The 57,671-nt window shown below is 46.1% G+C and carries 53 protein-coding genes, 2 tRNA genes, 1 other RNA gene, 2 pseudogenes and 1 riboswitch (1 of these 59 running past the window's edge); of the genes and pseudogenes, 31 read left to right on the top strand and 27 right to left on the bottom strand.

Annotated elements, in window-relative coordinates; all coding sequences use genetic code 11:
• Window positions 1-16: riboswitch (cobalamin riboswitch) on the top strand (it extends 201 nt beyond the left edge of the window).
• Between the two features lie 142 nt (window positions 17-158).
• From ICN34_RS05455 to ICN34_RS05435, 5 genes and pseudogenes are all read left to right on the top strand, one after another.
• Entirely contained in the window at window positions 159-2,126 is a 1,968-nt protein-coding gene (locus ICN34_RS05455) for a TonB-dependent receptor domain-containing protein (protein WP_216121292.1), read from the top strand.
• Window positions 2,127-2,153: 27 nt separating this feature from the next.
• Entirely contained in the window at window positions 2,154-2,441 is a 288-nt protein-coding gene (locus tag ICN34_RS05450) for a hypothetical protein (RefSeq protein WP_216121290.1), read from the top strand.
• Window positions 2,416-2,634, top strand: a pseudogene (locus ICN34_RS11600) (cell division protein ZapA); the annotation flags it as partial. The gene ICN34_RS05450 and the pseudogene ICN34_RS11600, both read left to right, overlap by 26 nt.
• A 102-nt stretch (window positions 2,635-2,736) precedes the next feature.
• A non-coding RNA gene (gene ssrS, locus ICN34_RS05440) (6S RNA) lies at window positions 2,737-2,955 on the top strand.
• Window positions 2,956-3,774, top strand: a complete 819-nt coding sequence (locus tag ICN34_RS05435) for a sulfite exporter TauE/SafE family protein (protein ID WP_216121288.1) — start codon at window positions 2,956-2,958, stop codon at window positions 3,772-3,774.
• Here ICN34_RS05435 and ICN34_RS05430 read toward each other — a convergent pair whose 3' ends face one another.
• The 9 genes from ICN34_RS05430 to ICN34_RS05390 form a co-directional block, all read right to left on the bottom strand.
• Entirely contained in the window at window positions 3,775-5,304 is a 1,530-nt protein-coding gene (locus ICN34_RS05430) for an AMP-binding protein (protein WP_216121472.1), read from the bottom strand.
• Between the two features lie 13 nt (window positions 5,305-5,317).
• Window positions 5,318-6,673 carry a TRAP transporter large permease gene (locus ICN34_RS05425; protein WP_216121286.1) on the bottom strand — a complete coding sequence of 452 codons (1,356 nt, stop codon included), beginning with the start codon at window positions 6,671-6,673 and terminating at the stop codon, window positions 5,318-5,320.
• Window position 6,674: 1 nt separating this feature from the next.
• The gene (locus tag ICN34_RS05420; protein ID WP_072583797.1) at window positions 6,675-7,193 is read right to left on the bottom strand and encodes a TRAP transporter small permease; all 519 of its coding nucleotides are present in this window, start codon (window positions 7,191-7,193) and stop codon (window positions 6,675-6,677) included.
• 1 nt (window position 7,194) lies between these two features.
• Window positions 7,195-8,229, bottom strand: a complete 1,035-nt coding sequence (dctP, locus tag ICN34_RS05415) for a TRAP transporter substrate-binding protein DctP (protein ID WP_072583798.1) — start codon at window positions 8,227-8,229, stop codon at window positions 7,195-7,197.
• A 142-nt stretch (window positions 8,230-8,371) separates the two neighbouring features.
• A complete protein-coding gene (locus tag ICN34_RS05410) occupies window positions 8,372-9,676 on the bottom strand; it encodes a malonyl-CoA decarboxylase domain-containing protein (protein ID WP_072583799.1) in 1,305 nt (434 codons plus the stop codon).
• A 138-nt stretch (window positions 9,677-9,814) separates the two neighbouring features.
• Complete coding sequence (locus ICN34_RS05405; RefSeq protein WP_216121284.1) at window positions 9,815-10,723, bottom strand: LysR substrate-binding domain-containing protein; 909 nt, start codon at window positions 10,721-10,723, stop codon at window positions 9,815-9,817.
• A 7-nt stretch (window positions 10,724-10,730) separates the two neighbouring features.
• On the bottom strand, window positions 10,731-11,519 hold the full coding sequence (lgt, locus tag ICN34_RS05400) for a prolipoprotein diacylglyceryl transferase (RefSeq protein WP_072583801.1): 789 nt from the start codon (window positions 11,517-11,519) through the stop codon (window positions 10,731-10,733).
• Window positions 11,520-11,524: 5 nt separating this feature from the next.
• On the bottom strand, window positions 11,525-11,989 hold the full coding sequence (locus ICN34_RS05395; RefSeq protein WP_216121283.1) for a DNA polymerase III subunit chi: 465 nt from the start codon (window positions 11,987-11,989) through the stop codon (window positions 11,525-11,527).
• Between the two features lie 27 nt (window positions 11,990-12,016).
• The gene (locus tag ICN34_RS05390; RefSeq protein WP_370623978.1) at window positions 12,017-13,621 is read right to left on the bottom strand and encodes a leucyl aminopeptidase; all 1,605 of its coding nucleotides are present in this window, start codon (window positions 13,619-13,621) and stop codon (window positions 12,017-12,019) included.
• Between the two features lie 164 nt (window positions 13,622-13,785).
• Between ICN34_RS05390 and lptF the strand changes: the two genes are divergently transcribed.
• The 3 genes from lptF (at window position 13,786) to ICN34_RS05375 (ending at window position 17,056) form a co-directional block, all read left to right on the top strand.
• A complete protein-coding gene (lptF, locus tag ICN34_RS05385; protein WP_216121279.1) occupies window positions 13,786-14,901 on the top strand; it encodes an LPS export ABC transporter permease LptF in 1,116 nt (371 codons plus the stop codon).
• Window positions 14,898-16,052 carry an LPS export ABC transporter permease LptG gene (lptG, locus tag ICN34_RS05380; RefSeq protein ID WP_216121277.1) on the top strand — a complete coding sequence of 385 codons (1,155 nt, stop codon included), beginning with the start codon at window positions 14,898-14,900 and terminating at the stop codon, window positions 16,050-16,052. Before lptF ends, lptG begins: the two co-directional genes overlap by 4 nt.
• A gap of 62 nt (window positions 16,053-16,114) precedes the next feature.
• Complete coding sequence (locus tag ICN34_RS05375) at window positions 16,115-17,056, top strand: CysB family HTH-type transcriptional regulator (protein ID WP_072583806.1); 942 nt, start codon at window positions 16,115-16,117, stop codon at window positions 17,054-17,056.
• A gap of 38 nt (window positions 17,057-17,094) precedes the next feature.
• On the opposite strand, the gene ICN34_RS05370 is transcribed toward ICN34_RS05375, so the two are convergent.
• Window positions 17,095-17,179: transfer RNA gene (locus ICN34_RS05370), tRNA-Leu, on the bottom strand.
• Between the two features lie 152 nt (window positions 17,180-17,331).
• On the opposite strand from ICN34_RS05370, the gene ICN34_RS05365 reads away from it, so the two are divergent.
• The 8 genes and pseudogenes from ICN34_RS05365 to rng all read left to right on the top strand — a co-directional run bounded on the left by ICN34_RS05365 (window position 17,332) and on the right by rng (window position 24,020).
• A complete protein-coding gene (locus ICN34_RS05365; RefSeq protein ID WP_072583807.1) occupies window positions 17,332-18,051 on the top strand; it encodes a YebC/PmpR family DNA-binding transcriptional regulator in 720 nt (239 codons plus the stop codon).
• 64 nt (window positions 18,052-18,115) lie between these two features.
• Window positions 18,116-19,393, top strand: coding sequence for a phosphoribosylamine--glycine ligase (gene purD / locus ICN34_RS05360; RefSeq protein ID WP_216121276.1), 1,278 nt, complete (start codon window positions 18,116-18,118; stop codon window positions 19,391-19,393).
• Window positions 19,394-19,435: 42 nt separating this feature from the next.
• Window positions 19,436-20,347: an oxygen-dependent coproporphyrinogen oxidase gene (gene hemF / locus ICN34_RS05355; protein WP_216121470.1), complete on the top strand. Its 912-nt coding sequence runs from the start codon at window positions 19,436-19,438 to the stop codon at window positions 20,345-20,347.
• Window positions 20,344-21,033: a nicotinate-nucleotide adenylyltransferase gene (locus tag ICN34_RS05350; protein WP_216121273.1), complete on the top strand. Its 690-nt coding sequence runs from the start codon at window positions 20,344-20,346 to the stop codon at window positions 21,031-21,033. The genes hemF and ICN34_RS05350 overlap by 4 nt, the downstream gene beginning before the upstream one ends.
• A gap of 45 nt (window positions 21,034-21,078) precedes the next feature.
• Window positions 21,079-21,465: pseudogene (rsfS, locus tag ICN34_RS05345) on the top strand (ribosome silencing factor); the annotation flags it as partial.
• Between the two features lie 23 nt (window positions 21,466-21,488).
• Window positions 21,489-21,932 (top strand): 23S rRNA (pseudouridine(1915)-N(3))-methyltransferase RlmH, encoded by a 444-nt coding sequence (gene rlmH, locus ICN34_RS05340; protein WP_216121271.1) that lies wholly within the window; start codon window positions 21,489-21,491, stop codon window positions 21,930-21,932.
• Window positions 21,925-22,560: a nucleoside triphosphate pyrophosphatase gene (locus ICN34_RS05335; protein WP_370623969.1), complete on the top strand. Its 636-nt coding sequence runs from the start codon at window positions 21,925-21,927 to the stop codon at window positions 22,558-22,560. Before rlmH ends, ICN34_RS05335 begins: the two co-directional genes overlap by 8 nt.
• The gene (rng, locus tag ICN34_RS05330; RefSeq protein WP_072583964.1) at window positions 22,557-24,020 is read left to right on the top strand and encodes a ribonuclease G; all 1,464 of its coding nucleotides are present in this window, start codon (window positions 22,557-22,559) and stop codon (window positions 24,018-24,020) included. Before ICN34_RS05335 ends, rng begins: the two co-directional genes overlap by 4 nt.
• A gap of 10 nt (window positions 24,021-24,030) precedes the next feature.
• Here rng and msbA read toward each other — a convergent pair whose 3' ends face one another.
• Window positions 24,031-25,794: a lipid A export permease/ATP-binding protein MsbA gene (gene msbA / locus ICN34_RS05325; RefSeq protein WP_216121269.1), complete on the bottom strand. Its 1,764-nt coding sequence runs from the start codon at window positions 25,792-25,794 to the stop codon at window positions 24,031-24,033.
• 10 nt (window positions 25,795-25,804) lie between these two features.
• On the opposite strand from msbA, the gene ICN34_RS05320 reads away from it, so the two are divergent.
• Genes ICN34_RS05320 through ICN34_RS05310 form a run of 3 tightly spaced genes read left to right on the top strand, consistent with a single transcriptional unit; the run spans window position 25,805 to window position 28,514 of the window.
• Window positions 25,805-26,566, top strand: a complete 762-nt coding sequence (locus tag ICN34_RS05320) for a glycosyltransferase family 2 protein (RefSeq protein ID WP_216121268.1) — start codon at window positions 25,805-25,807, stop codon at window positions 26,564-26,566.
• Window positions 26,563-27,342, top strand: coding sequence for a glycosyltransferase family 2 protein (locus ICN34_RS05315; protein ID WP_072583967.1), 780 nt, complete (start codon window positions 26,563-26,565; stop codon window positions 27,340-27,342). Before ICN34_RS05320 ends, ICN34_RS05315 begins: the two co-directional genes overlap by 4 nt.
• Window positions 27,343-27,356: 14 nt before the next feature.
• On the top strand, window positions 27,357-28,514 hold the full coding sequence (locus ICN34_RS05310; protein WP_216121266.1) for a glycosyltransferase family 9 protein: 1,158 nt from the start codon (window positions 27,357-27,359) through the stop codon (window positions 28,512-28,514).
• A gap of 28 nt (window positions 28,515-28,542) precedes the next feature.
• Here ICN34_RS05310 and dnaE read toward each other — a convergent pair whose 3' ends face one another.
• Entirely contained in the window at window positions 28,543-32,160 is a 3,618-nt protein-coding gene (dnaE, locus tag ICN34_RS05305) for a DNA polymerase III subunit alpha (RefSeq protein WP_216121264.1), read from the bottom strand.
• Between the two features lie 15 nt (window positions 32,161-32,175).
• Between dnaE and gluQRS the strand changes: the two genes are divergently transcribed.
• On the top strand, window positions 32,176-33,114 hold the full coding sequence (gene gluQRS, locus ICN34_RS05300; protein WP_370623968.1) for a tRNA glutamyl-Q(34) synthetase GluQRS: 939 nt from the start codon (window positions 32,176-32,178) through the stop codon (window positions 33,112-33,114).
• A gap of 24 nt (window positions 33,115-33,138) precedes the next feature.
• Here the strand turns inward: gluQRS and ICN34_RS05295 are convergent, their stop codons facing one another.
• The 3 genes from ICN34_RS05295 to ICN34_RS05285 all read right to left on the bottom strand — a co-directional run bounded on the left by ICN34_RS05295 (window position 33,139) and on the right by ICN34_RS05285 (window position 36,348).
• Complete coding sequence (locus ICN34_RS05295) at window positions 33,139-34,605, bottom strand: DEAD/DEAH box helicase (protein ID WP_216121260.1); 1,467 nt, start codon at window positions 34,603-34,605, stop codon at window positions 33,139-33,141.
• 6 nt (window positions 34,606-34,611) lie between these two features.
• A complete protein-coding gene (locus tag ICN34_RS05290; protein ID WP_072583972.1) occupies window positions 34,612-35,019 on the bottom strand; it encodes a heme-binding protein in 408 nt (135 codons plus the stop codon).
• 144 nt (window positions 35,020-35,163) lie between these two features.
• Window positions 35,164-36,348, bottom strand: a complete 1,185-nt coding sequence (locus tag ICN34_RS05285; protein WP_072583973.1) for an alanine--glyoxylate aminotransferase family protein — start codon at window positions 36,346-36,348, stop codon at window positions 35,164-35,166.
• A gap of 216 nt (window positions 36,349-36,564) precedes the next feature.
• Here ICN34_RS05285 and ICN34_RS05280 point away from each other — a divergent pair, with 216 nt between their 5' ends.
• Together ICN34_RS05280 and ICN34_RS05275 are read left to right on the top strand one after the other, a co-directional pair.
• Window positions 36,565-37,251, top strand: a complete 687-nt coding sequence (locus ICN34_RS05280) for a GntR family transcriptional regulator (RefSeq protein ID WP_072583974.1) — start codon at window positions 36,565-36,567, stop codon at window positions 37,249-37,251.
• Window positions 37,248-40,325, top strand: coding sequence for an FAD-binding and (Fe-S)-binding domain-containing protein (locus ICN34_RS05275; protein ID WP_216121258.1), 3,078 nt, complete (start codon window positions 37,248-37,250; stop codon window positions 40,323-40,325). Before ICN34_RS05280 ends, ICN34_RS05275 begins: the two co-directional genes overlap by 4 nt.
• A gap of 33 nt (window positions 40,326-40,358) precedes the next feature.
• Here the strand turns inward: ICN34_RS05275 and ICN34_RS05270 are convergent, their stop codons facing one another.
• Genes ICN34_RS05270 through queG form a run of 3 tightly spaced genes read right to left on the bottom strand, consistent with a single transcriptional unit; the run spans window position 40,359 to window position 42,622 of the window.
• Window positions 40,359-40,718 (bottom strand): AzlD domain-containing protein, encoded by a 360-nt coding sequence (locus ICN34_RS05270; RefSeq protein ID WP_072583976.1) that lies wholly within the window; start codon window positions 40,716-40,718, stop codon window positions 40,359-40,361.
• A complete protein-coding gene (locus ICN34_RS05265; protein ID WP_072583977.1) occupies window positions 40,715-41,500 on the bottom strand; it encodes an AzlC family ABC transporter permease in 786 nt (261 codons plus the stop codon). Before ICN34_RS05265 ends, ICN34_RS05270 begins: the two co-directional genes overlap by 4 nt.
• A 27-nt stretch (window positions 41,501-41,527) precedes the next feature.
• Window positions 41,528-42,622: a tRNA epoxyqueuosine(34) reductase QueG gene (gene queG / locus ICN34_RS05260; RefSeq protein ID WP_216121256.1), complete on the bottom strand. Its 1,095-nt coding sequence runs from the start codon at window positions 42,620-42,622 to the stop codon at window positions 41,528-41,530.
• A gap of 43 nt (window positions 42,623-42,665) precedes the next feature.
• Here queG and tsaE point away from each other — a divergent pair, with 43 nt between their 5' ends.
• The 3 genes from tsaE (at window position 42,666) to ICN34_RS05245 (ending at window position 44,728) form a co-directional block, all read left to right on the top strand.
• On the top strand, window positions 42,666-43,205 hold the full coding sequence (tsaE, locus tag ICN34_RS05255; protein ID WP_216121254.1) for a tRNA (adenosine(37)-N6)-threonylcarbamoyltransferase complex ATPase subunit type 1 TsaE: 540 nt from the start codon (window positions 42,666-42,668) through the stop codon (window positions 43,203-43,205).
• A 14-nt stretch (window positions 43,206-43,219) separates the two neighbouring features.
• Window positions 43,220-44,566, top strand: a complete 1,347-nt coding sequence (locus ICN34_RS05250; RefSeq protein ID WP_216121252.1) for an N-acetylmuramoyl-L-alanine amidase — start codon at window positions 43,220-43,222, stop codon at window positions 44,564-44,566.
• A gap of 86 nt (window positions 44,567-44,652) precedes the next feature.
• Window positions 44,653-44,728 (top strand) — tRNA-Lys (locus tag ICN34_RS05245).
• A gap of 416 nt (window positions 44,729-45,144) precedes the next feature.
• On the opposite strand, the gene ICN34_RS05240 is transcribed toward ICN34_RS05245, so the two are convergent.
• Both ICN34_RS05240 and ICN34_RS05235 read right to left on the bottom strand, forming a co-directional pair.
• Window positions 45,145-46,245 (bottom strand): patatin-like phospholipase family protein, encoded by a 1,101-nt coding sequence (locus tag ICN34_RS05240; protein WP_215310630.1) that lies wholly within the window; start codon window positions 46,243-46,245, stop codon window positions 45,145-45,147.
• 2 nt (window positions 46,246-46,247) lie between these two features.
• Window positions 46,248-47,930, bottom strand: coding sequence for an alpha-keto acid decarboxylase family protein (locus ICN34_RS05235; protein WP_215310631.1), 1,683 nt, complete (start codon window positions 47,928-47,930; stop codon window positions 46,248-46,250).
• 368 nt (window positions 47,931-48,298) lie between these two features.
• On the opposite strand from ICN34_RS05235, the gene ICN34_RS05230 reads away from it, so the two are divergent.
• Both ICN34_RS05230 and ICN34_RS05225 read left to right on the top strand, forming a co-directional pair.
• Window positions 48,299-48,709 (top strand): DUF6088 family protein, encoded by a 411-nt coding sequence (locus tag ICN34_RS05230; protein WP_216121249.1) that lies wholly within the window; start codon window positions 48,299-48,301, stop codon window positions 48,707-48,709.
• Window positions 48,696-49,673 (top strand): nucleotidyl transferase AbiEii/AbiGii toxin family protein, encoded by a 978-nt coding sequence (locus tag ICN34_RS05225; RefSeq protein ID WP_216121247.1) that lies wholly within the window; start codon window positions 48,696-48,698, stop codon window positions 49,671-49,673. Before ICN34_RS05230 ends, ICN34_RS05225 begins: the two co-directional genes overlap by 14 nt.
• Before the next feature lie 721 nt (window positions 49,674-50,394).
• Here ICN34_RS05225 and ICN34_RS05220 read toward each other — a convergent pair.
• Window positions 50,395-50,679 carry a hypothetical protein gene (locus ICN34_RS05220; RefSeq protein WP_216121245.1) on the bottom strand — a complete coding sequence of 95 codons (285 nt, stop codon included), beginning with the start codon at window positions 50,677-50,679 and terminating at the stop codon, window positions 50,395-50,397.
• A 3-nt stretch (window positions 50,680-50,682) separates the two neighbouring features.
• Window positions 50,683-51,414: a hypothetical protein gene (locus ICN34_RS05215; RefSeq protein WP_216121242.1), complete on the bottom strand. Its 732-nt coding sequence runs from the start codon at window positions 51,412-51,414 to the stop codon at window positions 50,683-50,685.
• 502 nt (window positions 51,415-51,916) lie between these two features.
• Here ICN34_RS05215 and ICN34_RS05210 point away from each other — a divergent pair.
• Genes ICN34_RS05210 through ICN34_RS05200 form a run of 3 tightly spaced genes read left to right on the top strand, consistent with a single transcriptional unit; the run spans window position 51,917 to window position 52,829 of the window.
• A complete protein-coding gene (locus tag ICN34_RS05210; RefSeq protein WP_216121240.1) occupies window positions 51,917-52,114 on the top strand; it encodes an antitoxin VbhA family protein in 198 nt (65 codons plus the stop codon).
• A gap of 8 nt (window positions 52,115-52,122) precedes the next feature.
• Window positions 52,123-52,629: a zeta toxin family protein gene (locus ICN34_RS05205; RefSeq protein WP_255538582.1), complete on the top strand. Its 507-nt coding sequence runs from the start codon at window positions 52,123-52,125 to the stop codon at window positions 52,627-52,629.
• A gap of 2 nt (window positions 52,630-52,631) precedes the next feature.
• Window positions 52,632-52,829, top strand: coding sequence for a hypothetical protein (locus ICN34_RS05200; protein ID WP_216121236.1), 198 nt, complete (start codon window positions 52,632-52,634; stop codon window positions 52,827-52,829).
• Window positions 52,830-52,939: 110 nt separating this feature from the next.
• On the opposite strand, the gene ICN34_RS05195 is transcribed toward ICN34_RS05200, so the two are convergent.
• From ICN34_RS05195 to ICN34_RS05175, 5 genes are all read right to left on the bottom strand, one after another.
• Window positions 52,940-53,146 carry a hypothetical protein gene (locus ICN34_RS05195; protein WP_216121235.1) on the bottom strand — a complete coding sequence of 69 codons (207 nt, stop codon included), beginning with the start codon at window positions 53,144-53,146 and terminating at the stop codon, window positions 52,940-52,942.
• A 9-nt stretch (window positions 53,147-53,155) separates the two neighbouring features.
• The gene (locus ICN34_RS05190; RefSeq protein ID WP_216121233.1) at window positions 53,156-54,121 is read right to left on the bottom strand and encodes an integrase core domain-containing protein; all 966 of its coding nucleotides are present in this window, start codon (window positions 54,119-54,121) and stop codon (window positions 53,156-53,158) included.
• Between the two features lie 89 nt (window positions 54,122-54,210).
• Window positions 54,211-54,876: a nucleotidyl transferase AbiEii/AbiGii toxin family protein gene (locus tag ICN34_RS05185; RefSeq protein WP_216121231.1), complete on the bottom strand. Its 666-nt coding sequence runs from the start codon at window positions 54,874-54,876 to the stop codon at window positions 54,211-54,213.
• A 3-nt stretch (window positions 54,877-54,879) separates the two neighbouring features.
• Window positions 54,880-55,362 (bottom strand): helix-turn-helix transcriptional regulator, encoded by a 483-nt coding sequence (locus ICN34_RS05180; protein ID WP_216121229.1) that lies wholly within the window; start codon window positions 55,360-55,362, stop codon window positions 54,880-54,882.
• 65 nt (window positions 55,363-55,427) lie between these two features.
• Window positions 55,428-56,417 (bottom strand): hypothetical protein, encoded by a 990-nt coding sequence (locus ICN34_RS05175; protein ID WP_216121227.1) that lies wholly within the window; start codon window positions 56,415-56,417, stop codon window positions 55,428-55,430.
• Between the two features lie 101 nt (window positions 56,418-56,518).
• Between ICN34_RS05175 and ICN34_RS05170 the strand changes: the two genes are divergently transcribed.
• Window positions 56,519-57,671 (top strand): IS3 family transposase gene (locus ICN34_RS05170; protein WP_143742197.1). Its coding sequence is split into 2 segments (ribosomal slippage), with 1,154 coding nucleotides annotated over them: window positions 56,519-56,759 and window positions 56,759-57,671; the frame shifts between segments, so codons are not numbered across the junction. This gene is flagged as partial in the annotation.

Below are 57,671 nucleotides of genomic sequence, written 5' to 3'. Positions count from 1 at the left end.
GACAGGTGGAATTTTGCGGACGGGGATCTTCGCGCGCCAATAAAGCGCCGAGTTTCACGATACTGCGCCCAATTGACGCCTGAACTCCTGCACGGGAAATTCTGTTCGACCCAGCTAACGGGGAAGTTAGCTAGGCAATCGATAACAGAAAGTGAATCATGAAGCAGCAGTTCAACAACAAAAAAGCCGCACTTCTATTGGGCACCCTCATCAGCATCAATGCCTTCGCACAAAACAACTCACCACTAGTTTTAGCAAGCACATCTAGTCCACTTAACCCCATCATCGTCACCGCAACGCGCACGCCAACCAAAGCGAGCGATGTATTGGCCGATAACGTTTACATTGGTCCTGAAGAAATTGAGCAAGCCGGACAGACGAGCTTAGTTGAATTGCTGCAACGACAAAAGGGTGTGACCATTTCTAGTTACGGAACAGGCGGATCCAATGCCAGCGTTTTCTTAAGAGGCACTACCAATAATCAGACTCTGGTATTAATCGATGGTGTGCGTATTGATGATGCAATAAATGGCGGCACCAACTGGTCAGTTATCCCACTGACCATCATTGATCATATTGAAATCGTATTTGGCCCTCAGAGCAGTCTTTATGGTTCTGATGCCATCGGTGGCGTAGTGCAAATCTTTACCAAAAAAAGCGATGGCCCTGCTAAGGTGGGCGCCTCTTTTGGATACGGCAGTTACGGCACGAGCATCAGTGAAGCCAGCATTAATGGCTCTACGCAAGGCGATCAAAAAATTCGTTACTCGCTTGCCGCAAGCCAAACGCTCTCCATGGGTTTCAACACTATCGCACCGAACAATAAGGATGGGCTTAGCGCATCAGGCAGAACGGGCTACGTTCAAGACAGTATTACTGGCAGACTATCCCAGGAGTGGAGTAAGGGACAAGAGTTTGGATTACAGTTTTTAAATAGTCGTCTAAATAACCAACTACCTGGGTTTGACCCACAAGAGTTTTTATATCAACAAACTCAAAATCAAGTTTCTCAATTGGGAACCTATTCCCTCTACTCTAAAAATCAAGTGATGGAAAACTGGCGCAGCCTCCTGCAAGCATCCGCACAAACAGGAACCGCACTAAACCATGCTCCTGGCACGCCAGATAACCCAGCATACGACAGCACCCTAAATCAAAGACAAAATACCTACACCTGGCAAAATGATTTCGCTATTGGCACTGATGTTTTGCAAGTATTAGCGGAAAGAAAAACCCAAAAAGTTTCCAGCAATCAACTGGACTACAACAACGGTGACTTCAACAACTTGACAGCGCCCTATCCTTTTTTAGGCTTTAGTCAAACTCGTAATACCAATTCAGGTGCTATTGCTTATCAACTAAAAAGAGAGGCGCACTTAGCTAACTTCTCGCTCCGCAATGACAGCATTACAGGTTACGGACCACAAACTACCGGTGCTGCGGCTTATGGTTATTTCTTCACCAAAGAATGGCGTGCGAACATCAACTACGGAACTGGATTTAGAGCGCCAACCTTTAATGACCTCTACTACCCAGGATACGGAAATACAGCCATCCTTCCTGAGAAAAGTAAAAACACGGAAGCAGGACTGCATTATGAAAAACCAGGTCTTGATGGGCATATTGTGGTCTTTAGTAATTCCATCTCAAACTTGATTCAAGTTAGCAATTCGGATACGTGCCCAGTGGGAACGGGTATTTTTGGCTGCGCATCGAACGTGGCCAGCGCCAAAATTACTGGCAGTACTTTGAGTGGTGCAGTACAAATGTCCTCACTCAGCTTAAAAGGCTCCTTCACACAGCAAAACCCAGTAAACGAGAGCACTAATAGCACTTTGATAAAACAGGCTAAGCAATACGGCAATGTGGCAGGTGAGTATCTTTATCTCAAATTAACTACCGGAATTGGGGCTACTTTTTCCGGAAGAAGGGACGATTTTCAGGGTGCGAATACTGGCATGGGCGGCTACACCATCTTTAATCTCTACGCCAACTATGATCTAGAGAAAGACCTGAGCGTCTTTGCCCGCTGGAATAATGCTTTAAATAAGACCTACCAACTTAGTTATGGCTACAACACCCCGGGCTCAAACGTATTTGTAGGGCTGCGTTACGCCATGAAATAAGCTCTTTTTTCAGACTACAATGCCAGTATGAGCGAGACCCCCCCTCTTTCCACTGGCGACCTAGTCTTAGACATGGATGCGTTATGCGCATCCATTCATCGAGTGGCTGGAAAAATTCAGGTTATTGCTGAAGCCGTTCAAAACTTAAACCAAAATCGAGCGCAACTCGAAAACAAGATTGAAGATGCGCAAAAGCGTATTCAACATATCCTAAGTCGCCTACCAGAACAAAGCGACGGTCGCCAACTCAATCTACTAGGCGAAGCTATTCCACCAAATAACCCTGAGGATGACAATGAGCCAACAACGCATTGAGGTAAGTCTTGCCGGTCAGAAAATTACTCTGGCAACTAGTGCCGAGCATGAGCCATTACTCCGTGCAGCGTGTGTCTTGGTAGATGAACAAATTCAACTGGCTATTAATGGTGGTAACCGCAGCATTGAAAGAGCGAGCATGATGGCCGCACTCAAAATTGCCGGTGATCTTATTACCTTACAAAAAAATCAATCGCAGCAAAGCAGCCCTTCCAATGTCAGCACAGATGAAGTTACTCGCCTTCATGGTGAGATTCGTGCGCTTGAAGATCAAGTAGATGCTTTGATGCAAACCCTTTCCCTGCCTGGTTCGCCAAGGCCAATAGTTCCTTGAACCGATGCGCAAGCATCAGGAACGATCTTTACCTTGCGGGCGTGAGCGTTTTGCAGGTTCACAGTGCCAACTTAGACTTGGTTACTCCCTGAACCTCTTAATGCACCCGAAGCAGAGTAGCCGTTCCACCTTGAACCTTAGGGTTCAGGATGACGGCCTAGCGGCTAAGGCGGGGAATTCATGTTACTAAACGATATCTTGATGTTGATGTTGTGCGGCGCCATCTCTGGCTACTTGGCTGGACTACTAGGCATTGGTGGCGGCATGATTCTGGTCCCCTTCATGATCTTGGTTTTTAATCATCTCGGATTTAACCAAGAAGTCATCGTACATATGGCAATTGCCACCGGAATGGCCACCATTTTATTTACGACAACTTCTGCTATTTGGGCACATCACAAACATAGCTCAATTGATTGGAGGCTGGTTGCATCCTTAAGTCCCGGAATGGTTTTTGGCGGACTGGTTGGTGGCAGCGAATTATTTGAAGCGCTCAAAACTTCTTGGCTCTCACTTTTCTTTGCCGTCTTTATTGTTTACACCTCAATCCAGATGTTGCTCAATAAGAAGCCTAAGGCAGGCAGAGACTTACCTGGGACGCTTGGATTATTTTCGTTTGGCACCTTTGCTGGAGCCCTTGCAAGCTTAGTAGGCGCAGGTGGGGCATTTATTACGGTGCCATTTATGCTTTGGTGCAACGTCAAGCCGCATACAGCAATGGCTACTTCATCTGGCTTGGGCTTTCCAATTGCTGCAGCGGCCACTATTGGTTATATGTATGGGAGCTGGGGCAACCCCGATCTTCCAGCAGGCTCTTTGGGCTTTGTATATTTACCAGCGGTTGCGTGCATCGTGACGGTCAGTATTTTTACTGCACCTTTAGGTGCAAAGATGGCCAGAAAACTCGATATTGCTCAACTCAAACGAGTTTTTGGCATCATGCTTTTTTTCCTTGCAGCCTTCATGTTTAATGAAAGCCGCAAGGCATTCGGCTTCTAATTACGCTGTGTACTGCTGACGCAAAATATTCTTTTGCACCTTACCCATAGCGTTACGAGGTAAATCAGCAACAATCTCTACGCGCTTTGGAATCTTAAAGTTTGCAATTTGTGTTTTCAAAGTAGCAATCATGGCTTCTGCATTGAGTTTTGCTCCGGCCTTAGGCACCACTACTGCCATCACTGCCTCACCAAAATCAGGGTGCGGAATACCAATCACAGCACTTTCATCAACGCCAGTCATGTCATCAATAAAACTTTCGATCTCTTTCGGGTAAACGTTGTAGCCACCAGAAATAATCAAATCCTTGCTGCGACCAACAATGCACAAGTAATCATTTGGAGCTTTACCGCCATTGGCATCGCCACCCCAACGACCGACGTCGCCAGTTTTAAACCAGCCGTCTTTGGTAAATTCTTCGGCAGTCTTCTCAGGCATACGCCAGTAGCCTGCAAATATGTTCGGGCCCTTCACTTGAATACTGCCAATCTCGTTTACTTTGCATGGCTTGTTATCTTCATCCACTACACGCACCTTAACGCCAGGCAATGGTAGGCCAACTGAACCACCTACGCGCTTGCCTTTGTAAGGATTAGAAACCAACATCACCGTCTCACTCATGCCATAACGCTCAAGAATCGGCTGGCCAATCACTTCTTTGAAGGTATTAAATGTTTCTGTCAGCAAAGGAGCTGAGCCGGAAACAAATAGACGCATATTGCTTGCTACTTTTTTAGTAAATCCTTTGTCAGCCAATAGGCGTACATAGAATGTAGGTACACCCATCATCACTGTGGACTGTGGCATGTGCTTAATCAATTGCGCCGTATCTAAACGTGGCAACCAAATCATTTTGCTGCCATTAATCAATGCGCCATGCGCCGCCACAAACAATCCATGAACGTGGAAGATAGGTAAAGCATGTAGCAATACGTCGCCTTTTTTCCAGCCCCAGAACTTTTGCAGCACTTGTGCATTGCTGCCAAGGTTCTTATGAGTCAGCATTGCGCCCTTGCTGCGTCCTGTCGTACCGGAGGTGTACAGAATCGCTGCAAGATCATTATCCTTCGCTGGAACGGTCTTGAATTTGTCGCTCAGGTTTCCTGCACGCTCTAATAAAGTACCGGTACGATTCTCGTCCAGCGTGAATACATGCTTAGTGCCAGCCTTGGAAGCTACCTTAGAAACCCAAGAGAGATTCTTGCTGCTGCACACAACCACTGCTGGCTCAGCATTCTCTAGGAAGTACTGGATTTCAGCTGACTGATAAGCGGTATTCAGCGGCAAATACACATAGCCCGCACGAATCGTTGCTAGATAAAGAAAAAGTGCTTCAGGAGACTTCTCAACCTGCACTGCAACCCTGGCTCCTTTCGGAAGCTTCAGGCTAGCAAGTAAATTGGCAAGCTTGGCCGTTGCTGACTCAAGGTCACCCCAAGAGTAATAAAGGCCGTCGTGTGTCTCGAGAGCGCACGCTTTTTTATCCTTTGGAAAACCTTTTTCCAATACTGAATACAAATTCATGAAAATATTCCTTGATTTCTTAAACTAGAGGCGCACCCATTACCCAATTAGATAATCCAGTGGCGATTTCTGGGAATACGCAAAGCAATACAACAGAAAAAAGCATGATGAATACAAATGGCATCACGCCGTAGATGATTTCACGCAAGGTGATATCAGGGGCAATATTCTTAATAACGAAAATATTCAGGCCAACTGGTGGATGAATTAAGCCCGTTTCCATCACAATAGTCATCACCACGCCAAACCAGATTAAATCAAAGCCAGCGGCACGCAGAGGCGGCAAGAAAATTGGCGAAGTCATCAAAATAATCGAGACAGGTGGCAAGAAGAATCCTAGGACGATCACCATCAGTAGGATGGCCCCCAATAACACCCATCTAGAAGTATTTAGATCAACAATTGCCTGTGCAGCAGACTGACTTAAATGCAAGTAACTCATCACATTTGCAAATAAGAGGGACATGCCAATAATGAACATCAACATCGCGGATTCGCGGATCGTGACATCTAATAATGGGTACAGGTCCTTGAAACGCCACATCTTATAAATCACTGCAATTAATAGAAATGCAAAGACTGCGCCCAATCCCGCTGTTTCAGCAGGCGTTGCATATCCTCCGTACAAGGCAACCATTACACCGATCAATAAAACTAAGAAAGGCAGCACTCTAGGCAATGAGCTCATTTTTTGCTGAATGGTGTAGGTTTGACGCTCCAATATGGGCGTAGAAACCTTAGTCACGGCATAAGCCTCGTAAGCGCTGGTGTACTCTTTACGGAAGCGATAGACCGTGTAGACGGAAAAGAATATGACCAGCATGACGCCAGGGCCAATAGCCGCCAAGAATAAGCGTCCCAATGATTGCTCTGCTGCCACAGAATACAAAATCATGGTGATTGAAGGTGGCAATAAAATTCCCAAGGTGCCACCAGCAGCAATAATGCCTGCTGCAAAACCTGGAGAGTAGCCACGCTTACGCATCTCAGGAATTCCTGCGCTACCAATTGCAGAGCAGGTTGCGGGGCTAGATCCGGCCATAGCAGCAAACAGCGCACAAGCAAATACGTTCGCAACTCCTAGGCCGCCAGGTATCTTACCCATCCATACATGAAGAGCATCATACAAATCCTTACCCGCACGTGAACGGCCAATAGCGGCGCCTTTCAAGATAAACAATGGTATGGACATCAAAGTAATACTGGACATCTCCTCATACACGTTCTGCGCAACCGTATCTAATGATGAAGCAGGCATGAAGAAATACATAAAAATAATTGCAACAATACCTAAAGCAAAAGCAATTGAAATCCCCGAAAACATAATCACCAGGGTTACAAAAGCAAATAAAAGACCAATGGTAAGAATAGACATATTAGTGACCCCCACTCACAACATCAGTAGCGATCGTTTTTCTGATGAAAATTTGTAGAAATAGTTGAAATGTGAGCAATGCCATGCCAGCAAACATCATTAAATAGGGAATCCACAAGGGAGGAGCCCATGTGGAGTTAGTTACTTGACCATCTACCCATGCTTCCTGAAGCAAATCCCAAGTTTTCGTAGAAAAAAAGGCAAAAAATAGGCAGGAAATCACATCAATAACAATTCCGCGCACTTTATTAACCGGGTGAGGCAACAGGCCCTCAATTGCAGAAATTCCTATATGGCCACGCCTCTCTTGCACATATGAACTGCAGAGAAAAGTTACGCCCACCAAGCAAAATAGAGCAGCTTCATCTTGCCAGTCGTTCGCCGTATGAAATAAACCACGAGACATAACGCTGTAACTCAGAATGAGAGCTGCGGCCATCAGGGCGAGTGAGCCCAGTAACACCAAGAATTTATTCACTGCCGACATCACTCTGTCGGCAGCCTCTAGAATCCACATCATTTTATGAAATCTTCTCTGCTGAGCGTATCATTGCAGCACAAGTTTCATTACGCTCGGAGAATTCTTTCCAAGCAGAATTTTTAGCTACCGCCTTCCATTTATCAACTACCGACGTATCCATTTCAAAAACCTTGTTGCCGGCTTTAGCAAATGCAATAGCTGCATCAATATCATCCAGCTTGGCCTGTTCGGTACCAAATTTTTCCATATCCACTCCGACCGCCATAATGACATCGCGTTGTTTTGGTGTTAAAGAATCAAACACCGTTTTTGACATCATGAGCGGCTCTAACATATACCAATAGGATTTATTTTTGGCGGAAGTAAAGTTTTTAGTTAACTCCGCAAGCTTGAATGACATTAAGCTTGCCGATGATGTGTAGGCTGCCTCTAGTGAGCCAGTTTGCACGGCCTGATAAATCTCATTTGAAGGAATCGAGGTCATTACGGATGCACCGGCCGCCTTGAGCATGGCATCAAATTCACGACTACCACCCCTCACCTTAACGCCTTTAACATCGTCCGGAACCACGATAGGACCAGAACGTGTAGCAACGCCACCAGCCTGCCACACCCAACTAACAATCACAATGCCCTTGGACTCCATGACCTTATTCAAGATCTTGCCAACTTCAGCATTTTTCCATTTAGCGCCTTGTTCATAGCTAGTAACTAGCGCTGGCATTAGACCAATGTTAGCCTCAACAACTTCTCCACCCGCATAAGGCATTGGGTAGAAACTAAAGTCAAGGGCGCCTTTACGGAGAGCGCTAAATTGAGCATTTGTTTTCATTAATGAGGATTGCGGATAAACGTCGAACTTCAATTCGCCGTTTGTTTTTTTAGTGACCTCTTCACCGAACTTCTTACATAAGCGATCACGGAAGTCTGTGCCACTTGGAAATTGGTGAGAAATCTTTAAACTTTTGGCGCCTGATTGAGCAAACGCGCTCAGATCGTAACCAGCAAGGGATGCTCCAGCCGCACCCAGCAACAATGTGCGACGCAATTGAGAAATTTCTTTTGAATCTGTCATGTTCATCTCCTAAATGACTATTATTTTTCTACTTACAACTGTGGGTACTGCCAGTTTTGTGACCGCCGGCTTCTTCATGTTCCATTCTAAAGCGAATACTCTGTGAATTCTGCTTTAGAGTCTCCTCTACTAAATTTCTTACTTAGGGCTGCATTAAACGACCAACCGCACGGGAATAATCAATTTCACCCCGGGTAAATCGCTCATGATTCTCCTCAACAGCCGAAAGATCATATAAATAATTAACCATAAGTGCCGCGGACTGTCGTAAACCCTTGCGAGAGAGGTCTCCAGCCCAGTTAATTTGATGAAGCTTGGCGCCGTTGCCCAAGTGAAACTTGGCAACCGGGTTACCGTTACGGCCAGCAGAACCTAAACCCAAGTAAATACTTGCGAGGCACAGTAAAGCGGCCTTTTCTTTTTCATTAGCATTGTCTGGATGCCAGCCAGCACTTAAGCGCTCAGACCAAGAGCGATTAGCAAGTCCAAGGATCTCCAGGGATTGCTCACGAGCTGTGCGAACTGCCGGCTTGAGTTGGGTACCTGTCTTTTCGCTGCCAATATCTGCACCAGCTGCGACCCAGTCAATGAAGCCTGGAATTGGAGAAAGCGTCACAAAGGTTTTGAGACCAGGAAATTCTGCATGTAACTGTTCGGCAACGCGCTTAATCAAGAAATTACCCATTGAAACACCGCGCAGGCCTGGCTCGCAGTTACTTATAGAATAAAAAGCAGCCACTTTATATTGTGAAGTTTGATGAACTGTCTCTGCCTTCTTATCTACCAAAGGCGTAATCACAGCGGGAATTTCTGGCAAAAGCGCTACTTCAACGAAAATCAAAGGCTCGTTTGGAAGCTGCGGGTGAAAGAAGGCAAAACACCTACGATCAGGCTGCAAGCGGCGGCGCAGGTCATCCCAACCATCAATTGCGTGCACAGCCTCATGCTGAATCAGTTTTTCCAGAACCTCGGCAGGTGACTTCCAATCCACCCGATGCATCTTTAAAAATCCTGGGTTAAACCAAGAAGACAAGAGGTGACGCAAGTCAAAATCAACTGCTGTTAACTCCGGCTGCTTTTCAAGTAATTGCAACAGATCACGACGCATACCTACAAGCGCAGCAGTTCCATTGGTTGCACGATTAAGTCGACGAAACAATTCCTGCCTCGGAGGCTCAGTCACGCGTTGTAATTTAATGTAATTACGCGCACTTGCTTCTGCTGAAAAATTTTGCGCAGCAGCCATGACCGCAGCAGCATCAGGATTGAGTTTTTCAAATAGAAAATTAAAAAATTTAGAGTGTTGATCTTTAGAGAGCTTGCGATAGTTGTGGATCACATCATTAGCCATGCTGACGGCATTCGATTCGCCGCGCTCGGAAATGAGTCGATTAACCGCGCCGGTAACGCGGGAAAAGTAACGGGCTTTTGCTAGCTTTTCAAGCATGTGTATCTCTCAAAGAATTCAACCCAAAGGGTGGCGGGTTGATTACTAATGTATAGCTGAGCCATACCTGAATCAATTAATGAAAGTATATATTCATTAACTTTAAGTTAATGAATTAGCTAGCGCGTTAAGCCAGGTTTAGAAATTATTGCGATGCATCATGCGGGTTTCAGCCGCTAGAGCGAGGATATTGGGGTTTGATTCATTAGCCTGGAGGTACATTAGGGCAATATGTTGGGTTGCCTGATATTTTGGCAATAACGGGGTAAATTCAATCGCATCCCCCATTAATGCCTTCACCCTACCGGGCAATAAAGATCTTCCCAGGTCCCCGGAGACCATATTCATTAAAGAAAAGATATCACCCACCTTCATAACTACATTGGGGGCAAATCCAGCCAACTGGAAAGCCTCATAAAACCCTGAGGTGGTGGCAAAACCATCTTGAAGGGTTAAAAATTTCTCATTTTGGTACTCGGATAAATCAATATTAGCTTCGGCTGGCTTATTGTTTTTTGAGGAAGCTAAAAACAACTGGTCCTCAAAAAGAGGGACTACCTGAACACCCTCCGGAAGATCTCTTGTAGGAACCGCCATGACTACTGCATCTACATTTCCCTCGCTGAGCCTTTTCATCAAGTCCTCATTAGATCCCAGATACAAATCAATATCCAAATCAGGTCTACGAATTTTGGTACCCATAATGACTCTAGGAATAATATTGGCCGTCAAAGAGTACATTGACCCCAGGCGAATTTGCCCGCTCTCGACACCGGCTTTTGCTCTCGTCTTTTTGAGAACACGATCTACGTCAGCCAATAAATCGGCACTTGCTTCAGCCAAATAAATAGCTGCCGGCAAAGCTTTTAACTGGCGTCCATCTTTTACAAATAGGGCGCACCCTATTCCGGATTCCAGGGAATGCAATGCCTTGTGAATACTGACTGAACTTAAACGCAACTCTTCTGCTGTTTTTGAAAGACTGCCGGTCCGAATAAACGAGCACAGTACTTCTAATTTTCGAAGTGTTAGCTCTTCATTCAGCATGAGCTAATTATTGACTCTTGGATTTAAATGCAGTCATGAGATAGAGGCCAAACAATATCATTGGCACACACAACCACTGACCCATAGATAAACCCAAGCCTAGAAGGCCCAAGAAGGAATCGGGCTCACGCGCATACTCAGCCAAGAAGCGGCAAATACCGTAACCCAACATGAAAAATCCAGATATCTGGCCAACACGTCTTGGCTTGCCTGCATAAATCCAAAGCGCAATACCCAGGAGTACACCTTCACCAAGCAGTTGATAAATCTGTGATGGATGGCGTGGCACAGAATCTACTAAAGGAAAAATCATTGCCCATGGAAGATCAGTAGGTCTTCCCCATAACTCGCCATTAATAAAGTTCCCTAGTCGACCAAATGCCAACCCAAAGGGAACTAGTGGAGCAACCAAATCACTTACGACAAAAAAAGTGGTCTTATGCTTTTTAGCAAACCAGAAAAGTGCAACTAGCACACCTAACAAACCACCATGAAAAGACATGCCGCCTTCCCATATCTTAAAAATACTCAAAGGGTGAGTTAGATAGAAGCCTGGCATATAAAACAAGGTGTAGCCCAAACGACCGCCTAACACGACGCCAAGAACGCCGGCAAACAGAAGATCCTCAAGATCTTTATAGGTCCAGCCTAGGGATTGATAACGTGGTGATTTAATGCGTAAGCGACCCAGAAGCAAAAATTGAACGAAGGCCATTAAATACATTAAGCCATACCAATGAATGGCAAAAGATCCAATGCGAATTGCTGCAGGGTCAAACTGTGGATGAATCAACATAGTTCTTAGCTTTTGGATTGGTCAAAGTTATGTAACTCATGACCTAACTCTCTGTAGGCTTTAAAGCGCTCGCGGCCTGCCAAACGCTCTGCTTCGTTAACCGTAACAACTTCAACAATTCTGGGAAAGCGCGCAACCAAGGCCGGCACATCAGCAGGCATACGCATTCCCAAATGAATCATGACATCAGCATGGGGAATATCGTTCAGGGCCGAGGAAGCAAAGTCATCCGTGAGTACTATTGGGGTTTCAGCTGCAGCTTCTTCCTCAATAAAACAATGCGGCAAGAAATCAGTACTGCTAAATGCCCAAAGAAGCTCGTTCAACTTTTTCAGATCTGCTTTCTCACCCACCATCACAATATTGCGGACTGGCTCACCTTCAGGCGCAGCACTCCAAATCTTACGCGTAAGGCGACAAGCATATTCCAGCTTATCACTCACATTGCTATGAAAATCAATTCGAGCCATTCAATATTTATCCAAGATCTAAAGCGCTCACTTGCGCTCGAGCAAGAAGTTCACCAAGAGGGGCACAGGACGACCGGTAGAGCCTTTGGCAGCGCCACTCTTCCATGCGGTACCAGCAATGTCTAAGTGAGCCCATTTGTATTTCTCGGTGAAGCGAGACAAGAAGCAAGCCGCTGTCACGCTGCCAGCTGGACGACCACCAATGTTGGCAACATCTGCAAAATTAGATTTGAGCTGCTCATGGTAAGCCGCATCCAAAGGCAAACGCCATACCGTATCCAAAGAAGCATGACCTGCTTTAGTCAACTCACTTACCAAGCTCTCGTCGTCAGAAAACAAACCGCTATGCACATGACCCAAAGCAATCACGCAAGCGCCTGTTAAGGTGGCAACGTCAATCACTGCCGCCGGCTTAAAGCGCTCTACATAAGTCAGCGCATCACACAGAATTAAGCGACCTTCTGCATCGGTGTTGAGAACCTCAATGGTCTGCCCAGACATACTCTTCACAATATCGCCAGGACGAGTAGCTTGGCCTGATGGCATATTTTCACAAGTAGGAACTACGCCAATCACGTTCTTCTTTAACTTCATTAAAGCAATGGAGTACATCGTACCGATCACTGAAGCTGCGCCACACATGTCGTACTTCATTTCATCCATGGCTTCACCTGGCTTTAATGAAATTCCACCAGTATCAAAAGTGATTCCCTTGCCCACCAAAACAATCGGAGCCTCTCCTGCTTTGCCACCTTGATGTTTCATCACAATAAATTGCGGCGGGGTAGCAGATCCTTTGGAAACGGATAAAAATGAACCCATTCCCAAGGCCTCAATTTGTTTGAGCCCAAGTACATCCACTTTCAAAGCAGTCTTTTTACTTAAGCCCTGCGCGGCCTTACCGAGGTAAGTTGGTGTACAGATGTTTGGAGGAAGGTTACCCAAATCCTTCGCCAGATTCATACCCTCCACCATAGCTACGCCCTGCTCTACCGCAGGCTTCAGCTCTTTAGCGCAGGCATCGTTACCTGCAAAGACGAGATGCTTAAATATGTCTGCTTTATCTTTTACTTTGAATTTCATTGCTGGTTGACGCACGCCAAAACGATAAGCTTGGTCGCCAGCGTATTGAACTGTAAGACGAACCTCTTCGGCAATGAAGTCAGCTTTGTGTGCAAGCGCAAAACTTGGTGTAAACCAAAGCGCACTTTCAATTGATCCGCCACTTAACACCTTCAAAGCTGCGCGAGCAACTTTGGAATAAGTAGTCAAACTCCGTTCGCTAGCAAGATGTACATCACCCAGAGCAACGAGTAATACTCGTTTTGCTTTAACCCCATTAGTTGACCAAGATTTTTCTGCACGCAACATGCATACGGAAGCTTGCTTGGAATCTAAATCCCCAACAAGATTGGCGTGATTGACAGAGCCTCCGAGCAAAAGATCTAGCTCTGGCAAAAATCCTACTTTTGCCTTGGCGCCCTTAGCGTTTGAGAAACTATCAAAATCCGCCTTGGAATATGCCAAAACCAAGCAGTCGGTGTTATGGCTAAGCAAGGATTTGAGGCTAGATTTCTGGAGTTTTAGGCTCTGAAGGTCTGCTTGAGGGAAAATCTTGGTGCTGAATTGAATTGTCATAATCTATTACAGTGTTTTGGTCGCTTCAAAAGGGGGTAATCTGCTAATTTGGGACGTTTATCCATTATCCTCCGACATGAGAATAACTTCCCTTACCTGCAGCAATATAAGCCATTTACAAGCCCAATAACCCTTCAAGTCCAGACCTATAAATTCTCATGATTTTTAACCAGGCCCTTCGCCGCGAACTCAGTTTTACGACTGGCGGGGTCTTTTTGGTCTTAGTCACCATTATGGTGACCACCTTGGTGATCCGAATTTTGGGTTATGCCGCTAACGGGGCGGTCAATCCAAAAGACGCTCTAGTGTTAATTGCCTTAGCTACCCTGGGTTATCTTGCGGTTCTTTTAACAGTCTCACTATTTGTCGCAACATTAATTGTTCTGGTGCGCTGGTACAAAGATTCTGAAATGATTGTGTGGTTTGCTAGTGGTCTAAGCGTTACCAATCTTATTCGCCCTATCATGCAATTTGCCACGCCGTTCATTATTGTGATCGCGCTCCTGGCTCTTTTTGTGTGGCCCTGGGCCAACCGAGAATCCACTTTAATTAGTCAACGCTTTCAACAACGTGATGACGTATCCATGGTGAGCGCCGGACAATTCAAAGAGTCCGCAAAAGCAGAGCGTGTATTTTTTATTGAAGAGCTCGATGTTGATAAAAGCGAAGTCAAGAATATCTTCGTAGCTGATTCCAAGAATGGTCGGCTGAGCATTGCAGTTTCCCAAACTGGATTTATTCAAAACTCTGCAGGTGGTGAGAAATCCATCGTGATGCATAACGGTAGACGCTATGAGGGGCAACCCACTCAGCCCGATTTCAGAATTCTGGAATTTAACGAATACAGCACCAAGATACGGAGCAAAGAATCATTGGCGCCCCCACCACGCGATCGCGAGAAGACGATCACTGAGCTTTTAGATGACCCCAATCCAAACTCTACCAGCCCCAATCGTGCTGAGTTACTTTGGCGCATTGGATTGCCATTAATGGCATTGGGTTTGGTACTGATTGCAATTCCGCTTGCTTATGTAAACCCTCGCTTGGGTAATTACACTGCGATGTTTTATGCGGTCTTAATTTATTTAATCTATAGCAACTTACTGAACCTGACGCAAAATTTTGTCTCACAAGGCAAGGTCACTGTATTTGTTGCTATTTGGCCTATTCATTTGCTCGCCCTATTAATTGCGATAGCTTTAATTCGCAATCGCATTAATCCTTCTCTAAAGTGGTGGCGCCGTCAATTGCCTGCCTCTATGGCCGCCAAATGAAATTGCTCTTTCCTTTTATTTACGAGCGCTATTTAGCCAAGCAGATTTATGCTGCTTTTGGCTTTATCTTGTTCGCCTTGGTAGCTTTGTTTTTGTTCTTCGATATCTTGAGCGAGTTAGGGTCCGTGCAGGGGGGCTACACGCTTCCTCTAGCGCTACTTCATGTACTTCTGAAAGCCCCAAGCCGCATTTCAGAAATCATCCCCATTGCAGGCTTGATTGGCAGTATCTATGTATTTGCAATGCTGGCTAGCCAGTCTGAGTTCACCATTTTGCGTATCGCTGGATTAGACGTTAAACGTGGGCTCATTACTCTCACAAAAATTTCACTTCCATTAATAGCGCTCACACTCATCATGAGTGAATGGGTTGGCCCTTATTCCGAAGCAAAGTCTGACCAGATTCGCATGAAGGCTATGGGCTCAGCCTATACGTCACAATTTAAAACGGGTGTTTGGGTAAAAGATCGCCTACGCGATGAGGATGGCAGCGGGCCCGTGCGTCCAGGAGTGCGCTATGTCAACGTGGGCAAAGTTGACAAGGATAATGAGATTCAAAATATCCGTATGTATGAGTTTGATGACACCTATCATCTTCTCTCAATCCGTAGCGCAGCCTCCGGACAGTTTGATGAGACTGGCATTTGGGTTTTAAATGACGTCACCGAAACTCGCTTTAAAGAAACAAGGCAGTCTGACCCACTGAACCCCGTTTTTTCTGCGCAAACTTTTACGCACCCGATTCTCACTTTGGAATCGGAGGTCACGCCCCAAATTTTGAATGTGCTTTTAATTAGTCCTGAAAAAATGTCGATCATGAGCTTGGGTCGCTTTATCTCCCACCTTCGTGAAAACAAACAAGATGCGCAGAGACATTCCATCGCCTTCTGGAAGAAAGTGGTTTATCCCTTCACTATTTTTGTGATGCTCGCGCTAGCCCTTCCCTTTGCATACCTTAAGGTTCGAGCAGGAAGCGTTGGCATTAAAGTGTTTGGCGGAATCATGCTGGGCATGAGCTTCCAGCTATTTAATTCCCTCTTCTCCAACGTAGGGCTTTTGGGCTCTTGGCCAGCGCTTCTAACAGCGCTTACCCCGCCTTTGCTCTACTTCCTTTTGGCACTATTCGGGTTGCGCTGGGTTTCTAAGGCTTAATACCCAAAAATCATTTAGAATTTGATTCCTATATCATTGCTGATATATAGACAGGAATCCTTATGAATCTCCACCAATTTCGCTTTGTGCGTGAAGCCGTTAGGCAAAACTTCAACTTAACCACTGCCGCTAAAGCCTTATTCACCTCTCAACCAGGGGTTTCTAAAGCAATTATCGAATTGGAGGATGAGTTAGGCGTGGAGATCTTTCGTCGCCATGGCAAGCGGATTCGCTCCTTGACGGAACCAGGTAAACGCATTTTGAGCTCGGTTGAACGCATCCTTGATGAAGTGGAAACACTGAAGAGAGTGGGTAAGGATTTTGCTAGTCAAGATCAAGGTAGTCTCGTCATTGCCACCACCCATACACAAGCGCGCTACGCACTTCCTAAAGTGCTGACTGAATTTACTAAACGCTTTCCAAAGGTAAAGGTGAGTATTCAGCAAGGTAACCCAGGTCAAATTGCAGAGCTACTCACACATGATCGCGCGGATATTGCCATTGCTACTGAAGGGATTGCGAATACTCCGGGCGTACTGGCTTTGCCCGGCTATCAATGGCAACACGTGCTCATGGTGCCGCTAAGCCACCCCCTCCTCAACCAGGCAACACTTACTCTCGAAGAGATTGCTAAGTACCCAATCATCACCTACGACAAAGCATTTGCTGGTCGCAGCAAGGTTGATGCAGCCTTTGCGCAAAGAAACATTACGCCCGATATTATTTTGGAAGCGATTGATGCCGACGTCATTAAGACTTATGTAGAAACGGGTATGGGCATTGGTATTGTTGCGGGTCATGCTTATGACCCCGATCGAGATCGCAATCTTAAAGTGATTCCTGCGGGACATTTATTTGGTAACAATGTGACCCATCTTGGGGTCAAACAAGGCGCTTACTTGCGCTCATTTGTTTACACCTTCATTGAACTCTTCTCACCAACGCTCACCAAGAAGATTGTTGAGCAGGCAATGAATAACGAATCCGAGACTTACGAAATTTAAATAATCTGGAAATGCTCACGGACTGAACAGTCTTTGAGTGGTGCCTCGGGGCGGACTCGAACCGCCACGCCTTGCGGCACCGGATTTTGAGTCCGGCACGTCTACCAATTCCATCACCGAGGCAGGTGTTTGCAGTGGAAATTCTGCTTACTTTGCTACTTTGTTACTGCTAAGACATGAGAGTGTAACAAAAAATGGTCAGATACCCCCTACCTTGGGTCTAGAACCCCTTAAAATGAGCTCTTCTAGCCAAATTATTAAAAGGACTTACCCGTATGGCCGGCCATTCGAAATGGGCCAATATTCAGCACCGCAAAGGTCGTCAGGACGAAAAACGCGGCAAGATTTGGACCAAACTCATTAAAGAAATTACCGTAGCCGCCAAATTAGGCGGTGGTGATATTGCTACTAACCCACGTTTACGCCTAGCTATTGATAAGGCCAAAGACTCCAATATGCCAAACGATAACGTGCAAAGAGCGATTCAACGCGGCACTGGATCTCTAGAAGGCGTGAACTACGAAGAAATTCGTTATGAGGGTTATGGCATGAATGGCGCCGCCATTATTGTGGATTGCTTAACCGATAACCGTACCCGCACCGTTGCTGAAGTTCGCCATGCTTTTAATAAGAATGGCGGCAATATGGGTACCGAAGGTTCTGTTGCATTTTTATTCAAACACTGCGGTCAAATGTTATTTGCTCCGGGCACCAGTGAAGATCAACTCATGGAAGTAGCTTTAGATGCTGGCGCCGAGGATGTGATCACTCATGACGACGGCTCTTTAGAAGTGTTGTCTCCCGTTCCTGATTTTTCAAACGTACAAGATGCCATTAGTAAAGCGGGTCTCAAGCCTGAGCTTGCAACGGTTGCCATGCGCCCTGAGACTGAGATCGCCTTGGAAGGTGATCAGGCTGAGAGTATGCAGAAATTGTTAGATGCGCTTGAGAACTTAGATGACGTTCAAGAAGTATTTACGAATGCTGCTCTTTAATCGACTTTGCATATATAAAAAATTTACTGCATTTTTACTTCATTAATACTGACAAACTATCGTTATGAAAATTCTCTTAATCGGATCTGGCGGACGCGAACATGCTTTAGCCTGGAAACTGGCTCAATCCCCACAAGTCCAAACGGTTTATGTTGCTCCTGGTAATGGCGGTACAGCTACCGCTAAACAAACCGCTGCTGGCATTGAGAACTTACCGATCACTGGATTACAAGAGCTGGCTGACTTTGCTAAGCGCGAGAAGATACACCTAACGGTTGTAGGTCCAGAAGCGCCACTTGCTGCTGGCATCGTGGATGTATTTCGTAATAATGGCTTGCGTATTTTTGGCCCAACTCAATTGGCAGCTCAACTGGAATCCTCTAAAGACTTTTCTAAAGCCTTTATGAAGCGTCATGGTATTCCAACAGCCGATTACCAAACGTTTTCTAGCGCACTTGAAGCGCATGCTTATATTGATGCCAAGGGTGCGCCAATTGTGATTAAGGCTGACGGCCTTGCGGCAGGTAAAGGTGTTGTAGTGGCAATGAGTCTTGAAGAGGCGCATGCCGCAGTTGACATGATGTTGGCTGATAACAAATTAGGCAATGCAGGTGCCCGTGTGGTGATTGAAGAATTCCTAACAGGTGAAGAAGCTAGCTTCATTGTTCTCGTGGATGGCAAGAATGTTCTTGCATTAGCTACTAGCCAAGATCACAAGCGTTTACTCGATGCTGACCAAGGACCGAATACTGGCGGCATGGGTGCTTACTCCCCTGCACCAGTTGTTACTCCAGAAATTCATGCACGTGCATTGCGTGAAGTGATCATGCCAACAGTGAAGGGCATGCAAGCAGATGGCATTCCGTATACAGGCTTCTTGTATGCGGGTCTCATGATCACGCCTGATGGCAAGATTAAGACCTTAGAATTTAACTGCCGCATGGGCGACCCAGAAACACAACCGATCATGGCTCGCCTGCGCAGTGACCTCGTCAATGCATTAGATCATGCAGTTGACGGCACGCTCAATGAAGTTGAGCTGGAATGGGATCGCCGCACTGCTTTAGGTGTTGTGCTTGCAGCCCACAATTACCCTGATACCCCGCGTGCAGGTGATGTTATTACCGGCATTCCGGCTGATACTGAAGATCAAATTGCCTTCCATGCTGGTACGAAATTGCAAGATGGCAAAGTAGTGACCTCCGGTGGACGGGTGATGTGCGTAGTAGGTCTCGCAGATACTGTACGTGGTGCCCAACAAAAAGCATACGAAGCCATCAACCATATCCAATTTGACGGCATGCAATATCGCAAAGATATTGGCTACCGCGCAATTAAGTAAACCCATCAAGTTAGAACGCCCTTGTCAGATCAACAGACCCAAATCGATATCGCAACCTTAAAAGAGTATTTTTTAGGCTTGCAAGACCGAATCACAAGTGCAATGAGTGCTTTGGATGGCAAGGTCTTTGTTGCTGATGAGTGGCACAAACCTGAAGACAGCAAACTCAAGGGTTATGGTCGCACCTGCATTTTGGATGGCGGCAATATTCTGGAAAAAGGTGGAGTAGGCTTCTCCCATGTCCGTGGCGATCAAATGCCCCCTTCTGCATCACATCATCGTCCAGAGGTAGCAGGTCGTAGCTTTGAAGCAATGGGCGTGTCTTTGGTATTCCACCCGAATAACCCCAAAGTACCCACCACGCATATGAATGTGCGTTGCTTTATTGCGCAAGCGCCTGGTAAAGAGCCGGTATGGTGGTTTGGGGGTGGCTTTGACCTCACACCCTATTACGGCGTTGATGAAGACTGCAAACACTTTCATCAAACCGCTAAAGATGCCTTAGACCCTTTTGGTGAGGAGCTCTACCCTCGTTTTAAAAAATGGTGCGATGAATACTTTTACTTAAAACACCGTGAAGAACCGCGTGGTATTGGCGGCGTTTTCTTTGATGATTTTAATGAGCTTGGTTTTGAGAAAAGTTTTGCAATGACCCGTGCAGTTGGGGATGCATTTATCGATGCGTACCTACCAATCGTGCAGCGCCGCTATCAAGACAGCTTCACTCCCGAAGAAAAGTCCTTCCAAGAATATCGCCGCGGTCGCTATGTAGAGTACAACTTGATCTTTGATCGTGGAACTATCTTTGGTTTGCACTCTGGTGGTCGCACCGAATCTATTTTGATGTCGATGCCACCAGTAGTTCAGTGGTGGTACAACTGGCAACCCAAGCCTGGTACTCCTGAGGCCAAGCTGTATGACTATTACCTTAAGCCACGAGATTGGCTAGCTTGAGCGCTATAAAGAAAATTGGCATTCTTGGAGGTACATTTGATCCTCCACATGTGGGTCATTTGAAATTAGCTACGCATTTTGCAAAGCTACTCCGCTTAGATGCACTGCTACTTATTCCGAGTGGTGAGCCTTGGCAAAAGGGAGCCGGCATTACTCCCGCAGAAATGCGCCTCAAGTTGACTGAAGCTGCGGGCATTGATTTAGCGCGCGCATTTTTATATCTCAAGATTCCCACTCAAGTAGGCATTGATCGTATGGAGATAGATTGCGCTGGGCCTAGTTATGCGATTGATACCGTTAAAGCCTTACGTGAGCGCTTTGGAACAAATGCTAGCCTGACTTGGCTGATGGGAGCAGACTCTCTGGTTGCCCTCCCTAGCTGGAACTCTTGGGAAAAACTGAGCCAGTATGTGAATTTTGCGGTGGCGACTAGGCCACACCATGATTTAAAGCTAGAAATTAGCTCTGAAGTAGGTCAATTTTTGGAGGTCCATCAAACATCGGACGCCGATGCCCTTGAAAATAGCGCTGCAGGCCTCATATACATCGATGAAAGCTTGAATATTGATCTATCCTCAACTGCATTACGAGAACGTCTCAAATCCAGCTCACGGAGCTCTATTGCATCCGAGCAAATTCCAACCCACACCCTAGAAATCATTACAAATCTGGGCTTGTACCAGTAATCAAGCTAAGATCACTCTAATTAGAAAAATTATTGCCGAGAAAATATGGACTTACGTAAATTACAACGCGTCGTGATTGATGCCCTAGAAGATGTTAAAGCACAAGATATCCGCGTGTATGACACCACTAAATTAAGCGAGTTATTTGATCGAGTGGTTATTGCCACTGGTTCTAGTAATCGCCAAACCCGCTCTTTAGCCATGTCGGTTAAAGAAGAGGTGAATGCTAAAGGTGGAGAAGTCATTTCTATCGAAGGTTTAGAAACTGGCGAATGGGTATTGGTTGATTGTGGCGACATCGTCGTACATATTTTGCAACCAATGTTGCGCTCCTACTATCAGCTTGAAGGTATGTGGGGTGCTAAACCTGTACGCGTGAAATTAGCCGGTGACAAAGGTCTTGTTAAGGCCAGCGAATCCGAAGACGACGAGTAATCTCGTCATCACTTGCGGCAATGCGGCTCACCATCGTTTCCGTTGGTCATAAGATGCCTGATTGGGTTGCTACGGCAACTCATGACTACATCAAAAGAATGCCTGCTGACTGCAGTATTGAAATCAAAGAGATCAAGCCTGATCTCACACCCGCAAAAGAAGCTGTAAAAATTGCAGCAGCCATTCCCAAGGGATCCAGAGTGATCGCTTTGGATGAACGAGGCAAAGACCAAACCACTCAGAACTTAGCAACGCAACTAGCCAGCTGGCGCCAAGAAGGTTTTGACATTACCTTTTTAATTGGTGGTGCGGATGGCTTGGACCCTAGTCTGAAAGCAGGTGCGCAAGCCATGTGGCGACTCTCCAGTCTTACCTTGCCACATGCCATGGCCAGAGTCATGTTAGTAGAGCAGCTTTATCGAGCCTGGACTATTCTGCAAGGCCACCCCTATCATCGTGAGTAATCCGTTGAACTCTTTTATTTATCTGGCTTCGCAAAGTCCTCGCCGCCAAGAGATCTTGAGGCAAATGGGTGTTCGCTTTGAAATGCTACAGCCAAGTCCCGATGAAGATAGTGAGAGCATCGAAACTCCTCTTCCACAAGAAAAAGCACACGCCTATGTAGAACGCGTTACCTTGGCAAAAAGTGCTGCAGCACTCAGCCGATGGAAAAAAAGTGGCTTACCCTGGGCTCCGATACTCTGCGCCGATACCACTGTAAGCTTACCTAAGTATCCTGATGGTGAAATTCTGGGTAAACCGGTTGACGCAGCGGATGCCGCCCGAATTCTGACTATGCTCAGCGGCAAAGTACATGAAGTACTGAGCTCGGTAGCGATAACCGTGAGCCCCGATGAAAAACCCATACAGCTTGTACAGATTTCTCAAGTTCAGTTTGCCGTTTTGTCGAAAGAGCAGATTGACAGCTACATCGCTAGCGGCGAGCCCTTTGGTAAGGCTGGCGCCTATGGCATACAGGGCTTGGGTGGGTCTTTTATTCCCTCAATTCAGGGTAGCTATAGCGGTATCATGGGCCTACCTATTTATGAAACAAAGCTTTTACTAGATCGCGCCCAAGTCAGCAGCATATGAATGAAGAAATACTGATCAATATCACCCCGCAAGAAACGCGCGTTGCTTTAATTCAGCAAGGAGCAGTTCAAGAGCTACAAATTGAGCGCACTCGCCAACGCGGTATCGTGGGAAATATCTATTTAGCCAAAGTCGTTCGTGTACTGCCAGGCATGCAATCCGCATTTATCGAAATCGGTCTTGAGCGCACGGCATTTATGCACGTCGCTGACATCACACAAAATAATCCTCAAGCACAAATTGAAAAATTATTATTTGAAGGTCAAACACTGTTGGTGCAGGTATTAAAAGACCCTTTAGGGACAAAAGGTGCACGCTTAACAACCCAACTGAGTATTGCTGGACGCAATTTAGTTTATCTACCGCCAGCAGGTAGCGATACCGCTACCGAAAAATATATTGGTGTTTCTCAGCGGATTGATCAACCTGAAGAACGCGAAGCCATTAAGGCGCGTCTTGCAGGTCTAATGGCTGAAGACGAAAAAGGCGGCATCATCGTCCGCACTAGCGCTCAAGATGCATCCGATACAGAACTACAGCATGACATGCTTTACCTGCGAACTACCTGGGAAAACATTCATGCAGCCATGAAACACAATCCGGCGCCTACCCTACTCTATCAGGACCTTAGCCTAGCAGAGCGGGTATTGCGCGATGTTGCCGGTGAGGACACCACCCAAATCCGTGTGGATTCTGCCGAGAATTTTGAGAAGCTCAAAGCATTTACAAATGCCTACATGCCTAACCTTTTAGGTAAGTTGACTCTGCATCGCGGCGAACGCGCACTCTTTGACTTATTTGATGTTGATGCGGAGATTAATAAAGCACTAGGTCGCCGAGTCGATCTCAAGTCTGGTGGCTACCTCATGATCGATCAAACAGAGTCGATGACTACGATTGATGTGAACACAGGTAGTTACGTCGGTGCACGCAATCTCGATGACACTGTCTTTAAAACCAATCTAGAGGCAGCCCAAGCGATTGCACGTCAACTCCGTTTACGCAATCTGGGTGGAATCATCATCATTGATTTCATCGACATGATTGGCAAAGACCATCAAGAATCTGTGTTGCATGAACTCAAACGTAATCTTGAACGCGATCATGCACGCACCTCAGTAAGCGACTTTTCTGCATTAGGCTTGGTAGAAATGACCCGCAAACGGACGCGTGAGTCCTTAGCCCATATCACTTGTGAACCTTGCGCCACTTGCCTTGGCAAAGGTGAGATTAAAACTGCCCAAACGATTTGTTATGAGATTTTGCGGGAAATTGTGCGAGAGCACCGCCAATTTAATCCACGTGAATTTAGGATTGTGGCTGCGCCTGATGTAATTGATTTATTTCTAGAGGAAGAGAATCAATTCTTGGCGCAGTTGGGGGATTTCATTGGCAAGCCAATTACCCTACAAGCGGAAGGTAGCTTCCGCCAAGAGCAATACGATATTGTTCTGAGTTAAGTTTTCTAAATTAAGCGTTCGAGAATTGGATGCGATGCAAGTTCGCATACAAGCCATCGTGCTTAATCAAATCTTCGTGAGAACCATTTTCGACAATCTTGCCGTGCTCCAAAACCACAATTCTGTCAGCATGCTCAATGGTCGATAAACGGTGTGCAATCACTAAAGTCGTTCTATTAGCCATTAAAGTATCTAGCGCTTCCTGAACCTGACGCTCGGATTCAGAATCTAGAGCCGATGTAGCTTCATCCAATATCAGAATTGATGCATCTTTATAGATAGCACGTGCAATGGCTAAACGCTGACGTTGGCCGCCAGATAAGCGATTACCGTTGTCCCCAACCATGGAATCAATGCCTTCTGGCAATTCTTTGATCATAGCGCTGAGATTAGCGGCTTCTAATGCCTCTATCGCGCGACCGCGATCGACTCCAGCTGGGCCATTGGCACCATACGCCACATTAGCGGCAATAGTGTCATTAAAGAGAATAACGTCTTGACTGACAAATGCGATTTGTCGACGTACATCTGCGAGCACAATATCTTCCAGCGGAATGTCATCCAAGTAAATGTGGCCACTAGTGGGCTTGAAGAATCGAGGTAACAAATTCACGAGAGTTGACTTACCGCCACCAGATGGCCCCACAAAAGCAACCACTTCTCCAGGCTTAATATTTAGATTGATATTGCTTAGGGCGTCTTGACGTCCAGCTTCTTGCTGGTAGGAGAACCCTACATCATCAAAACGAATAGCGCCTTTTGCCTTATTAAGCGGCTTCATACTTTGCTTGCGGTCTTGATCTTCCTCAAAAGGTTGATCCATCAATGCAAAAATCATCTCTGCTGCAGTAAGACCACGCTGCAAAGGTTGGTTGATATCCGCTAAATGCTTCAAGGGAGAAATCACCAACATCATTGCAGTAATGAAGGCTGCAAACCCACCCACAGTAGTACCTTCCGTAGCAGATTGCATCAAGGCAATCACCAACACCACGGACAAAGCCATGGAGGCAATGAGTTGTGTAATTGGCTGATTTAGACCGCCGGCCACTGCAGACTTCAAGGCAAACTGGCGCAAGCGTTCTGCCTTTTGCATGAAGCGGGACATTTCATACTCTTCAGCACCATGAACTTTAACGATCTTGTATCCAGCTGCAGCCTCTTCAACAATATAAGCAAGATCGCTTGTGAGCGTTTGCTGCTCCCTGTTAAGAGACCTTAAGCGACGATTAATTTTGCTCATGATGAATGCAATGACGGGAAAAATAACTAAGACAACTAAAGTCAACTGCCAATTTAAATAAATTAAATAACCAATTAAACCAACGACCGTCAATGAATCTCGCACTAAGCTAATTAACATTGTTCCCATGACGGAGAGAACGTTATTCACCTCAAAGACAACGCCATTAATTAAAGTCGATGCCGAGTTCTTTTGAAAAAAAGTAGTGCTAGCGTTCAAAAGGGTTTGAAACATTTGCGCACGTAACTTTAAAAGTACGGAGTTAATTACCCTAGTAAGTAAATAGTTCGACAAAAATTGGGCCAAACTTCGCACCAAAGCCAAACCCACCAAGAAAACCGGTACTTGCCAGAGCTTGCTATTAAGTTGACCTGTAAATCCACGATCCAACAAAGGCTTCATTAGGGCAGGGATTGAGGTCTCGGCGGCGGCAACTACAGCCATAGCCAATAAAGACCCAACAATCAAGTTGATATGGGGCTTGAGATAGGTAATTAAGCGATTTAGGGCGGTACGGTCTTGAGCATTCATATAATGAATTATGCCCACCTTATCAGTCATACTCATCACCCGCAATGAAGAGGCCAATTTGGACGATTGTTTGGCCTCTCTGGAGGGGATCGCCCAGCAGATCGTGGTTGTTGATACCAACAGCTCTGACCGCACCCTTGAGATAGCCAAAAACCACGGTGCAACGATAGCCCAGCCGCCGGATTGGCCTGGTTTTGGGCCCCAAAAGAACCGCGCCCTGGATTTAGCTACCAGCGAATGGGTTCTATCCTTGGATGCCGATGAAAGACTCACCCCTGCTCTAAAGTCAGAAATTCTGACGGCCATTCACCATAGCGCCCATGTAGATTGCTTTGCCATCCCCAGACTTTCTTGGTATTGCGGACGCTTTATCCGTCACTCCGGCTGGAGCCCGGATTATGTCGATCGTTTATTTAAACGAGGCACCGCCCGCTTCTCAGATGATTTGGTTCATGAACGCCTAGTTCCCAATGGTCAAGTCGCAAAATTGGAAAATCCCATGCTGCATTACAGCTTCATGAACTACTCTCAAGTACTCCAAAAGCTAGATCGCTACTCCACAGCCTCAGCAGAGCAAGCATTTGCTAGAGGTAAAACAAGCAACCCTCTTAAGGCAGTCCTGCATGGTGCATGGGCATTTTTCCGCACCTATGTTTTGCGTGCGGGATTTTTAGACGGTCCTCAAGGATTTGCATTAGCAGTATCCAATGGTCAAGGAACCTATTACCGCTATATCAAGTTGTGGCACCTGAATCAGGAAACCGGTAAATGATTTCGATTTTGCTAGCCACCTATAACTGGCCACAAGCACTCAAGCTTTGCCTAGAATCTCTGGCTACGCAAACCGATCAGGACTTTGAAATCATCATCGCTGACGATGGCTCTACTGAGAGCACAAAACACCTCATTGAATCTATTAAAGGTTCATACCCCGCTTCTATCACCCATCTTTGGCAAGAAGACCAAGGCTTTCAGAAAACCAAGATCCTCAATAAAGCAATCGCTGCAGCTCATGGCGATTACTTGGTTTTCCTGGATGGCGATTGCATTGTCCAGCCAGACTTTGTGGCTCAGCATCGTGCGCTAGCACAAAAGGGATACTTAGTTACCGGCAGCAGAGTCCTGCTCAATGAACACCTCACCACCGAATTACTCGCTTGGCCTCAGTGGAATTATGAGCGCTTTTCTTCAAACCTTATCAGCAAGCGCTTGAGTGGAGGCATCAATAAATATTGGCCCCTCAAAGTAAAGCTGGGTAACGGCTCCTGGCGTGACTACAAAAAATTTGTTTGGCGTCGCATCAAGGGTTGCAACATGGCTTGCTGGAAAGCCGATGCTGAAGCAATCAATGGCTTTGATGAAACTATGACCGGCTGGGGCCATGAGGATGCCGATTTTATCTTCCGCTTACAACACCATCGCATCCGTCGCAAGTCAGGCTCATGGTCCACGGAAGTACTCCATCTCTTTCATCCAATCCACGATCAAGGCAATGCTGCCGAGAATGCTCGACGTGTTCGCGAGAAGATCTTGGCTAAGGCTCTTTGACTTTTTAAAACGCTATGACTGCTTATTCCGCACTTAAACCTAAAAAGGTTTTATTTATTGCCACGAGGCAAATTGGAGACGTATTAGTAACAACGCCTCTGATTAGCAAAGCCAGAGAGCTTTGGCCTCATGCGGAGTTTCATTTTTTAGGATATCGCGGCAAGTTAGAGATGCTTCATGGCAATCCCGACATTGCTGAAGTGATTGAAACTTCAGATCGTCCCGGTTTTGGTGAATATCTCACCCTCTTTAATCGCCTCTTTCAGCGTTATGACTTAGCAGTTGTGACGCAACCTAGTGATCGCGCCTACCTTTATGGCTTAGTAGCGGCCTTTAGAAGGGTTGGTGTACTGGGTGGTCATCCTCAAGGCAAAGATGCACAAGACCAACAGAAAAGAAGTAAGAGTGAGAAGCAAAATGCCTGGAAGAAATTTATCTGCATGCACACAGTGGATGTTGACTACTTTAAGCAGCATGTTATTGCCGAAAAACTGCGCCTACTAGAGGACTTTTTTAAAAACCGAGCTGAATTATTTTCCAAACCGATCTTAGTTACTCCGCCTGCAGGAGAGCCCTTAACGCCGGTCATTGCAAACGAACTTAAGCAACCTTATGTTGTTGTACACCCAGGACCATTAACGGCCTATAAGCGCTGGCCGCTTGCGTATTGGCAAGAGCTCATCACTTGGCTCGTAAGTCAGAACTTCCAGGTAATCCTCAGTGCGTCACCTGCTAAGCAAGATATACAACTTAATCACGACATCATTTCCTTGTTGGATGATGAAACTAAGAAAAAAGTGATTAATGCTGCTGGTAAATTATCCATCCCCCAAGCAGGCACTTTGATTCGTGGGGCCGCTTTGTATATTGGGGTTGATACTTCAATCACCCATTTAGCAGCAGCATGCAATACCCCAACCATCACTCTGTTTGGTGCCACCCCACCAACGAACTTTGGTCCATGGCCCAATGGTTTTATTGGTGAGCAGCCATATCAATTGCGTGCTCGCACCCAAACCGTTGGCAATGTCACCATCCTGCAAGGCCCTGGTGAATGCGTGCCTTGCCGTAAAGCCGGATGCCTAGATAAGGCCGATAGTTATAGTGAGTGCTTGGACCTGCTAGAACCCAAGCAAGTCATTGAGGCAATTCAGAAGGCATTACCGAACTAAAGCAACGGTCAATCCTGCAATACCGTACTTAGTGATACTGAATCTGTACAGGATCTTTTTGCTTAGAAGCTAGGATTTGATTTAAGCCATGCAAACAGGCATCGTCAGGATAGATACGCAACTCTTCTGGGAACTGCATCAAGCAAGCACCGCCACTAGTAGTGACGGCAGCCGTCAGCATTAAGCCCTTCATACCATCATTGGATCCCGGCGCAGCAGGGGCAGATGCACTAAGCTTAGGATCACGCACACGATTAGCCATAAGGTAGGGATTAATTTGGCTACGGAGCATCTTGATATCAACCGCATTATCAATACAGACATGCACGTTACGGGCAAAGCGCATTCGCGCACCCGTGATATCCATTACCGCCTCAGACACAATACGCATGCCGCCTGAGAACTTATCGGGCGTCACATTCACCTTTGCAACCAAGAGCTCATCCTCTTTTAGCCAAGAACGATTGGGCTCGTAGACTTCGCTATACAAGGTGACTTCGAGGGCAGCAGAGCCATCATCGATAGTTGCAATCATCATGCGACCGCGTTGACCAGTCAGCATTCGAGCTGAAGTAATAATGCCAGCAATGAGTTGATCTTTACCCTCTGTTACCTTAGATAAAGGCTGCCGGATAAAGTGAGAAGTCTCATCGCGATAGGCGTCAAACATGTGCCCTGTTAGGCAAAGACCCAAGGCATTCTTCTCTTCTTGCAAACGCTTCTTTTCAGACCAGATAGGCTCACGCACTAACTCTGGAAGATGGCGATCCTCTTCACCGGCCGCCTCAAACAAGCTCACCTGGTGAATCGATGCCTCAGCTTGTTCAGCAGCCTCAATCGCTCTGGCTAAAGAGGCAAGTAAGGTAGAGCGAATGTCATACAGATTCCCACCCGCTGGAACGGAATCACGATACAAGCTATCAAAAGCACCTGCACGCATCAGCGCTTCAATCGCGCGGCGATTGACTTGCCTACGATCCACTCGTGCACAAAAATCAAACAAATCTTTAAATGGCCCGCCACTTTCACGTGCCTTCACGATAGATTCAATCGCCGCTTCACCGGTACCACGCACCGCACCTAAACCATAACGAATATGGCTGATGGAAGAATCTGGAGCAGCATCTGGTGCGCGCAATGGGGTGAACTCATAAACACCGGTATTGATATCTGGCGAGAACACCCGAATGTTATTGACTAAGCAATCGTCATACAGAATTTTCACCTTATCGGTGTCATCCATTGCAAGTGATAAGTTGGCTGCCATAAATTCAGCTGGGTAATACGCTTTGAGCCAAGCGGTTTGATATGCCAAGAGTGCGTAAGCGGCAGCATGGGACTTATTAAATCCATAACCCGCAAAACGCTCCATCAAGTCATAGATCTCATTTGCCTTTGACTCGGTAATGCCACCCGCTTTTGCACCATCACTAAAGATCTTGCGATGTTGAGCCATTTCTTCAGGCTTTTTCTTACCCATCGCACGACGTAACATGTCGGCACCACCCAATGAGTAGCCGCCAATCATCTGCGCCATTTGCATCACCTGCTCTTGATAGACCATGATGCCGTAGGTCTCGCGCAGAACAGGCTCAATACGGGGATCGGGATACTCTACCTTTTGACGACCATGCTTACGCTCAATAAAGTCTGGGATCAAATCCATTGGGCCCGGACGATACAAAGCCACTAGGGCAATAATGTCCTCAAAGCGGTCTGGCTTGGCTTCACGTAGCATGCCCTGCATGCCGCGGCTTTCTAGCTGAAATACTGCGACAGTATTAGCGCGCTTCAGAACATCAAATGCTTTTTCATCATCGAGCGCAATCTCTCCGATATTCCAGTCTCTGCGATCAGCGTGTAGTGATTTAATCCAACGCTCTGCTGCTGCCAAAATAGTAAGCGTAGTCAGGCCCAGGAAGTCGAACTTCACCAGACCAATCGCCTCTACGTCATCCTTATCAAATTGACTGATCACAGAGCTACTGTCTTGATCTTTGCTTTCTTGTGTGTAGAGTGGGCAAAAATCAGTGAGGCGCCCTGGGGCAATTAAGACACCGCCCGCATGCATACCCACGTTACGGGTCATGCCCTCTAACTGCTGCGCCAAGGAAAGTAATTGACGCACTTCATCTTCATTCTTTTCGCGCTCGGCTAATTGCTTCTCTTCCTTCTTCGCCATCTCAATGGTCATATACTGACCTGGCTTATTCGGAATGAGTTTGGCAATTCCGTCTACGAAGTTATAGCCCTGCTCTAGTACACGCCCCACATCACGAATCGCCGCTCTAGCTGCCATAGTTCCGAAGGTGGCGATCTGACTCACCGCATCTTTACCGTACTTATCCTTTACATACTGAATCACACGGTCGCGACCATGTTGGCAAAAGTCGATATCAAAGTCGGGCATCGATACCCGCTCTGGGTTAAGGAAGCGCTCAAAGAGTAAGTTGTAACGGAGCGGATCCAAGTCGGTAATACCGAGTGAGTACGCCACTAAAGATCCGGCACCGGATCCGCGGCCTGGACCTACAGGCACGCCATTATTTTTAGCCCAGTTAATAAAGTCTGCCACGATCAAGAAGTAACCCGGGAAGCCCATTTGAGAAATCGTCTTGACTTCAAATACCAAACGATCGTAATAACGCTTCATTTCTGCTTCGCGCTCTTCTGCATCCGGGAAATTACGCTCCATGTGGCGCTTCAAACCGACCTCGGATTGCTGCAACAAATAGTCTTCCAAAGTAATTCCGGGCGGTATTGGAAAATCCGGTAAACGTGGTTGACCTAATACCAATGAGAGATTGCAACGCTTGGCAATTTCAACCGAGTTCGCTAGTGCGACTGGCAAATCAGCAAAACGCTTTTCCATTTCCTCTTGGGTCAGGAAGTACTGCTCGTCATTAAACTTTTTGGTTCGGCGTGGATTGCCGAGTAACTCCCCTTCAGCAATACATACGCGGGCTTCATGCGCTGTAAAGTCGCTCTTTTGCATGAACTGCACTGGGTGGGTTGCAACCACCGGTAGGTTTAGTTCACTGGCGAGATGGCAAGCAAGCTGGAGTTGCTTTTCATCTTGAGGATTACCGCCGCGCTGGACCTCGATGTAGAAAGACTTCGGAAAGAGTTTTTCGTAGCGTCTAGCAACAATCTTGGCATGGTCTTCTTGCCCACCCAATAGCGCGATGCCGACTTCACCCATACGTGCGCCAGAAAGTGCAATCAAGCCATAAGAGAGTGTGCGCTTGGCCGCTTTATCTTCTGCTTTGGCAGCGGGCTCACTAAACCAAGCGGAATCGACTTCAGCGCGACCACGAGATTGATTGTCGAGAGATGCCCTACTGAGCAGCTCACATAAATTGAGGTAACCGGAATGATTTTGTACCAAGAGCAATAAGCGATGAGGCTGATCTGGATCCTGAGGATTGCTCACCCAAACATCCGCTCCGGCAATCGGCTTGATCCCGCCAGAACGAGCGGCGGTATAGAACCGCACTAAACCAAATAAATTACTTAAATCCGTAATCGCTAACGCGCCCATCTCATCTTTGACGGCAGCAGCTACCGCATCATCAATGCGCACGACTCCATCCGTAATCGAAAACTCGGAATGGACGCGAAGATGAACAAAACGGGGTGAAGCCATGAGATGATTTTAGCTGTGTCCACACTCAAAAACCCTTCATCCCCAACCGGCGGCTATCGCGGGCGATTCGCCCCCTCGCCCACCGGTCCGCTACATGCCGGATCCCTGGTTGCCGCCCTAGGAAGCTGGCTAGATGCCCGCAAAAATGGGGGTAAATGGCTGCTTAGAATCGAGGATTTGGACACCCCAAGGTGCCTCCCTGAAGCAACCGGGCAAATTCAGACTCAATTACTCGCCTGCGGCCTTTCTTGGGATGAGGAGGTCATTCATCAATCTCAGCGCCAAGAGGCTTATCAAAGGGCTTTAGAGCGCTTAAATGGGCTTCAATGCCTCTATTCCTGCACTTGCTCAAGACAAACTATTGCCAATGCCCTAGCTAAGCTCGGAATAGAGACACCCCGCAATCAAGAAATGATCTATCCCGGCACTTGCCGCCCTGCCCACATAATCAGCAATCCCACAGAATCTATCGAGGAATTACAACGTGCTTGGCGAATTGGTCTTCCCCAAAATTGCCATATTGAATTTAACGACTTAGCTCTGGGCTCTCAAAGCCAAAACCTCAATGCAGAAGTAGGCGATTTTGTACTACGCAGGAATGATGGCTTATTTACCTATCAGCTAGCTGTAGTCGTTGATGATGCCGAGCAGAACATTACACACATCGTTCGTGGCAAAGATTTGCTGAGTAATACTGCAAGGCAAATTTATCTACAAGAGATATTGGGATACAAGCGGCCAGAATATCTTCATCTTCCACTGGTGCTCGATGAGCATGGTGAAAAACTGAGCAAGCAAACTTTAGCAACACAAATTAATACGCAAGATAAGAAACACTCGCTGAGAGAGTTACGTAAAGCAGCAATACATTTGGGATTGCAGAATTTGCCGGATGGCGAGAAGGTCACTATTGCAGAGTGGCTGCTTGCAGCCACTCATGCATGGCGAAGTTAATTACTCAGTTAATTACTCAGTTAATTATTTTTTCTTAAAGCCGCCGAGTAAAGCACCAACAGCAGGTTTTGCAGGAGTAATGCCCGCTTTCTTCTCTTCTGGCTTAGCAGCATCTACAGTAGATACAGACGCTACACTTGGCTCGTAAGGCTTATAGAAGAAAGGGTCAGACATTTTTGCTGGCGCGCTGTAAGAACTTCTAGAGCCACTGGAGCTGCCATAACTACTAGATGAAGGACGGCTTTGCGAAGGCGCACCTTCAGGCAAAGGCTGAACATCCAACTTACGCTTCATTAGCTTTTCGATATCGTCAAGCAAACGCTTTTCACTGGCATCAACTAAGGCAATCGCATCCCCTTTACTGCCGGCACGACCTGTACGACCAATGCGGTGAATAAAGTCTTCTGCGTTATAAGGTAACTCGTGATTAATCACGCACGGCATATCGGGAATATCTAAACCTCGAGCAGCCACATCGGTTGCCACTAATGCTTCGATTGCGCCAGATTTAAATGCGTCCAAAGTTAAAGTACGCTCACCCTGACTCTTGTCACCATGAATCGCGCCCGCTTTAATACCGTCACGCTCTAAGGCACGAGATAACTTTGCACATCCTAAACGACTATTGGTAAAGATGATGCATTGGCGTGATAAGCCAGCACGAGTACGTGCTTCAAGGACTTTGACAATCGCGCGTTGCTTATCGGCAGAGGAAACCATGTGCACTACTTGTTTCACCGTATCAGCCGCAGCATTTTGACGTGCCACTTCAACCGTTACCGGAGTACGTAAATAACTTTGTGCCAGTTTCTTAATTTCTGGTGAGAACGTTGCAGAGAACAACAATGTCTGTCTTTGCGCAGGAATCAAATCAATGATGCGCTGTAGGTCAGGCAAGAAACCCATATCAAGCATGCGATCGGCTTCGTCTAAAACCAAAATCTCCACTTGGGAGAGGTTGGCAACCTTAGAGCCAATGTGATCAAGCAAACGTCCTGGAGTGGCGATCAAGATCTCTACGCCATTACGCAGTATTGATACTTGTTCTTTCATATCCACGCCACCATAAACAACGGCAGCGCGTAAATCAGTGTGTTTGGAATAGCTTGCCGCATTTTCGGCTACTTGCACTGCCAGCTCACGTGTCGGAGTGAGAACCAGTGCACGGATTGGATGACGTGCTGGCGATGCGCTGTTACTCGCGTGACGCAAAATCTTTTGAATGATCGGCAATACAAAGGCAGCCGTCTTACCAGTACCAGTTTGTGCTGCACCCATCAAGTCACTACCCGCCAATACATGCGGAATAGATTGCGCTTGAATCGGAGTGGGAATAGTGTAACCCTGCTCAAGAACCGCTTTTTGAATTTTCGGGTCTAAACCAAAGTCAGCAAAAGTGATTGTTGCTGGAGGAGCAGTATCAGTAGCACCAGGGGTAGCGATATCGCTCACCCCTGTAGAAGAATTTATTTCAGTAGCAGTATTTGTCAAGGTAACTTACAGGATGGCCGCAATGCCGGCCTTAGCGGTTTCAGCATCCTCGGTCGATTTAACGCCGGAAACGCCGACTGCGCCGATGGTAAACCCATTTACATCGATATTGACCCCACCCTCCAACATGCCCGAAATATGTGGGGCAGATAAGAAAGAGGTGCGACCGTTATTAATAATTTCTTCGTAAACGCGACTCTCACGTTTACCCATTGCAGCTGTACGTGCCTTCTCTTGTGCAATGTATGCTGATACCGGAGCACAACCATCACGACGAATCAAGCCCAACATATGACCACCATCATCACAAACGGCAATCGTTACTGCCCAATTATTGGCAGCCGCATGCTTATTAGCTGCATCCAAAATCTTTTGGGCATCAGCTTGAGTTAGGTAAGGTTTAGTTGCGGTCATGTTTAATCTTTCTATCTCGAATATGGTGTATTTATTTCATGCACTTCTATATAAGTACTTGAATTATAAGGGGTGTAGCCAGATTGAACCTGAGGAATCTGGCTCCACCCACCCTAATTTGCTCTAAGTTGCCCTAAGTACTTCTTATTTAAGGAACTCTTGGGCTGCAACGACTCCACTGGCCTTGGGTTTGTAACCCATAGAACCCAGACTCATCTCTACCCCACTGAGGGCGGCCATCAAGCTCAATTCATTGCAATCGCCTAAATGGCCAATGCGAAATGCCTTGCCTTTGATCTTGCCTAAACCTGTTCCCAAGGAGAGGTTGAATTTCTCCAGCGCATGTTTACGCAATACATCCGCATCCATACCTTCTGGTGTTGCAATACAAGTCAACACTGGTGAGTAGCAGTCTTTATCTTGACACTGAATTTCTAGACCCCATGCATTCACCGCTTCACGACAAGCAGCAGCTAAACGCTGGTGACGCGCAAAGATCGCATCCAATCCTTCGGCCATCATCATGTCCATAGCTTCATGCAAACCGTACATCAAATTGGTGCTGGGAGTCGTTGGCCAATATCCATTTTTATTAGACTCTAGGATCTCATCCCAAGCCCAATACGATTTATGTATTTTGTTTTTTTCACTGACTTCAATTGCACGTGGTGACAAAGCATTAAAGCCAATTCCAGGTGGCAACATCAAGCCTTTTTGTGAGCCGGAGATAGTTACGTCTGCGCCCCATTTGTCATGCTCATAATCGGCTGAACCCAAGCCAGATACACTGTCTACGAGCAATAAGGCTGGATGCTTTAAGGAATCAATTGCTTTTCTTACGGCAGCAATATTGGAGGTAACGCCAGTTGAAGTTTCGTTATGCACTACGCAAACAGCTTTGATCTCATGACCAGTATCTTTGCGCAAACGCTCTTCAATCACAGATGCATCTACTCCCCAACGCCAAGAATCTTGTCCGGCTTTACCAACCACCTCAACATCTAAACCAAGACGCTTACCAAGTGCACGCCACAAGTTTGCAAATTGACCAGTTTCATAGAACAACACTTTGTCACCAGGATTGAGAACGTTGACTAATGCACCTTCCCAAGCGCCGGTTCCGGACGCGGAATAAATAATGACCGGTTGCTCAGTTTTAAAAATCTTTTTGATGCCATCCAATACCTTGAGACCAAACGCACCAAATTCTGGACCACGGTGATCAATAGTTTGATAGCTAATGGCGCGCAGTACGCGTGGGGGCACAGGACTTGGGCCGGGGATATGTAAAAAATGGCGTCCTGATGCGTGGTTATCAAGTTTCAACATGCTTTGTCTCACTTTTAAAGTGTTTATAGGTAGTTATTTCTGCTGCTAGTGTATGACAATTTTGGGGAAATTTCCATTTTGTATACAATTTATTTGAAATAATCCTCGGAATAAAGCCTAAATTAAGCATTTAAAGGCTGTATTTATACTTTAAGATGGTTTATTCTTATTTTGTATACAAATTAATAAGCCAAGAGCTTAACTAAGGGTTGATCCATGACGGTAGTAGAACAGCCAAATTCACAAAATTTGCATGAAGCGACTTTCGAGAAGCTGAGATCCCTCTTGGTCGAGGGCAAGATTGCCCCTGGCAGTAAATTGAATGAGCGTGAATTGGCTGAAAGCCTCAACGTCTCCCGCACCCCCATTCGGGAGGCGATTCGCCGTTTGGCAGCTGAAGGTCTGGTGGAGCTGATCGCCAATCGTGGTGCAATTGCAGTGCAACTCAGCCTTGCAGATGTTTTAAATACGTTTGATGTCATTGCAGATCTCGAGGGGTTCTCAGGAGAATTGGCTGCCAACAATATTAGCGATGCCACTCTCTCTGAATTAGAAGCCCTCCAATATGAAATGATGGCCTCTTATGCACGCCGTGATTTATCGAGTTATTACAAACTCAATTTACGTATTCATCATCTGATTAATCAGGCAGCAAACAATCCTGTTTTATCAAAACTCTTTACCCAAGTCAATGCGCGCATTGAAGCATTACGCTTTCGCTCCAATCAAGATGGCGTTAAGTGGGAAAAGGCTGTGGAAGAACATCAAGAAATGCTCGATGCCCTTAAGGCACGAGATAGTGTCCGCATGAGAAAAATTATGATTCAACACGTCAGAAATAAGCGCGATGTCGTTGCTCAATTACTCCAATCAGAATCCCTGTCAGAAGCTACCAAATCATGAACAAACCCTTAGATCTTAAAGAACTCATGGTTGATCAAGCGGCTATAGCGGCTCGTCTTCGCAAGGAGACTTCAGGGGAAGTGATGACGGATACTGCGAGTCGCGGGCGCTATGCAACAGATGCCTCGATCTATCAAGCCATGCCGGTTGCAGTCTTTGTGCCGAAAACTGCTCAAGATATTGCTAGCGCGATTCAGATAGCAGCAGAGATGGGCGTGCCTGTGCTCCCCCGTGGTGGCGGCACAAGTCAGTGCGGTCAAACTACTGGTGCAGCACTAGTGATCGATAACACCAAATACTTCAGAAATGTTTTAGATCTCAATCTGGATAAGGGTTATGTTGAAGTTGAGCCAGGCATTGTGCTGGACCATCTCAATGGCTCGCTCAAGCAACATGGTCTCTGGTATCCAGTGGATGTTTCTACTGCTGGACAAGCGACGATTGGCGGTATGGCCGGTAATAACTCTTGCGGTAGCCGCTCAATTGCTTACGGCAATATGGTGCATAACGTTTTGGGTATTGATGCCTGGTTAGCAGATGGCAGAATTGCCAACTTCAGCGATTACGCAAGTAGCACTGGGGCTGCTAAGCAGTTAGGTGACTTTGTTAAAAATCTAGCCACTACCCTCCAACCAGAAATCGAAGCACGCTTTCCGAAGGTATTGCGACGCGTAGCTGGCTATAACCTCGATATCTTTCATCCACAGAGTGAGTTACCTTACACAAAAGATGGCAGCGTCAATCTAGCCCACCTTCTAGTTGGTAGCGAAGGCACTCTTGGGTACTTTAAGTCACTCAAACTCAAGCTAGCGCCTTTGCCGCAACATAAAGTATTGGGCATTGTGAACTTCGCTAGCTTCTACAAAGCAATGGATAGTGCTCAGCATATTGTGAAGCTTGACCCTACCGCTGTTGAGTTGGTTGATCGCACCATGATTGATTTAGCGCGTAGCAATCCCAGCTTTAAGAAAACCATTGAAACCGCCTTAATTGATCACACAGCCCAGACTCCAGAAGCCATTTTGTTGGTTGAGTTTTCTGGTGAGTCTCATGCTTCATTGCTTGAGAAGCTCAAAGCCTTACAAGAACTGATGAGTGACCTGGGCTTGCCTGGATCTGTTGTGCCGATGCCTGATGCGTCTCTGCAAAAGAACCTATGGGAAGTGCGCAAAGCAGGTCTTAATATCATGATGAGCCTCAAGGGCGACGGTAAGCCGGTGAGCTTTATTGAAGACTGTGCTGTTCCGCTAGAAAGTTTGGCCGAATATACCCAAGCTTTAACAGATGTGTTTTCTAAATATGGCTCACGTGGCACTTGGTATGCCCATGCTTCTGTGGGAACACTGCACGTGCGCCCTATTTTGGATATGCGCAGAGATGGCGCCCAGAAGATGCGTGCGGTTGCTGAAGAGGCTTCTGCTTTGGTGCGCAAATACAAAGGCGCATACAGCGGTGAACATGGCGATGGCTTATGCCGCGGCGAATGGATCTCTTGGCAGTTTGGCCCCAAGATCACTGAAGCCCTCGCAGAAATCAAATACGCTTTTGATCCCAAGGGATTATTTAATCCGGGCAAGATCATCAATCCGCCTAAGATGGATGATGCGAGCAACTTTAGATTTCCACCAAGCTATAAAGTTATCCCTTTGCAACCTGCATTAGATTGGTCTGCCTGGAACGTTCAGAACGATCCCGTCACAGAGGCAACTACCGCGCCTGGCACTGGCGGTGATCCCGCCATGGGCTTAGCTAAAGCAGTGGAGATGTGCAATAACAATGGTCACTGCCGCAAGTTTGATGCTGAAGTGATGTGCCCAAGCTATCGCGTAACGCGTGATGAGAAACACCTCACCCGCGGCAGAGCAAATACTTTGCGTCTGGCACTGTCAAATCAACTCGACATCAAAGATGAGACCTCACCGCTCGGTAGCGACGCAATTAAAGAAGTGATGGAGCTGTGTGTAAGCTGTAAAGCTTGCCGTCGTGAGTGCCCTACTGGCGTGGATATGGCCAAGATGAAGATTGAGTTCTTATCCGCCTATAAGAAACGTGTTGGTCATTCATTACGAGATCTAGCAGTTGCCTATTTGCCTAAATATGCCAACACGATTAGCGCTATTCCATTCCTGCCAACCTTACTCAACTTACGCAATCACATTAAGCCTATTGCAACACTTCAAGAGTGGGTCATGGGGATTTCTGCGCAAAGAAGTTTGCCGATTTGGAAGGGTAAAACTTTCTGGAATCAGAAAGCGGCAAACATTTATCAATACAGCCCAGAGCAATTGGCTAACAATACTGATGGCAAAGGCGTTGTTCTATTGGCAGACACCTTTAATGCCTACTTTGAAGATGAGAATCTCCAAGCTGCATTAAAAGTACTGAATGCTGCAGGCTATCGCGTGCATATTCCTCACAAGAGTCAAAGCAACGCCACCAAACAAACAAATAAAAGTGAAGGTGGCTGCTCTAAAGAGTTTTGCTGTGGCAGAACCTATCTTGCGGCTGGCATGGTCGATAAGGCCAAGGAAACTCTCGGTGAATTGGTTGATCACCTCGCGCCCTACGCAGACAAGAACATTCCGATTATTGGTTTAGAGCCTTCTTGCCTCTTCACCCTAAAGGATGAAGCCTTGGTGATGGGCTTTGGTGACAAAGCAATAAGCGTTTCTAAACAAGCGCAATTACTCGAAGAGTTTTTAACTAGCGAAGTACGAGCAGGAAAACTCAAATTGAATCTCAAAGCAGCCGATAAGTCTGTCTTGTTTCATGGTCACTGCCATCAGAAGGCATTTGCTGCGGTGACTCCTGCAATGGAATTACTCAAACTTATTCCGAATGCAGAACCTAAGCTGATTGAGTCTTCTTGCTGCGGTATGGCTGGGAGCTTTGGCTATGAAGCTGAACATATTGAAGTTTCTAAGCAAATGGCAGAAGCGAGTCTTTTGCCTAGTATTCGGAAATCGCCAGATAGTTGGGTGGTAGCTGATGGCACCAGCTGTCGCCATCAAATTGCCGATGGCACCCAAAGAGAAGTTGTGCATATCGCCAGAATTTTGGCGGCGCATCTATAAGAGCAAAAAGAGGATGGGGCGGCGTATTTTTATTTAACGAATGACGCCGTAACCCACCATCAGTAAAGTTCCTGTCAGTAAGGCGGGAACCAATCGCTTGGTGGGTTTAGAGATCATCACGCCGATAGCCAAAGCACAAATCAGCGCTCGTATCCACAAAGGTACGGTTGCCATCAGGCCAAGTGGCATCACAATCAAGCGAATGGTTAAAGAAGCAACCATCGCATAGGTCACAGCAGCCAACCAGCGGAAGATCTCGCTATCTTGATTAATGCTTTGCGATAGAAATACACCAATCGCACGACAAAAATAAGTGCCAAGACAAGCACCCACCAAGGCGATCCACAAGCCCCAGCCTGAAAGCGCGTTAGACACGGTATTTATTGCACTCATCCAATAACTCCAGTTTTCTTGCGCAAGAACTTACGATCAATAAAGTAAGCAATAGTTCCAGAGACTAGTCCTGCGGTTAATAGGCTGGTATCGCGATCTACTACAAAGAAGATGGGGCCAAAGATGCAGCCCAAGCAAATCGCAATGCGGTTAATCCAAGGCTTTACCTCAGTAAATGTCAGCAAGAAAAACAGGGGGTTAATAAAGACTAAGCCTAGGGTCACAGCGGGTGGCACCATACCTGCCAGATAAAAACCCAGAATAGTTCCCGGAATAGAAATCAACCAGCATAGCAATCCCAAGCCAACAAAATAGCTAAGGCGATGCTTCACCTCAATCGCATGAAACTCGCGCATGGAGATGGCCCATGCTGTCATCGCTAGCAGGTGCACTGAAGCATACAGACTACGATTGCGATCTTTTTGGTGGAACTGCGGAAAGAGTGTCACCGTCATCGTAATGAAGCGCGTAGATGTGAGCGTGACTGCTAAAGCAATAGCCACAACTGATGAGCCGGTAATGGCCATCTCAAGCAAGACAACCTGCCCTGGTAATGCGAACATAAAGAAGGAAGTAAAGGTCGTAAACCAAACATCAAAGCCGTTGGTTTTGCCCATTGCTCCGAAGCCCACCATACCAGCAAAGAGCACCATCGCAGGAGCGCCCGCTGCATCCCGAATACCGGACCAAAACGCATCTCTTGGACTTTTAAAGCGCTCTGCCGCAGACTCTTCTAGCGCGATTTCGCTAGGATCAATATAGGGCTGGTCTGCGGATGACATGACTTAATTGTAAACTTTGTAGGACTTCTAGGTCTTCAGGGCCCATTCAATATGCTCAGCCACTAGAGCATCGACTTGGCCAAGCGCCTCACTTAAAGCTGCGCGTATTGCTAACTTATCGCTATCTGCTACAGCAGGGCTTGCTAGCGCATTGCCCATTGCTACGGCTAAATTGCGACGCCAGCGGCTATAGCCAATTCTGCGAATAGCGCTGCCTTCATGGCGTTGCTCAAACTCCGCTTCAGTCCAGGACCACAGGTGCAAAAGTGATGCCTGCCCCAAACCATGCCGTCTTGCAAAATCTGGTAACTCTGTGCGTTTGGCAAATTTATTCCAAGGACAAATCAGTTGGCAATCATCGCAACCGTAGATACGATTACCCATGGCACCTCTAAATTCAACTGGTATCGCTTCAGGATTTTCGATGGTGAGATAAGAGATGCATCTACGTGCATCTAATTGATATGGCGCAGTAATGGCTTGAGTAGGACAAATATCGATACAAGAGGTGCAGGTACCGCAATGCTCTTCAATCTCTTGATCCAATGGAAGTGGTACATCCACCAAGATCTCACCCAGAAAGAATGTCGAGCCAGATTCTCGATTGAGCAAGAGCGTGTGTTTACCGCGCCAACCTAAGCCTGCCTTGCGCGCCAGCTCTACTTCCATCAATGGTGCCGAATCCGTAAATACGCGATAACCCAACTTCCCAATCCGCTCTTCAATGAGTTGGGCAAATTCTTGCAAACGATTACGGAGTACCTTGTGATAATCGCGCCCTCTGGCGTATATCGAGACCACTGCTTGGGTTGGATCTTCTAGCCTTTGCCACTCGATATCGAAATCGGTTTCGGGAGGGAGGTAGTTCATGGATACACAAATGACGCGCACTGTACCAGGTACCAATAGCTCAGGATTGGAGCGTAATTCAGCATGCCGCTCCATGTACTCCATGTGGCCGTGACGACCCTCAGCCAGCCATTCCTGCAAACGTTCTGTTGCAGGTCCTAAATGGGTGTCGGTAATGCGTAAGCCATCAAATCCCAAGGATGCAGCCTGCTCCCCAAGCCAATCACGCAGATTGGACTCATCTAAAGGTTGAGGGCTAGTAGATAAAGGCATATGGAATACAGAATGTAGCGCAATAATTGAATAAACTAGGGGAATGGCTCAAACACAGGCAACCACGGCAATTCCGCTCACTGCAATAGATCTCTATTGTAGGCAGGAAGCCGATACCGCCTCTATTGCTAAGCAACTGGCAGCCCGTTTTGAGCACTTTCTGACTAAGCAGCCAGGTTCACGCTTAAATATCTCCCTAGAGGGTGATCTTGGCGCCGGCAAAACGACCTTTGCTAGATACCTCATTCAAGCACTGGGTCATGAGGGCAAAGTAAAAAGCCCTACCTATACCTTATGCGAACCTTACCCGCTGAAATTAAAAGAACAAGCAATCACTGTTCACCACTTTGATTTGTATCGCATGCGTGACCCCCTGGAATGGCAAGAAGCGGGATTTGCAGAGCATTTTGATGTACCGGGTATTTGCTTAATTGAGTGGCCAGAAAAAGCAGAAGGCACTTTGCCAAATTTTGATATTCAGATTCAGCTGTCTGCTGGTGCAGATGAGAATGAGCGCAGTATTAAGCTCAATGCTTTAAGCCAATCTGGAGTAAGCGCATTACAAGGGATCCAACCGAAGTGATGCGCAAATAATAAATGAGTACCAAAAAAATCAATCTCTCTAGAAGGCAGCACCTTAAGACTTCCGCAAAGCTCTTGAGCTTTGCCCTTCTGCTTACCGAGATAGACATTGCTTGGGGTGCCAAGATCTTAGGTGTGCGTGTCTGGCCTTCCGAAGACTACACCCGCGTTACCTTGGAGTCCGATACACCATTGCCTATTACTCAGCAGATTCTGACAAATCCAGATCGCTTGGTGGTTGACGTGCAAGGATTGGAGCTCAATCCCACTCTGAAAGATCTGGTAGCCAAAGTAAAGCCAAATGATCCGTATATCTCGCAAGTTCGGGTTGGTCAGTTTCAGCCTGGAGTTGTGCGTTTGGTATTTGACTTAAAAGAACCCATCAAGCCACAGCTCTTTACGCTTGATCCCATTGGTGAGTACAACTACCGCATGGTGTTTGATCTCTACCCCACTACGCCACCAGACCCATTAATGGCTTTAGTGAGAAGTAGCGCCAAGAAAGAAAGCGCCCTGGAAAAATCCAATGAAGAAGTGGATCTGATTGCGCAGTTCGCTACCAAGAAAGAGAAAGAGCTCGCCAAAACTCCAGCCGCCCCCGTTGCACAAGCCATTCCAGACCCCAAGGAATTACCAGCGCCTGCTAAGTACAAACGTTTGATCACGATTGCAATTGATCCTGGTCACGGTGGTGAAGATCCTGGCGCCATCGGTGCAGCCGGCTCACGAGAAAAGAATGTTGTACTTGCGATCGCCAAGAGACTCAAAGACAAGATTGAAGGCGAAGCCTATATGCGCCCTTTCTTAACAAGGGATGGCGATTACTTTGTGCCGCTGCATGTCCGAGTTCAAAAAGCACGACGTGTTGAAGCCGATTTATTTGTATCAATCCATGCGGATGCCTTTATTGAAAGAAACGCCAAGGGAGCATCCGTATTTGCACTATCCCAAATGGGAGCTAGTAGTACTGCTGCCAGATGGATGGCGAACAAAGAAAATGCTTCTGACCTTATTGGCGGCATCAATATCAAAACACAAGATCGTCAAGTTGCTAACCTACTCCTGGATATGTCGACTACGGCCCAGATCAAAGACTCACTACAAGTGGGCAACTCGATTCTGAAGCAAATTGGAGGATTTGCACCCCTACATAAGGGGAAGGTGGAGCAAGCCAGTTTTGCGGTATTGAAGGCTCCAGATATTCCCTCAATCCTGGTTGAGACGGCTTTTATTAGCAATCCGCAGGAAGAAGCGCGCCTGAACGATGATGGCTACCAAGACCGAATTGCAGAGGCCATTTTGAAGGGAATTAAGGACTATTTTTCCAAAAATCCACCAGTGGCCAGACGGATCAACTCCTAGGAACTTGTAAGTACAAGGGCTGAGGGGCAGACCCCGCAAACCCAGGGAAGACCTACAAACTTCTTGCTATAATTTATGGCTTAACTGGGTCGGTAGCTCAGTCGGTAGAGCAGCGGACTTTTAATCCGTTGGTCGCGAGTTCGAATCTCGCCCGACCCACCAAGCATCTATAAGGCTCCCAGGTTCATTCCTGAGAGCCTTTTTACTTTTATCGCGTAATTTACTCACCAAATGGTGAATATATCTCTCCATCTCGGTCAACCTTGGTCAGTCTCGGCCAAGTTTGATCAATATAAAAATTTGTAAATTCTTCTGCCTTACTTGATCTTCAACGTGTGTCTGTCACATTCGATCTGGAGCAGTTTTTAATAAGGCATGCACTCCTTGCTTGGTCCTTCTTCCACTCAGACCCAGTAATAAAGCATCTCTCTGCTTTATTACATTTAAATGAGTAATATGAGCTGGCCTTTTTCTGCAAAGGCGCACGCTATTGTTGTAGGTAAAAGAAATGCATCCGACTGCTTTCGGATGTGAAGCAGACTAAAGCCCTAACTAAGTCTAGTCGGCAGAGTTCGACCCTAAGCAGCCATCCAAAAACGTTTCATCTCTGGTAGGTCTTGCATGCCTCGCTCATATCCAAACTTAATAGCAGGTTCCATAATTTGAGGGTCCACAACACTCATGGTTTTTCTGCCAGGCAACATTCCGACAACCACCAGTTTAGTTTTTGTTCCGCCAGCCTCTAAATCTTTTACTTCTTGCAAAATCGTATTGGGCAATTGATTTAAACGAAGCCCCTCTTTTTCTTGCTCAATGGTGTCCGCCAAAGCAACGACTAACGCCCTCTTGGAGCCAGCCACAATATCGCAATGGGTTTCTGTCGAGCCAATACTGCCATCCATGCAGATACGATCCTTTACCCAAGTTGGCCCCGTTACACCTGGAGCAGATGCACTAGCCGCACAAGCAGTAATCACGGAGACTCCAGAATCCGGTGCAATTACTAAGCGCTCTGCGGTATAGCAATCAATCGTAGTGATATACATTTTTGGAGGAATATTTTTCATATCGCCCAAAAACACTTTGATATTGGTTTGAAATTTCTCAGAAGGAATGGATTTTGCCGCCATCGCCGCATGCCCAATAGCCTGAATTGTTACTGGGCTTCCATCTTTAGCATCGATACCCATCTTCATCACTCGTTCCTGGCTAGGTAAGAACTTTTTGGTTGGTACTAGCTTGGCCATGATCTTAGGATAGTCAGCTAAAAGATTAAATTCGGCAGAAAATAAATCTAAGCGACTACCTAATAAGGCGCTGCCCAAGACCGCACCCGCAGAAGTACCAACCACAATATCTGCCAAACGCAAGTCAATCCCGTTGCTTAGCATTGCATGAAAGTAACCAACCAAAAATGAGCTCATATATTCAGAGCCACCACCTAAAACAATAGCCCTGTCCTTACCCTTGCCTGGTGGGTTTTTATAGGGAATGGGGTGAGCTAATCCATCATCCCAATTGGCGGTAGTTGCCGCAATTTCCTTTGCTTCTATTTTTTTAACCTCAGCAATTGTTTTCTGAGAAAGATTTTGATTTTGAGCAAAAGCCTGTGTACTAGCGATACTGGCTACACCGACAGCAGAAGTTTTTAAGAAGGTACGGCGTGATGATTTAGACATGCTTATGTCTTTCCTGGAATATTGGTTTTATAGATCTGATTTTGGACTTTTAATGGTATTGGCTGACTTTCGGATTCTGGAATCATTACCTCTATATAAGATGCCCCATTAAAAGTATTGGCCTTCTCAATCGCCGCATCCAACTCAGCCACCGTGGCAACTCTTGCGCTAAACCAATCATCGCATCCCATTGCACCCGGAATTTGGGAGTAATTCCACTTAGCTAGCTCATCGTATGAAGGCCCCACTTCACTGAGCACATTCTCAACGCCAAAAATATTGTTATTGAGCACAAAAATGATAGGTTTAATGCCGTAGCGCCCCATCACTCCTATTTCATTGGCTGTTAACTGATGAGACCCATCCCCCGTTACTAGAATGGTTCTACCCCTTTTATTGGCCATGCAAATACCTTCTGCAGCTGGTGTTGCCCAACCAATCGAGCCCCATAAAGTCTGAGTTTGGAAGCCAACGTCTTCAGGCAATAGCATCGGGGTGGCATGCATAACGCATGTACCCGTTTCAACAACTAAAACATCGCCTGACTTCAGCATTTTTTGTAGGCGCGGATAAAAATTATCCGATGAGGTTAGATCTGTGGGAGCTCCCACTAAAGGCATAAGCGACTGTGAGCTCTTGCCAAATGCAGAGCTAGAACCAACTTTCTTGACTAAGCCATCAAGTATGTCACCCAACATAACACCAGTAAAAATAGTATTGCCCATTCGAACAAATTGATCGCCAAAGGTGATCATCTTTGAAGCAGCAATATTGTCAGTCCAAAATGTAGTGTTGAAATCCTCAAAAACTACGCCACCAATATCCAATACAAGATCTGCACCCTCAATAATCCCTTTTAAATTGGCTGGACTTGAGCCCATTCCACTATAGATCCCCAAGTAGCTAGGATGGGGCTCTGAAATAACACCCTTATCCATTGGTGTAGTTGCAAAAGGGATATTGGACTTCTCTAAGAAGCTAAGTAGAAGGCTTGATAAACCATAATTTGCAACGAACTGGGTTGGCAAGGCTACGGTGTTTTTACTTGCCTGCATTTTCTCAACGACAAAATTAAGCGCCGCCTCCAATGAAGCTGGATCGCTTTGAGTCCTTGTAATTTGACTTAGAGGTGCACCTTTTACGGGATTACCAATGATCGGCATTCTGCCCAAGTCCATGGGCACTGATATATACGCTGGCGCACTTAATCGCAAAGCCTCGCGAATCACTCGCTCCATCTCATCAATAACGTTATCTGGCGTTAAATTAGCCGATACACAACAGGCCGATTCCGATGCCGCCTTAAAGTTATTGAAGACACCATCACCCAAGGTGTGATGGGTAATAAGTCCCTGTCTTTGAATTTGCGTACTAGGCGCTCCAACAATATGAAAGACTGGAAGGCGCTGAGCTTTAGCCCCCATTACTCCATTAAGAGCGCTGAGCTCGCCCACCCCATAGGTTGTAGACAAAATAGATACGCCGTTAATCCGAGCATAACCATCGGCAGCATAGGCAGCATTTAATTCATTGGCGCACACAATCCACTGAAGTCGATCACAGGATTCAATTGCATCATCAAATGGAAATGAATAATCGCCTGGCACACCAAAAACTCGATCGATACCCAAATCCGCCAAACGATTAACGACATATTCAGCGACTGTAAATGTGGTGGATGCCATGGTTTTCCAATAAATTTAAGAATGTTGCAATATTTTAAGGGGTAAGCAATTAACCCAGAAAGTCTCTTATTGGCCGTTCTCTGTCCCTCGAGCGCCTCAAAATAACTCATCCCCAATGTCTAGAATGCCGCTATAAGCGGTCTTTCAAGTAGGTTCAGTCCTGCAAAAGCAACTTATTTTCTCCGGCTAAAGCAAAGACCGCCTCCCTTTGATTAAATACTAAGCATACCTATTAGTATTTTCTCTCCTTTTAATAGGATTAATCCCTTATCCTATATAGCTTTTTTCCGTTATTTTAAATACAAAAATAGGACATTAGAGTTTTATTTTTGTATATAATCTAAGTTAGATCAGGAAGGGAGGCCAAGATGGCTAAAGCAACAACCAAAGACCGTATTTTGGCTAGCCTACGTAATTGCAAAGGCAAGGTCTTCTTGCGCGATGACTTCAATCGATTTGGCACCTACCGCCAGGTATGCCGTGTAGTGAAAGAGCTCTCAGATGAGGGTAAGTTAATGCGCCTTGGTTACGGCACTTATGTAAAAGCGCGACCCTCCTCCATATCCGGTAAACCAGTCCCAGATGAAAGCCTAGTCAACATCGGCCTTGAGGCTATGAAAAAACTAGGTGTTAAAGCTGATATAGGCAAAGATATGCGTGCACTCATTCAAGGTGACAGCACTCAAGTACCCATGCTTCCCATTGTCAATATTGGCAATGCTAGAGTGTGTCGTAAGCTCTCTGTAGGCAACCGTAGTCTAATCTATGAAAAAAATTAACGACACCCAAAGACTACAAGTTTTAGATTTAATAACTGAGCTCGAGCTTGGTATTTCTGAATTCGCCCTTGAAAAAGATTTTATGGTGACCGATGCCTTGGCTCAGATTGTCAACATTAATAACCCAGATTTTGATTTGATTTTTTGTGGAGGCACATGCCTCTCCAAAGCCTATGACTTATTGGAGCGAGTCTCTGAAGACGTGGATATTAAAGCGTCCCCAAAATCTTCAGGAGCGCTGACAAATAGCAAAGTTAAATCAAGCATGAGCAAGCTCAAGGTCGATATTGAGTTGGCATTAAACAATGCTGGTTTCAAATCTGAATTCATTACACAAAATGCCAAGGATAGAAACAACTTTATTGAATTTGATGTGGAGTATTCAACCCACTTTCAAGTAAGTCCCGGCATGCGTGCCAACCTAAAACTCGAAGTTAGTTACAGCCCATTACGCGCACCAAAACAAAATAAAGCAATAGGCCTGCTATTTGATTCATTGGCGGGGACGAATACTGGCCCGAACTTTACAATGCCTTGCGTTGATTTAAGCGAGGCGTTAGCGGAAAAGCTCATCACCTTCCCAAGACGCCTAGCCCTATCTATGGCAAAAACTGATGAAAAAATTGATACCGCTTTAGTGCGTCACCTCTATGATGTTTACCAAATTACCGAAAAGAACCCATCCATCCTGTCAAAGAATTTAAATAAGCTATCCACCCTAGTTAATCAAGTAATTAAAAAAGATGCGGAGGATTTCGCGAACCAGCACAACACATTTGTGACCGATCCGCTTGGTGAAATTCAGAAAGCAATGCAGCACGCAAAGTCTGACCAAAAAACTAAAAATACCTATGATGAATTTATCAGAGTGATGGTGTATGACAAGAACGTCCCGTCCTTCGAAGATGCCTTCACACGATTCCAAGAAACCCTTAAATTAGCCCTACCGAATCTTTCTGATTAAAAGCCATCTATGACATGGTGACAAAACTGAGGGCTTTGGATTCTCCATTAAGAAATTAGAAATTTAGTGGTGAATAAACATAAATATAAGAGAGCTAAGTCCTTGATATTGCTACGGGCCCAAGATTGCGTATATTCACCATTAATAAATACATTTCTCAATTAAATCAATAGCTTGGCAAATTGTCTAAGACGGACTTTTAATCCGTTGGTCGCGAGTTCGAATCTCGCCCGACCCACCAAGCATCTATAAGGCTCCCAGGTTCATTCCTGAGAGCCTTTTTACTTTTATCGCGTAATTTACTCACCAAATGGTGAATATATCTCTCCATCTCGGTCAACCTTGGTCAGTCTCGGCCAAGTTTGATCAATATAAAAATTTGTAAATTCTTCTGCCTTACTTGATCTTCAACGTGTGTCTGTCACATTCGATCTGGAGCAGTTTTTAATAAGGCATGCACTCCTTGCTTGGTCCTTCTTCCACTCAGACCCAGTAATAAAGCATCTCTCTGCTTTATTACATTTAAATGAGTAATATGAGCTGGCCTTTTTCTGCAAAGGCGCACGCTATTGTTGTAGGTAAAAGAAATGCATCCGACTGCTTTCGGATGTGAAGCAGACTAAAGCCCTAACTAAGTCTAGTCGGCAGAGTTCGACCCAAAGCGGGCCATCAGAAACAACACAGCACTCCGTAGAGCGGCTTAAATCAAAAGAGCTAATGGCTACTTCTTTGCTTGTAATGCCTCAATAGTTTGCTGCAACTGAGAAGGTGTTGTAGTTTGAGTAGGTACAGCCTTGGGGTTGATTGCTTTTATCGTAGTAGCTAATTGACTTGGAGTGCTTGTTGGCGTTGGTGCGCACTTAGGACACAAAGTTTGTATGGTTGCAGCTAATTGAGACGTTGATGCCGATGCGGATGAGCTGGTGGAGCCACCGTCACCGCCACAGGCAGTCAATACGATAGCGGCAGTTAAGCCAATCGAGAATTTAAGTGACAACGACTTCATGGTTTAGTTCGCAACCAAAGAAGCCTGGACAGTCTGTGATGGAGAACCATCCGTAGGAATGGTGAAACATCCTCCAGACAGGGTGGTAGCTGAAAACGTGCAGCCCAGCGATAAGAAGACTGGGTTCGGCTTTTCAACAGGGGGCTGAAAGACCGCATTAGCCATCATTTGATAGCTGTCTCCAACAAGTCGCATAGAACCAAGTCCTGGAATTTCGGAATATTGTGTTGCTACTGGTGTTGGCAGCGATTGAGTGTAAGCAGCTTCAGCAAAGCCGGAGATTAAGTAGGAATTATTTCCGTTAGAGGTTACGGTACCCGTCATGTAATAGATGTAATAGTATCCACATGAACTATCGCAATAACTAGTACCAGTTGTGGACGCAGCCAACGGAGGAGTCATCTTCCAAGTAAGGGTCCCTGCAATTATTGGAGCAGCGCCAGATGATGGAAGTGTAGTTGGAGCAGGTGGCGCAGGTGGCGCTGCCGGCACTGCTGCTGGCTGGTTGCCACAACTGCCGCCGACATTAGAGCAATCGCTACCAGTCCATTTACATTGAGTGCCTCCGCCAACATTATTCGAAACGTAGTAATTTCCGCAAGTAGAAGAATTAGCATTTACAGCATTACAAGAGCCTACTGGGGTGCCGCGGCATTCTTGTGCACAGGCACTAACGCCATACAGACTTAGCAAACTAAAGAACGCTATCAGAAGATAATTATGCAATGATTTCATGGCATCGCTTTCATAAAATGTTGGCACAACAAAGAGGCATATTAAATTGGACTTGCTGGATTTTATGCATTTTTTTGAGTATACCAAGGGCCCCTTATGGCCGGACTGAGACCTTCAAGCATCTCAAAATATCCCGCTTGGAGTGACTGCAATTGGCTCTACAACGGCCCTTTTACGCAAAGCATTTAGCCAAAATTTATGGTGAATAAACGCAAATCTAATCGCGCTAAGTCCTTGATATTGTTGGGCGATGATGAAGGCATATATTCACCACTTATTAATTTATATTTGAATTAAATCAGTGAGTTGCAGCATTAGCTAAGACGGACTTTTAATCCGTTGGTCGCGAGTTCGAATCTCGCCCGACCCACCAGCATCACTAAGCCTCGCTTTTGCGGGGCTTTTTTATTACCTGCACTACCCCTCCGAATTGCTCTTTAAAACGCATTTTAGGGCCATTTTTTGGCTAGGGAATCCGACCCAAATCCAATAAAATAGTGAAATGCCAGCAAAGCTTGCCACAACACATCAACTTCGCCAATATAACGTTTGCAATGCCATAGCTTCTGCTCGAATTGAGGGCGTCACCTTAACAGAGCAGTTTGAACAAAAACTAACTAGCTATATATATGGCAAAAAAAGTATTGCGGAACTGATAAAAGAAGCTAGACAAAGTTATGCTAAGAATCCAATCAAATGACACCTGCAATGAGTAAAAAAATTATTATTATTGCCGGACCCAATGGCGCTGGTAAAACTACTTTTGCCAAGAACTTCTTGCCGCAAGAAGCCCTTACATTTCGGTTTATCAATGCTGATCTCATAGCTGCTGGTTTAGCACCATTCAATCCTGAATCTGTTTCATTTAAAGCTGCGCGCTTGATGCTGAACGAACTGGATGAATACACCAAAGCTGGCGAGAGCTTTGCCTTTGAAACAACTTTATCTGGCGCCCATTACTTACAACGAATTCAAGAATGGAAAGATTTAGGTTATTCGGTAAAGCTTTGGTTTATTGCACTAAGCTCACCTGAATTGGCTATTTCGCGTGTAAAAGAGCGGGTAGCACAAGGAGGGCACAACATCCCTGAAGAGGTCATTCGTAGGCGATATACCGCTGGCCTCGAGAATTTGCCCAAATACCAAAAAGTTGTAAAATCATGGGTATTGTTAGATGGAGATAAAACTCCCCCCGAGCAAACAGACCAGGGTTGACTATGACTATTCCAAGCAAAGACATTCGTAATTCCTCTGATCCCGATATCGCAGGATCTTACTACGCTATGCAACGAGCAGGTCAAGCAGCAATAGACTTAGCAATCCAAACTAATACGGCTATCGTAACCACTATTGACGGTAAGATAGTTCGAATCCCTGCTGCAGAACTCATCAAACAGCGCCAACTTAGGGCCTAAACACCGTTGGTCGCGAGTTCGAATCTCGCCCGACCCACCAAGATTTAACGGTACGTACCGGACACATGCTTTACGTCCGGTACCGACCACATGGTTTACACCTTTACCAATCACATCCCCAATACTTTGGGACCAAATGGGTTTTCTAGGGCTTGTACCCGAGAAGACTCCATATCAAAGTAAGCCATATCGTAATCCATAAAGCTCACTAACCACACGTCGTCTTCGACTTGCCGTAAGCCTACGTCATGACCAGCGAACACCGTACTAAAGTGAATCTTCTTACCATCAAGGCAGATGCGTCCGCAGTTAGTCACGGTCACTGTTTAGTCGTGGAAGGGGTAACTCACATCGGGCAGTCCTTCGTATTTTCGGGTCGAGGGGGTATAGAGCTGTGCCGGTTTTTTCATCTCCAGGGCTTGATGGGGCCGCTCATAGTTGTACTCATAGATAAAGTCTTCGAACTTATCTTGCTGTTGCAAAAGTGTTTTGGCAGGGGGTTTAGTAGTCGCTTGCTTGAGTGTTAAATGCATGCGTTCATGGCGGCCATTTTGCTGAGGATTGCCGGGCTTAATGCGCTCAATACCAATGCCTAAACGAAGCCACCACACCGATAGACTACTTAAACCATAGAGCGCATTAGCGCAGGCAAACGGCACACCGTTGTCTGAGCGGATGGAGCCTGGCAGTCCATACTCTTTAAAGAGTTGTTCAAACACGGTAAAAGCCTGCGCTTCGCGAGTACTCTCTAGGCCTTCACAGCAAATGAGGAAGCGAGAGGCATAGTCCGTCACGGTTAAGGGGTAACAGTACTGCTTATTACCCAGCATAAACTCCCCTTTGTAGTCCACGCACCATAGAGCATTCGGTTCTTTGAGATCCGATAAGTTGGTCCCCGTGAGCTTGGGGTGGTGGCGTCTGCGTTTCTTTTTGACTAAGCCATGGCGATCGAGAACGGCATGCACCGTGCTTTTGGCGGGCAATGCTAACTCCGGGTAGTGGGTGTGCAATCTGTCGCGCAATTTAGGAGCGCCCCAGGTCGGGAACTCCTTTTTGAGGTTCACGATCAGTTGCTCGACCTGGAAGGGCAGCCGATTGGCTTGCCTAAAGGGCCTTCTTGATCGATCCGTAAAGGCTTCTAAACCACTGTCTTTATAGCGATCAATGATTTTATGGCCAGTGACTCTGGAGATTCCAAACTCCTGGCAAAGGGTAGCAATCTTCTCGCCATCAAGGTAACGAGATACAAACTTGAGCTTTTCATCCATCTTCGTACTTTCATTCCACGGCATAGTAAGGTCCCTCCTATGCCAAAAACTGTAAAGTATGTGTCCGGTATAAAGTGTTAACTATGTGTCGAGTCGTACAAGTGATGAAAAATTTATTTAAGAGACTGTAAAAATTTGGTCGCCCGCTGAACTGCCTCGTCGTAGCTTGGCTTGTAATTTAATACATCAATCTCAGCAAACTGCGCCTTTAATACTGATGCTCTGATTGCTATTTGACTGGTAAATAGATCAGCATTCTTCCGCAAGAATTTAGCTGCTTTTATCAATGCCTCGGGCTCACGCTCAATGACTAAAGACAGGTCAAATAAATCACGGGCAGATGCCCTGTCGCCTCGATGCCATAATTTCTTTGCCACAATCTCTGCAGCAGTTTCCACCCGAATATGTTGCCCGCCAATATTCCACATTTCAAATGGTGCTTCAGTTAGATTTGGAGATGCCACAAAGTCAATCTCCCCCTCTGGGCGAATTAGCTTAACGTATGAACTTTGATCTTCGACATAATCTGTACTCACTGCTGCAGCTACATCGCTTAGACGCGGCGTTACAAAACCCAAGTACTGCGGATCTGGGACAAAGATATCAATGTCTTTACTAAGACGATGCTGATATCGAAACATTAATACGGTACCACCCCCGAAAGTCCAGAATGGATCGGGTGTCCCATGACTCTTAATATCTTCAATAATCGAAAGTGCATGTGGCAGCAAATCCTCCCAAACCCCTGAAGGTAAATTACGTTCAACGATAGTCGTCATCAATTAAGCCCATGCCGATCTTGGTGAATGCATCTCATGCGCCCACCGATCAATATTTTTCCAAATTAGTTTGGGGGCAACATGATTTACTGCTGCTGCCTCCTCAACTGCGGACACAATAATTTCTAAAGGCGCCTCATCTAGCAATGTTGCCACATGCGGAAAAATACTTTCCGGTACTTTTCCACATGCTAATGAATGAGATAAGTCGCTACTGTGAAGCTTAGTCTTATAACTAACGCTTGCAGTTTTACTGGCCATATCCAAGCCATGATGTTTTTTGCTGTGCTCTTGAGTGATGACATCCAAACCCAATAGGGATAGCAAGGAGAGCAATTTAGCGGCGCCCAAATCCTTCAAAGTGCCTTTCTCTAAATGGTGGATAGTGGACCTTGAAAGACCACAAAGCTTTGCCAATCGATCCTGGGATAAACCCAGATCAGCACGACGCTGCCCAGCTTTGAGACCAATTTCACGTAAGTTCATGAGGATATTATCCCATAAATTGTGTAATATATTACACATTATTTAAGCCTAATTAGCCAAAAAAGTTATATTGGGGCACCCGGAAGGGCTTTCCCATTTCTAATCTTGTAAATAGGATCGCGTCTATTCACCTGATCAGAGGCCCAACTTACCCATAAGCGCCAATCAGGGTGTTTTTTGCGGAAATACCTATCAGCCTTCACAGCATTGATAAATGCTCTTATTTCTTGAAGAGCAGCCCATTCAGAAGCATTTTCTTGTAGGTCCTGCCACTGACGCTTTTTCCTCTCAATCTCGTCAGCCTTGTCTTGCTCGATCTTTCGCAAGCGCTCTCGCTCAAGCTCCTTCGCCTCCCTCTCAATCCGCTCAGCCCTACCCCTCACCATTAGGTCGGAGACTATTTCAGAGATTGCAGAAAGCCCCTCTTCAACCGATTTATTGGAGGAATCTTTCAGTGTTCGCTCCGAATACAGATCCACATGGCCAATCTTTAGTTCAAGCTTTCCACTAGCCGTGTAGTCAATGCTAGCCATATAAGTCCTTCTATGGCCGTCATAACTCATATAAGAAGATTGACGCCGCAAGGGTGGAATATGCCGAGTGGCAGTTTCATAAAAACTAAACAAAATAGACTCGCCATCAATAACCAAAACAGGCCGAGAGCGGCCATTTGACCAGCGCTGATAACTTTTTATCTCAGCACCTTTGCTCAAATACATATTGAGAATCGTTTGAAGAATTCTTTTTGCCCTGGATACATTATCAGGGGATATTTCAGCATCAAACCCAGATTTAGAATCCCAACGCCCGAATCGATTGGTTTTTGACTTATCTAAACCCTTGAAAGTTTCTTCAATCGCTGGATGGAAAGACCGACCTTGATAAATTGGAAAATTGCCATTAATTTCAAAGGTCACCGTTTCTGCTGCTAACTCTTCCGCAGGTACATCTTTAACCGGAGACTTTTCTCGAGCTAACTTTTTAACTCTTGGAAGATTATCTACAGTAGAAAATTCTGGCTCATCTCCATTACTCCAAACATGAAGTGATGGCATTTCAGGCAGTGGTTTGCCCAACTCTTTTTTGATCCAATTGAATCGCTACCACTTCTATAGACACTTTCTAGCCTAATATTTAGTCTATTAGGAGGTGTGTAATGAGTACAAGAAGACGGTTTACTGAAGAGTTCAAGTTAGAGGCAGTCAAGCAAGTCGTTGAGCGAGGATTTGGGGTTCGAGATGTGGCTGCTAGGCTGGGCACCTCACCCCATAGTCTGTATGCCTGGATTAATAAATATGGTATTCCAGCCGAGCAGCGCTTAGTTCAAGATGATCAATTAGCTAAGCTTAAAAGACTGGAGGCGGAGCTGCGGCGGGTTACCGAAGAGCGCGACATCCTAAAAAAGGCCGCCGCGTACTTTGCCAAGGAGTCCGGTTAAAGTACGCCTTCATCAAAAAGCACCAGCATGAGCATGCCATCCGCACGATGTGCAAGGTTTTGCGAGTCCACCACAGTGGCTATTACGCTTGGCTTAAAGAGCCGCTCTCGTCTCGAGCGTATGAGAACCAGATGATCGTAGGTCAAATTAAGCAAGCGTGGCTGGCAAGCGGCACCATCTATGGTTATCGCAAGATCCATGATGACCTGCAAGATCTGGGGATTGCTTGTGGAGAGCAACGGGTGTATCGATTGATGAAGGCACAGGGCCTGCGTTCCCAAACAGGCTACAAGCGTAAACCACGGCACCATACTGGTAAGCCTCATGTGGCAGCCCCCAATCACTTGGGTCAGCAGTTTGATGTTTTAGAACCTAATGAGACCTGGGTAACGGACATTACTTATATCCGCACGCATGAGGGTTGGCTGTACTTGGCGGTGGTCTTGGATTTATTCTCCCGCCAGATTGTAGGCTGGTCGATGCAAGGTCAAATGGATAAGGAGTTGGTGGTCAGCGCCTTGCTGATGGCTTTATGGAAACGAAAACCCAAGCAGACAGTGATGATCCACTCGGATCAAGGCAGTCAATTTTCTAGTTACGAGTGGCAAGCGTTCTTAAAAGAACATAACCTCAAACAAAGCATGAGTCGGCGCGGAAACTGCCATGACAATGCCGTAGTGGAGAGCTTTTTCCAACTACTCAAGCGGGAGCGGATTAAACGTAAAACCTATGCCAGCAGAGCAAAAGCAAGAGAAGATATTTTTGATTACATCGAAATGTTTTACAACCCGGTTAGACGCCATAGTTACAACAATGGACTTTCTCCGGTAAGATTTGAAGAGCAGTACCAAGCGAGGTTGGGAAGTGTCTA

It is taken from the genome of Polynucleobacter sp. Tro8-14-1 (genome assembly GCF_018881655.1).
In the GTDB taxonomy this organism is placed as follows: Bacteria; Pseudomonadota; Gammaproteobacteria; order Burkholderiales; family Burkholderiaceae; genus Polynucleobacter.
Note: the sequence above shows the minus strand (reverse complement) of the source record. Positions and strands in the feature narration are given on the sequence as shown.

Bases quoted from the DNA above. Each gene is read 5' to 3' on its own strand.
- ICN34_RS05435 (WP_216121288.1), top strand. From the start codon at position 2,956: ATGTTACTAAACGATATCTTGATGTTGATGTTGTGCGGCGCCATCTCT.
- ICN34_RS05205 (WP_255538582.1), top strand. From the start codon at position 52,123: ATGAGTAAAAAAATTATTATTATTGCCGGACCCAATGGCGCTGGTAAA.
- ICN34_RS05265 (WP_072583977.1), bottom strand. From the start codon at position 41,500: ATGTCATCCGCAGACCAGCCCTATATTGATCCTAGCGAAATCGCGCTA.
- ICN34_RS05410 (WP_072583799.1), bottom strand. From the start codon at position 9,676: ATGCTTGAAAAGCTAGCAAAAGCCCGTTACTTTTCCCGCGTTACCGGC.
- ICN34_RS05225 (WP_216121247.1), top strand. From the start codon at position 48,696: ATGAAAAAAATTAACGACACCCAAAGACTACAAGTTTTAGATTTAATA.
- ICN34_RS05395 (WP_216121283.1), bottom strand. From the start codon at position 11,989: ATGGCTCGAATTGATTTTCATAGCAATGTGAGTGATAAGCTGGAATAT.
- ICN34_RS05180 (WP_216121229.1), bottom strand. From the start codon at position 55,362: ATGAACTTACGTGAAATTGGTCTCAAAGCTGGGCAGCGTCGTGCTGAT.
- ICN34_RS05215 (WP_216121242.1), bottom strand. From the start codon at position 51,414: ATGAAATCATTGCATAATTATCTTCTGATAGCGTTCTTTAGTTTGCTA.
- dnaE (WP_216121264.1), bottom strand. From the start codon at position 32,160: ATGGCTTCACCCCGTTTTGTTCATCTTCGCGTCCATTCCGAGTTTTCG.
- msbA (WP_216121269.1), bottom strand. From the start codon at position 25,794: ATGAATGCTCAAGACCGTACCGCCCTAAATCGCTTAATTACCTATCTC.
- ICN34_RS05375 (WP_072583806.1), top strand. From the start codon at position 16,115: ATGAATCTCCACCAATTTCGCTTTGTGCGTGAAGCCGTTAGGCAAAAC.
- ICN34_RS05230 (WP_216121249.1), top strand. From the start codon at position 48,299: ATGGCTAAAGCAACAACCAAAGACCGTATTTTGGCTAGCCTACGTAAT.
- ICN34_RS05290 (WP_072583972.1), bottom strand. From the start codon at position 35,019: ATGACCGCAACTAAACCTTACCTAACTCAAGCTGATGCCCAAAAGATT.
- ICN34_RS05285 (WP_072583973.1), bottom strand. From the start codon at position 36,348: ATGTTGAAACTTGATAACCACGCATCAGGACGCCATTTTTTACATATC.
- ICN34_RS05320 (WP_216121268.1), top strand. From the start codon at position 25,805: ATGCCCACCTTATCAGTCATACTCATCACCCGCAATGAAGAGGCCAAT.
- purD (WP_216121276.1), top strand. From the start codon at position 18,116: ATGAAAATTCTCTTAATCGGATCTGGCGGACGCGAACATGCTTTAGCC.
- ICN34_RS05175 (WP_216121227.1), bottom strand. From the start codon at position 56,417: ATGCCATCACTTCATGTTTGGAGTAATGGAGATGAGCCAGAATTTTCT.
- ICN34_RS05190 (WP_216121233.1), bottom strand. From the start codon at position 54,121: ATGCCGTGGAATGAAAGTACGAAGATGGATGAAAAGCTCAAGTTTGTA.
- ICN34_RS05425 (WP_216121286.1), bottom strand. From the start codon at position 6,673: ATGTCTATTCTTACCATTGGTCTTTTATTTGCTTTTGTAACCCTGGTG.
- ICN34_RS05315 (WP_072583967.1), top strand. From the start codon at position 26,563: ATGATTTCGATTTTGCTAGCCACCTATAACTGGCCACAAGCACTCAAG.
- ICN34_RS05240 (WP_215310630.1), bottom strand. From the start codon at position 46,245: ATGTCTAAATCATCACGCCGTACCTTCTTAAAAACTTCTGCTGTCGGT.
- rng (WP_072583964.1), top strand. From the start codon at position 22,557: ATGAATGAAGAAATACTGATCAATATCACCCCGCAAGAAACGCGCGTT.
- rlmH (WP_216121271.1), top strand. From the start codon at position 21,489: ATGCGGCTCACCATCGTTTCCGTTGGTCATAAGATGCCTGATTGGGTT.
- ICN34_RS05200 (WP_216121236.1), top strand. From the start codon at position 52,632: ATGACTATTCCAAGCAAAGACATTCGTAATTCCTCTGATCCCGATATC.
- ICN34_RS05405 (WP_216121284.1), bottom strand. From the start codon at position 10,723: ATGCTGAATGAAGAGCTAACACTTCGAAAATTAGAAGTACTGTGCTCG.
- ICN34_RS05185 (WP_216121231.1), bottom strand. From the start codon at position 54,876: ATGACGACTATCGTTGAACGTAATTTACCTTCAGGGGTTTGGGAGGAT.
- ICN34_RS05270 (WP_072583976.1), bottom strand. From the start codon at position 40,718: ATGAGTGCAATAAATACCGTGTCTAACGCGCTTTCAGGCTGGGGCTTG.
- ICN34_RS05455 (WP_216121292.1), top strand. From the start codon at position 159: ATGAAGCAGCAGTTCAACAACAAAAAAGCCGCACTTCTATTGGGCACC.
- ICN34_RS05235 (WP_215310631.1), bottom strand. From the start codon at position 47,930: ATGGCATCCACCACATTTACAGTCGCTGAATATGTCGTTAATCGTTTG.
- lgt (WP_072583801.1), bottom strand. From the start codon at position 11,519: ATGTTGATTCATCCACAGTTTGACCCTGCAGCAATTCGCATTGGATCT.
- ICN34_RS05365 (WP_072583807.1), top strand. From the start codon at position 17,332: ATGGCCGGCCATTCGAAATGGGCCAATATTCAGCACCGCAAAGGTCGT.
- ICN34_RS05280 (WP_072583974.1), top strand. From the start codon at position 36,565: ATGACGGTAGTAGAACAGCCAAATTCACAAAATTTGCATGAAGCGACT.
- ICN34_RS05420 (WP_072583797.1), bottom strand. From the start codon at position 7,193: ATGATGTGGATTCTAGAGGCTGCCGACAGAGTGATGTCGGCAGTGAAT.
- lptF (WP_216121279.1), top strand. From the start codon at position 13,786: ATGATTTTTAACCAGGCCCTTCGCCGCGAACTCAGTTTTACGACTGGC.
- ICN34_RS05310 (WP_216121266.1), top strand. From the start codon at position 27,357: ATGACTGCTTATTCCGCACTTAAACCTAAAAAGGTTTTATTTATTGCC.
- lptG (WP_216121277.1), top strand. From the start codon at position 14,898: ATGAAATTGCTCTTTCCTTTTATTTACGAGCGCTATTTAGCCAAGCAG.
- ICN34_RS05275 (WP_216121258.1), top strand. From the start codon at position 37,248: ATGAACAAACCCTTAGATCTTAAAGAACTCATGGTTGATCAAGCGGCT.
- ICN34_RS05250 (WP_216121252.1), top strand. From the start codon at position 43,220: ATGAGTACCAAAAAAATCAATCTCTCTAGAAGGCAGCACCTTAAGACT.
- tsaE (WP_216121254.1), top strand. From the start codon at position 42,666: ATGGCTCAAACACAGGCAACCACGGCAATTCCGCTCACTGCAATAGAT.
- ICN34_RS05450 (WP_216121290.1), top strand. From the start codon at position 2,154: ATGAGCGAGACCCCCCCTCTTTCCACTGGCGACCTAGTCTTAGACATG.
- ICN34_RS05210 (WP_216121240.1), top strand. From the start codon at position 51,917: ATGCCAGCAAAGCTTGCCACAACACATCAACTTCGCCAATATAACGTT.
- queG (WP_216121256.1), bottom strand. From the start codon at position 42,622: ATGCCTTTATCTACTAGCCCTCAACCTTTAGATGAGTCCAATCTGCGT.
- ICN34_RS05220 (WP_216121245.1), bottom strand. From the start codon at position 50,679: ATGAAGTCGTTGTCACTTAAATTCTCGATTGGCTTAACTGCCGCTATC.
- dctP (WP_072583798.1), bottom strand. From the start codon at position 8,229: ATGACAGATTCAAAAGAAATTTCTCAATTGCGTCGCACATTGTTGCTG.